Annotated in this window: 55 protein-coding genes and 1 pseudogene (1 of these 56 running past the window's edge); 48 read left to right on the forward strand and 8 right to left on the reverse strand. The window is 36.3% G+C overall.

The window, feature by feature from the left end:
* The first annotated feature begins 1,016 nt into the window (after nucleotides 1-1,016).
* The 14 genes from accB to spo0A all read left to right on the forward strand — a co-directional run bounded on the left by accB (nucleotide 1,017) and on the right by spo0A (nucleotide 14,354).
* Entirely contained in the window at nucleotides 1,017-1,523 is a 507-nt protein-coding gene (accB, locus tag ACFQ3N_RS12360) for an acetyl-CoA carboxylase biotin carboxyl carrier protein (RefSeq protein WP_390362825.1), read from the forward strand.
* A gap of 14 nt (nucleotides 1,524-1,537) precedes the next feature.
* On the forward strand, nucleotides 1,538-2,896 hold the full coding sequence (gene accC / locus ACFQ3N_RS12365; RefSeq protein ID WP_390362827.1) for an acetyl-CoA carboxylase biotin carboxylase subunit: 1,359 nt from the start codon (nucleotides 1,538-1,540) through the stop codon (nucleotides 2,894-2,896).
* 27 nt (nucleotides 2,897-2,923) lie between these two features.
* Complete coding sequence (locus ACFQ3N_RS12370) at nucleotides 2,924-3,322, forward strand: Asp23/Gls24 family envelope stress response protein (RefSeq protein WP_390362829.1); 399 nt, start codon at nucleotides 2,924-2,926, stop codon at nucleotides 3,320-3,322.
* A 125-nt stretch (nucleotides 3,323-3,447) separates the two neighbouring features.
* Nucleotides 3,448-3,828: a transcription antitermination factor NusB gene (gene nusB / locus ACFQ3N_RS12375; RefSeq protein ID WP_390362831.1), complete on the forward strand. Its 381-nt coding sequence runs from the start codon at nucleotides 3,448-3,450 to the stop codon at nucleotides 3,826-3,828.
* Between the two features lie 14 nt (nucleotides 3,829-3,842).
* A complete protein-coding gene (gene folD, locus ACFQ3N_RS12380; RefSeq protein ID WP_390362833.1) occupies nucleotides 3,843-4,697 on the forward strand; it encodes a bifunctional methylenetetrahydrofolate dehydrogenase/methenyltetrahydrofolate cyclohydrolase FolD in 855 nt (284 codons plus the stop codon).
* Complete coding sequence (xseA, locus tag ACFQ3N_RS12385) at nucleotides 4,694-6,046, forward strand: exodeoxyribonuclease VII large subunit (RefSeq protein ID WP_390362835.1); 1,353 nt, start codon at nucleotides 4,694-4,696, stop codon at nucleotides 6,044-6,046. Before folD ends, xseA begins: the two co-directional genes overlap by 4 nt.
* Nucleotides 6,036-6,275, forward strand: a complete 240-nt coding sequence (xseB, locus tag ACFQ3N_RS12390; RefSeq protein WP_390362836.1) for an exodeoxyribonuclease VII small subunit — start codon at nucleotides 6,036-6,038, stop codon at nucleotides 6,273-6,275. Before xseA ends, xseB begins: the two co-directional genes overlap by 11 nt.
* Before the next feature lie 2 nt (nucleotides 6,276-6,277).
* Nucleotides 6,278-7,162, forward strand: coding sequence for a polyprenyl synthetase family protein (locus ACFQ3N_RS12395; protein ID WP_390362837.1), 885 nt, complete (start codon nucleotides 6,278-6,280; stop codon nucleotides 7,160-7,162).
* 675 nt (nucleotides 7,163-7,837) lie between these two features.
* A complete protein-coding gene (locus ACFQ3N_RS12400; RefSeq protein WP_390362839.1) occupies nucleotides 7,838-8,437 on the forward strand; it encodes a hypothetical protein in 600 nt (199 codons plus the stop codon).
* A 26-nt stretch (nucleotides 8,438-8,463) separates the two neighbouring features.
* Nucleotides 8,464-9,273 carry a TlyA family RNA methyltransferase gene (locus ACFQ3N_RS12405; RefSeq protein ID WP_390362841.1) on the forward strand — a complete coding sequence of 270 codons (810 nt, stop codon included), beginning with the start codon at nucleotides 8,464-8,466 and terminating at the stop codon, nucleotides 9,271-9,273.
* A 187-nt stretch (nucleotides 9,274-9,460) separates the two neighbouring features.
* Entirely contained in the window at nucleotides 9,461-9,910 is a 450-nt protein-coding gene (gene ahrC, locus ACFQ3N_RS12410) for a transcriptional regulator AhrC/ArgR (protein ID WP_390362842.1), read from the forward strand.
* Between the two features lie 24 nt (nucleotides 9,911-9,934).
* Nucleotides 9,935-11,662: a DNA repair protein RecN gene (gene recN, locus ACFQ3N_RS12415; RefSeq protein ID WP_390362844.1), complete on the forward strand. Its 1,728-nt coding sequence runs from the start codon at nucleotides 9,935-9,937 to the stop codon at nucleotides 11,660-11,662.
* A 210-nt stretch (nucleotides 11,663-11,872) separates the two neighbouring features.
* Complete coding sequence (gene spoIVB / locus ACFQ3N_RS12420) at nucleotides 11,873-13,150, forward strand: SpoIVB peptidase (protein ID WP_390362900.1); 1,278 nt, start codon at nucleotides 11,873-11,875, stop codon at nucleotides 13,148-13,150.
* A gap of 421 nt (nucleotides 13,151-13,571) precedes the next feature.
* Nucleotides 13,572-14,354 carry a sporulation transcription factor Spo0A gene (spo0A, locus tag ACFQ3N_RS12425; RefSeq protein WP_390362846.1) on the forward strand — a complete coding sequence of 261 codons (783 nt, stop codon included), beginning with the start codon at nucleotides 13,572-13,574 and terminating at the stop codon, nucleotides 14,352-14,354.
* A gap of 546 nt (nucleotides 14,355-14,900) precedes the next feature.
* On the opposite strand, the gene ACFQ3N_RS12430 is transcribed toward spo0A, so the two are convergent.
* Entirely contained in the window at nucleotides 14,901-16,247 is a 1,347-nt protein-coding gene (locus ACFQ3N_RS12430; protein WP_390362848.1) for an aspartate kinase, read from the reverse strand.
* Nucleotides 16,248-16,274: 27 nt separating this feature from the next.
* Complete coding sequence (locus ACFQ3N_RS12435; protein ID WP_390362849.1) at nucleotides 16,275-16,502, reverse strand: DUF2627 family protein; 228 nt, start codon at nucleotides 16,500-16,502, stop codon at nucleotides 16,275-16,277.
* 137 nt (nucleotides 16,503-16,639) lie between these two features.
* On the opposite strand from ACFQ3N_RS12435, the gene ACFQ3N_RS12440 reads away from it, so the two are divergent.
* From ACFQ3N_RS12440 to ACFQ3N_RS12485, 10 genes are all read left to right on the forward strand, one after another.
* On the forward strand, nucleotides 16,640-18,715 hold the full coding sequence (locus ACFQ3N_RS12440) for a sigma 54-interacting transcriptional regulator (RefSeq protein ID WP_390362851.1): 2,076 nt from the start codon (nucleotides 16,640-16,642) through the stop codon (nucleotides 18,713-18,715).
* 111 nt (nucleotides 18,716-18,826) lie between these two features.
* Complete coding sequence (gene yqiS, locus ACFQ3N_RS12445) at nucleotides 18,827-19,729, forward strand: phosphate butyryltransferase (protein ID WP_390362853.1); 903 nt, start codon at nucleotides 18,827-18,829, stop codon at nucleotides 19,727-19,729.
* 11 nt (nucleotides 19,730-19,740) lie between these two features.
* Entirely contained in the window at nucleotides 19,741-20,838 is a 1,098-nt protein-coding gene (bcd, locus tag ACFQ3N_RS12450) for a branched-chain amino acid dehydrogenase (RefSeq protein WP_390362854.1), read from the forward strand.
* Between the two features lie 18 nt (nucleotides 20,839-20,856).
* Nucleotides 20,857-21,981 (forward strand): butyrate kinase, encoded by a 1,125-nt coding sequence (gene buk / locus ACFQ3N_RS12455; RefSeq protein WP_390362855.1) that lies wholly within the window; start codon nucleotides 20,857-20,859, stop codon nucleotides 21,979-21,981.
* The gene (gene lpdA / locus ACFQ3N_RS12460; protein WP_390362856.1) at nucleotides 21,965-23,386 is read left to right on the forward strand and encodes a dihydrolipoyl dehydrogenase; all 1,422 of its coding nucleotides are present in this window, start codon (nucleotides 21,965-21,967) and stop codon (nucleotides 23,384-23,386) included. Before buk ends, lpdA begins: the two co-directional genes overlap by 17 nt.
* 19 nt (nucleotides 23,387-23,405) lie before the next feature.
* Entirely contained in the window at nucleotides 23,406-24,398 is a 993-nt protein-coding gene (locus ACFQ3N_RS12465) for a thiamine pyrophosphate-dependent dehydrogenase E1 component subunit alpha (protein ID WP_390362857.1), read from the forward strand.
* A 15-nt stretch (nucleotides 24,399-24,413) separates the two neighbouring features.
* Nucleotides 24,414-25,397, forward strand: a complete 984-nt coding sequence (locus ACFQ3N_RS12470) for an alpha-ketoacid dehydrogenase subunit beta (protein WP_390362858.1) — start codon at nucleotides 24,414-24,416, stop codon at nucleotides 25,395-25,397.
* Nucleotides 25,398-25,420: 23 nt separating this feature from the next.
* Nucleotides 25,421-26,704 carry a dihydrolipoamide acetyltransferase family protein gene (locus tag ACFQ3N_RS12475; protein ID WP_390362859.1) on the forward strand — a complete coding sequence of 428 codons (1,284 nt, stop codon included), beginning with the start codon at nucleotides 25,421-25,423 and terminating at the stop codon, nucleotides 26,702-26,704.
* A gap of 105 nt (nucleotides 26,705-26,809) precedes the next feature.
* Nucleotides 26,810-27,241 (forward strand): BrxA/BrxB family bacilliredoxin, encoded by a 432-nt coding sequence (locus ACFQ3N_RS12480; RefSeq protein WP_390362860.1) that lies wholly within the window; start codon nucleotides 26,810-26,812, stop codon nucleotides 27,239-27,241.
* A gap of 99 nt (nucleotides 27,242-27,340) precedes the next feature.
* Nucleotides 27,341-28,312: an aromatic acid exporter family protein gene (locus tag ACFQ3N_RS12485; RefSeq protein WP_390362861.1), complete on the forward strand. Its 972-nt coding sequence runs from the start codon at nucleotides 27,341-27,343 to the stop codon at nucleotides 28,310-28,312.
* Between the two features lie 35 nt (nucleotides 28,313-28,347).
* Here the strand turns inward: ACFQ3N_RS12485 and prli42 are convergent, their stop codons facing one another.
* On the reverse strand, nucleotides 28,348-28,491 hold the full coding sequence (prli42, locus tag ACFQ3N_RS12490; protein WP_390362862.1) for a stressosome-associated protein Prli42: 144 nt from the start codon (nucleotides 28,489-28,491) through the stop codon (nucleotides 28,348-28,350).
* Nucleotides 28,492-28,633: 142 nt separating this feature from the next.
* Here prli42 and ACFQ3N_RS12495 point away from each other — a divergent pair, with 142 nt between their 5' ends.
* From ACFQ3N_RS12495 to ACFQ3N_RS12515, 5 genes are all read left to right on the forward strand, one after another.
* Nucleotides 28,634-30,280: an acyl-CoA mutase large subunit family protein gene (locus tag ACFQ3N_RS12495; RefSeq protein WP_390362863.1), complete on the forward strand. Its 1,647-nt coding sequence runs from the start codon at nucleotides 28,634-28,636 to the stop codon at nucleotides 30,278-30,280.
* A 15-nt stretch (nucleotides 30,281-30,295) separates the two neighbouring features.
* Nucleotides 30,296-31,117: a methylmalonyl-CoA epimerase gene (gene mce, locus ACFQ3N_RS12500; RefSeq protein WP_390362864.1), complete on the forward strand. Its 822-nt coding sequence runs from the start codon at nucleotides 30,296-30,298 to the stop codon at nucleotides 31,115-31,117.
* Nucleotides 31,118-31,119: 2 nt separating this feature from the next.
* Nucleotides 31,120-32,667, forward strand: a complete 1,548-nt coding sequence (locus ACFQ3N_RS12505) for an acyl-CoA carboxylase subunit beta (RefSeq protein ID WP_390362865.1) — start codon at nucleotides 31,120-31,122, stop codon at nucleotides 32,665-32,667.
* A 27-nt stretch (nucleotides 32,668-32,694) separates the two neighbouring features.
* Complete coding sequence (locus ACFQ3N_RS12510) at nucleotides 32,695-33,819, forward strand: M20/M25/M40 family metallo-hydrolase (protein WP_390362866.1); 1,125 nt, start codon at nucleotides 32,695-32,697, stop codon at nucleotides 33,817-33,819.
* Between the two features lie 854 nt (nucleotides 33,820-34,673).
* Nucleotides 34,674-35,930, forward strand: coding sequence for a DNA polymerase IV (locus tag ACFQ3N_RS12515; protein ID WP_390362867.1), 1,257 nt, complete (start codon nucleotides 34,674-34,676; stop codon nucleotides 35,928-35,930).
* A 34-nt stretch (nucleotides 35,931-35,964) separates the two neighbouring features.
* On the opposite strand, the pseudogene ACFQ3N_RS12520 reads toward ACFQ3N_RS12515, so the two are convergent.
* From ACFQ3N_RS12520 to ACFQ3N_RS12535, 4 genes and pseudogenes are all read right to left on the reverse strand, one after another.
* Nucleotides 35,965-37,330, reverse strand: a pseudogene (locus ACFQ3N_RS12520) (aldehyde dehydrogenase).
* 20 nt (nucleotides 37,331-37,350) lie between these two features.
* Nucleotides 37,351-38,265, reverse strand: a complete 915-nt coding sequence (gene rnz, locus ACFQ3N_RS12525; protein WP_390362868.1) for a ribonuclease Z — start codon at nucleotides 38,263-38,265, stop codon at nucleotides 37,351-37,353.
* A gap of 1 nt (nucleotide 38,266) precedes the next feature.
* A complete protein-coding gene (gene namA, locus ACFQ3N_RS12530; protein WP_390362869.1) occupies nucleotides 38,267-39,283 on the reverse strand; it encodes an NADPH dehydrogenase NamA in 1,017 nt (338 codons plus the stop codon).
* A gap of 1 nt (nucleotide 39,284) precedes the next feature.
* The gene (locus ACFQ3N_RS12535; protein ID WP_390362870.1) at nucleotides 39,285-40,043 is read right to left on the reverse strand and encodes a glycerophosphodiester phosphodiesterase; all 759 of its coding nucleotides are present in this window, start codon (nucleotides 40,041-40,043) and stop codon (nucleotides 39,285-39,287) included.
* Between the two features lie 69 nt (nucleotides 40,044-40,112).
* Here ACFQ3N_RS12535 and ACFQ3N_RS12540 point away from each other — a divergent pair, with 69 nt between their 5' ends.
* From ACFQ3N_RS12540 to ACFQ3N_RS12550, 3 genes are all read left to right on the forward strand, one after another.
* Nucleotides 40,113-41,738 (forward strand): M20/M25/M40 family metallo-hydrolase, encoded by a 1,626-nt coding sequence (locus tag ACFQ3N_RS12540; RefSeq protein WP_390362871.1) that lies wholly within the window; start codon nucleotides 40,113-40,115, stop codon nucleotides 41,736-41,738.
* Nucleotides 41,739-41,822: 84 nt separating this feature from the next.
* Nucleotides 41,823-42,785, forward strand: coding sequence for an MBL fold metallo-hydrolase (locus ACFQ3N_RS12545; RefSeq protein ID WP_390362872.1), 963 nt, complete (start codon nucleotides 41,823-41,825; stop codon nucleotides 42,783-42,785).
* A complete protein-coding gene (locus ACFQ3N_RS12550) occupies nucleotides 42,775-43,569 on the forward strand; it encodes an SDR family NAD(P)-dependent oxidoreductase (protein ID WP_390362873.1) in 795 nt (264 codons plus the stop codon). Before ACFQ3N_RS12545 ends, ACFQ3N_RS12550 begins: the two co-directional genes overlap by 11 nt.
* A gap of 860 nt (nucleotides 43,570-44,429) precedes the next feature.
* Here the strand turns inward: ACFQ3N_RS12550 and ACFQ3N_RS12555 are convergent.
* Complete coding sequence (locus tag ACFQ3N_RS12555; RefSeq protein ID WP_390362874.1) at nucleotides 44,430-45,350, reverse strand: aldo/keto reductase; 921 nt, start codon at nucleotides 45,348-45,350, stop codon at nucleotides 44,430-44,432.
* 126 nt (nucleotides 45,351-45,476) lie between these two features.
* Between ACFQ3N_RS12555 and ACFQ3N_RS12560 the strand changes: the two genes are divergently transcribed.
* From ACFQ3N_RS12560 to ACFQ3N_RS12635, 16 genes are all read left to right on the forward strand, one after another.
* Nucleotides 45,477-46,022, forward strand: a complete 546-nt coding sequence (locus ACFQ3N_RS12560) for an NUDIX hydrolase (RefSeq protein ID WP_390362875.1) — start codon at nucleotides 45,477-45,479, stop codon at nucleotides 46,020-46,022.
* A gap of 3 nt (nucleotides 46,023-46,025) precedes the next feature.
* Nucleotides 46,026-47,195 carry an endonuclease Q family protein gene (locus ACFQ3N_RS12565; protein ID WP_390362876.1) on the forward strand — a complete coding sequence of 390 codons (1,170 nt, stop codon included), beginning with the start codon at nucleotides 46,026-46,028 and terminating at the stop codon, nucleotides 47,193-47,195.
* A 100-nt stretch (nucleotides 47,196-47,295) separates the two neighbouring features.
* Entirely contained in the window at nucleotides 47,296-47,934 is a 639-nt protein-coding gene (spoIIM, locus tag ACFQ3N_RS12570) for a stage II sporulation protein M (protein WP_390362877.1), read from the forward strand.
* Between the two features lie 134 nt (nucleotides 47,935-48,068).
* Nucleotides 48,069-48,524: a ferric iron uptake transcriptional regulator gene (gene fur, locus ACFQ3N_RS12575; RefSeq protein WP_390362878.1), complete on the forward strand. Its 456-nt coding sequence runs from the start codon at nucleotides 48,069-48,071 to the stop codon at nucleotides 48,522-48,524.
* A 278-nt stretch (nucleotides 48,525-48,802) separates the two neighbouring features.
* Nucleotides 48,803-49,009: a DUF4227 family protein gene (locus ACFQ3N_RS12580; RefSeq protein WP_390362879.1), complete on the forward strand. Its 207-nt coding sequence runs from the start codon at nucleotides 48,803-48,805 to the stop codon at nucleotides 49,007-49,009.
* Between the two features lie 4 nt (nucleotides 49,010-49,013).
* Nucleotides 49,014-49,907: a site-specific tyrosine recombinase XerD gene (xerD, locus tag ACFQ3N_RS12585; RefSeq protein WP_390362880.1), complete on the forward strand. Its 894-nt coding sequence runs from the start codon at nucleotides 49,014-49,016 to the stop codon at nucleotides 49,905-49,907.
* Between the two features lie 97 nt (nucleotides 49,908-50,004).
* On the forward strand, nucleotides 50,005-51,183 hold the full coding sequence (gene deoB, locus ACFQ3N_RS12590; protein ID WP_390362881.1) for a phosphopentomutase: 1,179 nt from the start codon (nucleotides 50,005-50,007) through the stop codon (nucleotides 51,181-51,183).
* Nucleotides 51,184-51,197: 14 nt separating this feature from the next.
* On the forward strand, nucleotides 51,198-52,019 hold the full coding sequence (locus ACFQ3N_RS12595; protein WP_390362882.1) for a purine-nucleoside phosphorylase: 822 nt from the start codon (nucleotides 51,198-51,200) through the stop codon (nucleotides 52,017-52,019).
* Between the two features lie 21 nt (nucleotides 52,020-52,040).
* Nucleotides 52,041-53,345, forward strand: a complete 1,305-nt coding sequence (locus ACFQ3N_RS12600) for a pyrimidine-nucleoside phosphorylase (protein WP_390362883.1) — start codon at nucleotides 52,041-52,043, stop codon at nucleotides 53,343-53,345.
* 214 nt (nucleotides 53,346-53,559) lie between these two features.
* Entirely contained in the window at nucleotides 53,560-54,744 is a 1,185-nt protein-coding gene (locus ACFQ3N_RS12605; RefSeq protein WP_390362884.1) for a D-alanyl-D-alanine carboxypeptidase family protein, read from the forward strand.
* Nucleotides 54,745-54,850: 106 nt separating this feature from the next.
* Entirely contained in the window at nucleotides 54,851-55,204 is a 354-nt protein-coding gene (gene spoIIAA, locus ACFQ3N_RS12610; RefSeq protein ID WP_390362885.1) for an anti-sigma F factor antagonist, read from the forward strand.
* Nucleotides 55,201-55,641 carry an anti-sigma F factor gene (gene spoIIAB / locus ACFQ3N_RS12615; RefSeq protein ID WP_390362886.1) on the forward strand — a complete coding sequence of 147 codons (441 nt, stop codon included), beginning with the start codon at nucleotides 55,201-55,203 and terminating at the stop codon, nucleotides 55,639-55,641. Before spoIIAA ends, spoIIAB begins: the two co-directional genes overlap by 4 nt.
* An 8-nt stretch (nucleotides 55,642-55,649) precedes the next feature.
* The gene (sigF, locus tag ACFQ3N_RS12620) at nucleotides 55,650-56,408 is read left to right on the forward strand and encodes an RNA polymerase sporulation sigma factor SigF (RefSeq protein ID WP_390362887.1); all 759 of its coding nucleotides are present in this window, start codon (nucleotides 55,650-55,652) and stop codon (nucleotides 56,406-56,408) included.
* Nucleotides 56,409-56,507: 99 nt separating this feature from the next.
* Nucleotides 56,508-57,125: a stage V sporulation protein AA gene (locus ACFQ3N_RS12625; RefSeq protein ID WP_390362888.1), complete on the forward strand. Its 618-nt coding sequence runs from the start codon at nucleotides 56,508-56,510 to the stop codon at nucleotides 57,123-57,125.
* A complete protein-coding gene (locus ACFQ3N_RS12630; protein ID WP_390362889.1) occupies nucleotides 57,103-57,531 on the forward strand; it encodes a stage V sporulation protein AB in 429 nt (142 codons plus the stop codon). The genes ACFQ3N_RS12625 and ACFQ3N_RS12630 overlap by 23 nt, the downstream gene beginning before the upstream one ends.
* 73 nt (nucleotides 57,532-57,604) lie before the next feature.
* A protein-coding gene (locus ACFQ3N_RS12635) for a spore germination protein (protein WP_390362890.1) crosses the window boundary here: on the forward strand, nucleotides 57,605-57,671 show its 5' end (the start). The gene runs 1,412 nt beyond the window's last position; only the first 67 of its 1,479 coding nucleotides appear in the window; its start codon is at nucleotides 57,605-57,607; its stop codon lies beyond the right edge, outside the window.

Here is a 57,671-nt window from a genome sequence, read left to right on the forward strand (position 1 = left end):
GCCGAGGCCGGTAAGAGAGGCTTCCAGCCGCAGAGCAAACCACCAGTTCACACTGGTGGTTTTGATTTCGTAAAGTTTGTTGTTCTATAAGAGAATAGATATAAACTGCGACGTAACTTGATGTGACGGTTAACCTACCGCTACGGAAATACACTTCGCTTTCACCCATCCGGGTACAAGTGCGACATCTGCTTCGTTTCACTGCGCAGTGTCTTCTACCCGTGGGCGGCTGATGAGTCTCCTCGAGCTAACGCTCTGCGGGGTCTCAGGCTAGGCCTCTGCTCGAGGCTGCTGAAAAAGTCCATTTAAAGAGAAATAGAAGCCAAACACCTACCACATATAGTTTTATCACTTCTATTTCTTTCTATATTTCGTTAAATATTGTTTCTATTTTTATTAATCCTAACTTTTTCAGTGGCCTCGCCTCTGCTCCCACAGGAATCTACGTGTATTTCCTCCGCTGTTATTTCCGTTACTGTCGTGGGACTGTATCTGTATTAATAAAACACCTTACCAGTTCGGGTGAGCGGAGGGCGGTGACTCCTGCGGGAACAGCACGTGTCCGAAGACCCCGCAGAGTGGTTTTCTCGAGGAGGCTGAGGCCGTGCCCGCGGAAAGCATCCGTCCGTAGCGAACCCGGACGGCGGCATAGCACAACTTATGGAAATCAACCAAGCGTTACTTCGCATTTTATATCAACTGTGAAGATGAAAAATTAACAGTACGTACGAAAAAAACCTTATTTTTTAATAGTAGCTTAACGGGATCAATCGAGATAAGGTACATAAAAGATACATAAATTCATAGTATACAGGAAAACATCGTTAATTAGGTAAACCATTCGCAATGAAACCATAATATTGTTATAATTAGTAGTGAAAACGTTTTACGTATAGGTAAGATAAAATGGAATTTCCTAATTATATGTTGATGTTTTACATAAGTTTATCGTAAAATGTTAAGAGGAGTTATTAGTACCTAATATTAATTATGTGAAAGATGAAAGGGTGCCAGCAATGTTAAAAGTACAAGAAATCAGAGAGTTAATAAAATTAGTTGATCAGTCATCTATTGATGAATTCACTTATGAAGAAAATGGGACAACAGTTTCTATGAAAAAATCAAGTGAAAATAGAGTAGGTCATCTAAGCGAAAATGTTCTAAAAGATTCAGAACAACCAAAAGTAAGTAGAGAAAAGGTAGTTGACCAAGTTCCACCTGTAAAAAAAGAAGAGCCTGAAGCTAAAGTTGAAGAACCTACAGTTACTACAAACACAAATTATGATCATGAGATCGTTTCTCCAATGGTTGGGACCCTGTATATTTCACCATCACCAGAAAGTGATCCATATGTAAAATCAGGAAGTTCTGTCCAAAATGACACTGTTGTATGTATTGTAGAAGCAATGAAATTATTTAATGAAATAGAAGCAGAAGTAACCGGAGAAATTGTAGAAATTTTAGCTGAAGATGGCGAGCTAGTAGAATATGGACAACCATTATTTAGAGTAAAGACTAAATGAGAGGGCGAGCGCGTATGATTAAAAAGCTGTTAATAGCTAACAGAGGAGAAATTGCGGTTCGGATAATACGTGCTTGTAAGGAGTTAAGCATAGAAACTGTAGCGGTTTACTCAGAAGCTGATAAGGAATCGTTACACGTTCAATTAGCAGATGAAGCATATTGTATTGGTCCAACATTAAGTAAGGATAGCTACCTTAATTTTACGAACATTATGAGTGTAGCAACATTAACAGAAGTGGATGCAATACATCCCGGATATGGATTTTTATCCGAAAACGCTGATTTCGCTGAGATATGTAAGGCTTGTAATATTACTTTTGTCGGTCCAACTCCACAAGCGATTCAAAAAATGGGAATTAAAGATGTTGCCAGAGAAACGATGAAGGCAGCTAACGTACCTATTGTTCCTGGTTCAGATGGTATTATTGAGAGTGAAGAAGAAGCTATAAAAGTTGCACAGGAAATTGGATACCCTGTGATCATAAAGGCTACTGCTGGCGGTGGCGGTAAAGGGATTCGTGTAGCAAGAAAAGAAGAAGATTTACTTAAAGGTATACGGGTGACACAAAAAGAAGCGGAAACTGCATTTGGAAATCCAGGTGTTTATCTTGAAAAGTTTATTGAAGATTTCCGTCATGTTGAAATACAAATCCTAGCTGATAGACATGGGAATGTTGTACACCTTGGTGAAAGAGACTGTACGATACAAAGAAGGTTACAAAAGTTAATTGAAGAAACTCCATCACCAGCCATAACCCCTGATATAAGAAAACTAATGGGTGAAGCATCTGTGAAAGCGGCAAAAGCAGTAGATTATGAAGGTGCTGGGACGATTGAATATATTTTTGACAGGAAAAGTAAAGCTTTCTACTTTATGGAAATGAATACCCGTATTCAAGTGGAGCACCCTGTTACAGAAATGGTTACAGGAGTAGACTTGATAAAAGAACAGATTAGAGTTGCAAGTAATGAAGTATTATCATTTAAACAAGAAGATATTGAATTTGATGGATGGGCTATTGAGTGTAGAATTAATGCTGAAAATCCATTCAAAAATTTTATGCCTTCAGCAGGAAAAATAGAAATGTATTTACCACCAGGAGGATTAGGAGTAAGAGTAGACTCTGCTGCATATCCTGGTTATAGTATTCCTCCATATTATGATTCCATGGTTGCAAAATTAATTACATATGGACCAACCCGTGAAGAAGCTATAAATCGAATGAGACGTTCGTTAGATGAGTTTGTAGTAGAAGGTGTTCATACAACGATACCATTCCATCGTTTAATAATGGATCATGATACGTTTAAAAATGGTGATTTTAATACAAATTTCCTTGAGGAAAATCCAATTTTAGAGCCAAAAGAGTAAAAGTTTTCAATAAAAAGGAGTGAAATCATGGGTGAACAGCCTTTATTGAATGTTAGTGATGATATGAGCTTAGGTAAAGTAGAAATAGCTCCGGAAGTCATTGAGGTTATTACAGGAATAGCTGCTTCAGAAGTGGAAGGGATTTCTTCGATGCGAGGCAATTTTGCATCTGGAGTTGTAGAACGTTTCGGAAAAAAGGCACATAGTAAAGGTGTCAAAGTTGAACTGACCGAGACAGGTATTTTAATTGATCTGTACGTTGTATTAAACTTTGGAGTTTCCATTCCACAAGTGGCACAAAAACTTCAATCGAATATTAGACAGACATTGAAAAATATGACTGCCTTAGAAATCAAGGAAGTTAACGTACATGTAGTTGGTATACAAATGGACCAAGATGAAGATATGGATGAAAAAACAGAATAATGATAATTGTAAGGTCAAAAGAGTAAATTTCTTTTGGCCTTTTTTCCAATCGTACTATGATTGTAGCATTGCATATATAATCATGTTATTATTTGAGTGAGATATAATAAAGGGAGTAATGACAGATGAGACGTAGCTCAGCAAGAGAAAAGGCATTTCAAATACTGTTCCAACTGGATATGAATGATGTTGATCCTGATCAAGCTATAAAAGATTACATAGAGACGTTGGAAGTAGATGAATATTTACAAACACTTGTACAAGGTGTAGCTAAGAATAAGATTCAAATTGATGATGTGATTGTACACCATCTTGAAAATTGGTCAATTGAACGAATTGCATCAGTAGAAAGAACAACACTAAGAATTGCCATATATGAGATTAATTATTTAGAAGATGTTCCAACAAGTGTTTCAATTAATGAAGCCGTTGAATTAGCCAACAAATTTGGTGATGAAAAATCAGGGAAATTTATAAATGGTGTATTATCTAAAATCATAGCATAAAGGGGATGTAAGCTATGTCTGCAGAAATAATTGATGGAAAAGAACTAGCACATGAACTTAGGATTTCAATGAAAGGTGAAGTGTTGGAGTTAAAACGTGATGGTTTAACTCCGCATTTGACGGTTGTCTTAGTAGGTGAGGATCCTGCTTCAAGATCATATGTACGAGGTAAACAGAAGGCGACCGATGAAACTGGTATCTCTTCTGACCTCATTGAATTATCGGTAGATACATCTGAAAGTGAACTTCTTCAGTTAATTGATAAGTTGAATGAGGATCCGTCTGTTCATGGAATTCTTGTACAACTTCCTCTACCTGAACAAATAGGAGAACAAAAAGTTATTGAATCTATTAATCCGGCTAAAGACGTAGATGGTTTTCATCCATTTAATATTGGTCGAATGATGAGTGGTGGAGATACATTTCTTCCATGTACACCGTATGGTATTCTGACTATGCTTAAGTCTAAAAATATTCCAATTGAAGGAAAACATGTTGTAATTATAGGCCGAAGTAATATAGTTGGTAAACCAGTTGGTCAATTACTATTAAATGAAAATGCGACTGTTACATATTGTCATTCAAGAACAAAAGACCTGAAGAATCATACAACAAAGGCAGATATCTTAATTGTAGCTGTTGGCAAACCAAATGTCATAAAAGCAGATTACGTTAAGCAAGGTTGTACAGTAATTGATGTTGGTGTGAATCGTTTAGATGATGGTTCTCTTACAGGAGATGTTGATTTCGAATCAGTTAAACACACGGCCTCCTATATTACACCTGTACCTAGAGGCGTCGGTCCAATGACAATTACGATGTTACTTAAGAATACAATAAAAGCAGCTAAAGGGTTGTCTGACAATTGAATAACAAGTATTTAACGGTTACTGCATTAACAAAATATGTAAAACGAAAACTAGAGTCTGATCCCCATTTAACAACTATTTGGTTAAAAGGGGAAATATCAAATTTCAAACACCACAGTCGAGGACATATGTACTTAACGATTAAGGACGATCAATCTCGAATACAAGCAGTCATGTTTGTGGGAAAGAATCGCTTTTTAACATTTACACCTGAAAACGGAATGAACGTATTAATTCAAGGTGAAATTGGTGTCTTTGAACCCTATGGACAGTATCAGTTATATATTCAACAAATGGAACCAGATGGTATAGGCGCTTTATATTTAGCATTTGAACAGTTAAAAGAAAAATTACATAAGCAAGGTTATTTTGAAGAGACACATAAAAAACAAATACCAGTGTTTCCTAAGCAAATTGGCGTTATAACCTCCCCTACAGGAGCTGCTGTACGTGATATCATAACAACCATTAAAAGAAGATATCCGATTGTAACAGCTACTGTTATACCTGTACTTGTTCAGGGTGCAAATGCGGCTAATTCTATTAAAGAAGCTATTGAACTTGCAAATGAGCGAGGGGAATTTGATGTACTTATAATTGGTCGTGGTGGCGGTTCTATTGAAGAATTGTGGAGTTTCAATGAAGAGATGGTAGCTAATGCCATTTTCTCCTCAAATATCCCGATTATATCAGCTGTTGGGCATGAGACTGACTTTACAATTAGTGATTACGTAGCAGACTTAAGGGCCCCGACACCAACAAGTGCTGCTGAACTTGCTGTGCCATCACAACTGGAGTTGAAGTCTAGGTTAACAACCGTTAATCGGTCGTTAACAAGGTTAATGAATACTGCCATAATGAACGCCAACCAGTCCTTGCAACGTATGCAGCAGTCTTACGCATTTCGTTACCCAAAACAATTAATCACTCAAAAAGAGCAGGAACTTGATAAACAAGTGGAACGTTTAGAAAAAGCAATGAGCATGAGTATGTCTAATGAGAGTCAGAAATTATATCATGTAAAGACCCGCTTAATTACACAACATCCAGAAAAACAGCTAGAGCAGTCAAAAAAGGATTTGCTTCAACTAACAAAGCAGATAAACTATCATTTTAATAAAATATTGGAAAGTAAATCGTCTCAGTTGTCGACTACCATTGAAAAAATGACACTTTTAAATCCATTAGAGATTATGAAACGCGGGTATGCGATTCCTTATGCAGAAAAAGGAAGAATTATCAAATCAGCAAAACAGGTGAAACAGGATGATGCTATAACTGTTACCTTATCGGATGGGAAATTAGATTGTAAAGTACTAAATGTTGAGGAGGAATATAATGACAACTGATAATGAAAATGAAGTACCCTTTGAAGATGCGATGTTGGAATTAGAAAAAATTGTAGAGAAATTAGAAAAAGGGGATGTGCCTCTTGAAAAAGCAATTACGTACTACCAAGAAGGCATGAAGCTCTCTAAGGTATGTAGTGATAAATTAGTTAATGTTCAGGATAAGATGACTAAGATCATGAATGAACAGGGTGAAACTGTACCTTTTGACATACAGGAGGAAGAATAATTGTGAGAAGTAAGCTTAATGATTTTATTGATCAAAATAAAATATTGATTGAAAAAGAGATGAGTAAGCATTTAGACAACTTATCTATTCCAGAGAGACTTAAAAAGTCAATGACGTATTCGATAGAAGCTGGTGGAAAAAGAATACGACCGATTCTATTAATAGCAAGTTATAACGCTTACAATAAAAACACACAGCGTACGTTATCTGCGGCTATTGCGTTAGAAATGATACATACTTATTCCTTAATACATGATGACTTACCAGCCATGGATGATGATGATTTAAGACGTGGTAAACCTACAAACCATATTGTTTTTGATGAAGCAACTGCAATTTTAGCAGGGGATGCATTATTGACTTATAGCTTTGAACTTATTTCAAACGACTCCGCCCTAAACGAAAATGAAAAAGTAAAAATGATTCAATTATTGGCACAAGCAAGTGGACCAAAAGGAATGGTAGCAGGTCAATTTTTGGATATGGAAGCAGAAAATAATGAGATAGCAATTGAACAATTAGAAAGAATCCACACACTAAAAACAGGTGAGTTGCTGAGATTTGCTATTATAGGTGGGGCATATCTTGGCGGGGCAACAAGTGAGCAGCAGAAACACTTGAGGGAATTTGCTTTTTACTTAGGCTTAATATTTCAAGTACAAGATGATATATTGGATGTTATGGGTGATCCAGAATTAATTGGAAAACCAACAGGAAGTGATGAGGGTAACATGAAGAGTACTTATCCTAAGTTGTTGGGTACAAAAGGTGCTATAGACAAAAAAGATGAGTATGTTACAAAAGCCAAAGAGGCACTCATTCTTGCAAATGCAAATGAATCTTATTTAATGGAGCTCACCGACTATTTTAGTCAACGTGATCATTAGTCCATCTAGAATTCGTTATCATAATGTGTTATAATGATCATATAAGAGGAATGGTGCAGTATTCTAGTCAGTCCTCCGTTTCTGAAGGCGGGCCTAAAAATCCGCCAAAGGGCACATCGATGAAGTTCCTTGTGTTGGCTTGAGGCGCCCAGCCTTGGGTCAGTGCTGGGAGTTAAGGTTTTTGGGCGATCCACAAAGGCATGTGGGCGTTGACCCGATTACCGCGGAGGCCCATATCTGTCGTCGTAACTAAGCTAGGTACGATTATGGAATGGGGTATGAACCTGCATAATAGGGTAAGGGACACCTTATTTGTAGCGTAGCCTGCCTTGAGTGGTGTTGAGGGGATTAGATTAACAAATATCAAACTAGGTGGCCACTAGCTTGATTATTTTCATCTCTATGAAATCAACACTGCAAAAGAGGCTAGGGAACGATCAAGGGCTGCTGAGGAAATCTCCTAGACTGTCCAATGGACGTATAAATGGGATTATAGTGTGGACTAAGTGGTAATCCAGTCTAGCTATTGGTGACAAAGCTAAGATGGATTTAAAGGGGAACCACCTTAATGGCAACATGAGGTATCCATCTGGGAAAACCTACTGGACCTAAGCCGCAGTTTTTACCTTTATACGACCATTCCTTGCTTACATAATCTATATTTGAGGTATAACAATGAATTCAAAAATAAAAAAATCGATTAAATTTAGTATAACTATTGCCGTTATCACATTTGTGTTAGCGGCTATTTTTTCAGTGATTTCTTCATCTGTTTTAAATGGTGTAGAATGGTTTATAGGATTAATTATTGTGTTTATAATAGTATTTATTGGTGTTGTATTTGATATGATGGGAATTGCTTCCACAGCAGCAAGTGAAGCACCATTCCACGCTATGGCTGCCGAAAAGGTAAATGGTTCTAAGGAAGCTGTATTGATCATTCGAAATGCAGATAAATTTGCGAGCTTTTGTAATGATGTTGTAGGTGATATTTCTGGAATTGTTAGTGGTACCGCATCAGCAATTGTTGTCTTGCAAATTGCTAACATTTATGGGAATGGCGATGGATCACTTACGCATATTATTATGTCTGTATTAGTGACAAGCCTTGTAGCTGCAGTTACAGTTGGCGGAAAAGCTATTGGCAAATTTTTTGCAATCAATTCATCAACAAAACTAATCCTTTTTGCTGGTAAAATTGTTGCTATTATGGAAAATAAACTTAAAATTCGTGTACTTCCTAAAGAACGTAAAAATTCAAAGAATCCACTATAAGACAAAACGTAAAGGGAAAATTTAAAATGAGTAAAATACGTCTAGATGTACTATTGGTAGAACGGGATTTAATTGAAACAAGAGAAAAAGCAAAGCGCGTGGTTATGGCTGGTCTTGTTTTTTCAAATCAGGTTCGCTTAGATAAGCCAGGTATGAAGGTAGCTGAAGATATACCTTTAACCGTGAAAGGTAAGTTGCTTCCATATGTTGGTCGTGGTGGTTTAAAGCTTGAGAAAGCCCTTAAACATTTTGAGATTCCAATTCAAAATAGAATTATGGTTGATGTTGGCTCATCTACTGGTGGCTTTACTGATTGTGCCCTACAAAATGGTGCAAGATTATGTTATGCAATCGATGTAGGCTATAATCAACTGGATTGGAAATTAAGAAACGATGATCGTGTAATTGTTATGGAAAGAACTAATTTTCGTTATGTAACACCAGACATGCTTTTAAGTGGGAAGCCTGATTTTGCTACGATTGATGTATCTTTTATTTCACTAAGACTAATATTACCAGTGCTAAAGCAGCTACTAACTACAAAAAGTGATATTGTCGCATTAATTAAACCACAATTTGAGGCTGGGAAACACCAAGTAGGGAAAAAAGGAATTGTACGAGAAAAATCCGTTCACATAAGTGTTTTAAAGAACATTTTAAGTTTTGCGATAGATGAGGGGTACCAGTTACGAGATGTAACCTACTCGCCTGTGACAGGCGGAGATGGAAATATTGAATTTTTAGCACACTTTGGCTGGAAGAAAGATAAAGCAGGAAAAAACATGACAGATGTCGAAATTAAACAATTAGTAGATGATGCACATAGTAATTTTTAAATCCTTTATCCAAAATGGGACTCCACAAACGTAGTCCGATGTTTTTTGGTAGATAAGAATGTATAAAACTTTCTTTTCTACATAAGTGCAACTTAGGATTTCACCATTAAGGCTTGGCGATAAGCCAAGTTTTCTATATGTGTAACCAAGAGATAGTAGCAATGTTGATTAAACTGGGAGGTATCATATGAGTAAAATACAACGTCATATTAAAATCCGTGAATTAATAACTGAAAATGAAATAGAAACACAAGATGACCTTGTTGATGAGCTTAAGTCATTAGGCTATAACGTAACTCAAGCTACTGTTTCAAGAGACATTAAAGAGCTTCACCTTGTTAAGGTTCCTTCAGTAGGTGGGCGGTATAAATATAGTTTACCTGCTGATCAGAAATTTAATCCATTAGATAAGTTAAAACGTTTGATAATGGATGCGTTTGTAAAAATTGATGATGCTAGTCACTTTATAGTTTTGAAAACTCTACCAGGTAATGCTCATGCTGTAGGAGTATTAATTGATAACTTAGACTGGAAAGAAATTATGGGGACTATTTGTGGGGATGATACTTGTTTAATTATTTGTCGCACTCCAGAAGATACAAGTAATATTAAAGATCGTTTTATAGGTATGCTTTAAGTCTAATCAATGAGGTGACATACGGTGTTAATGGAACTGTCAATTCAAGATTTTGCAATAATTGATAAAATTTCAATTACGTTTAGTGATGGACTAACTGTGTTAACTGGTGAGACTGGTGCTGGTAAATCAATTATAATTGATGCAGTTCAACTATTAGCCGGTGGTAGAGGCTCAGTTGAATATGTTAGGCATGGTACAAAAAAAGCCGAAATAGAGGGATTGTTCTCGATTGATGATGCTGATCATACTATTTATCGTATTGGGAAAGATTATGGCATTGATATTTCCGATGAAATGGTCGTGTTAAATAGAGCTATTACTTCTAACGGGAAAAGTATATGCAGGGTAAATGGAAAATTGGTAACTTTAGCGATCCTAAAGGAGTTTGGCAAAACACTTATAGATATACATAGCCAACATGAAACACAATCACTGATGGATGCTGACAATCATATTGAATTACTTGACTTATATGATTCAACCTTAATTACGAAAACGAAAGAAGATTATTTATACTTATATAATCAGTTGGCTAATCTTAAAAAGCGGTATAAAGAGTTGAGTGAAAACGAGCAGGAAATGGCACACCGTTTAGACCTACTTGAATTTCAGCTACAAGAGCTCGCACAAGCAGAATTAGTACCAGGTGAAGATGAAAAGCTTGAGGAAGAACGAAGTCAACTGGCAAATTTCGAACGAATCTATAATGGATTACATGATGCTTATGATGCGTTATATGGAGATCAAAGAGGAATTGAGTGGTTAAATAGGGCACAACTCGCATTACAAGATAATAGCAATTATGATTCATTTATTTCAGACAAAGCTGAAGAATTATCAAATCACTATTTTCTTATTGAAGAATTAACTTTTGATATCCGCAATTATATTGATACTTTACAATTTGATCCACAACGTTTAAATGAAATTGAAGCTAGACTAAATGAAATCAACCGTTTAAAAAAGAAATATGGATCAAGTGTTAATGATATTATCGAGTATATGGGCAAGATAGAAGAAGAAGTAGAGGAAATTACGAATAAAGATTCACATTTAAAAAAATTAGAAGAGCAAATACGAGAACTTGAAGAAGATGCTTATTTAGAAGCAAAACAATTACATGATATTCGTACGAAAGCTGCAAAGGCTCTTACATCTGACATCCAGAAAGAATTAAATGGATTGTATTTGGAAAAAGCCTCCTTTTCTGTTGCATTTGATACGAAAGTTACAGGTACACATGAAATTGGTGTTAATAATGAGAATATCCGATTGCATAAAAATGGGTTTGATTATGTACATTTTCTTATTTCAACCAATCCTGGTGAGCCTTTAAAAGAAATAAGCAAAACAGCTTCTGGTGGAGAACTGTCAAGAATCATGCTAGCACTGAAAAAAATTTTTGCAAAACATCAAGGTGTAACAAGCGTTATTTTCGATGAAGTTGACACAGGTGTTAGTGGACGGGTGGCACAATCCATTGCAGAAAAAATCCATCAAATATCAAGTGAATCACAAGTGTTATGTATTACACACTTACCACAGGTTGCAGCAATGGCTGATACACATAAATTTATATTAAAATCAGAAAAAGACAAACGAGCAACAACAAAGGTGTCCGAGTTAAGTAATTCAGAAAAAATTGAAGAATTAAGCAGAATGATCACAGGTGCTGAGTTAACTGAAACAGCTATAGTGCATGCTAAAGAATTACTCAACTTAGCATCTAAATTTAAAACAAGAGAATAAAGTAGTGAGAAAAGCCAGAGTATATATTATCTGGCTTTTTATATTATAAATATAAATTAATGTACTATACACTATTTCAGTTATTTAAAAAAGGAAATGATACACATCTTTTCTTATCATTAACCAGTTTAAAACTGCTCAACTTCGGTCAAATTAGATATACAGATATAAAAAATGGTATGGGTAAGGATCAGGAGAGTGAATGTGTTGATAAATTGTAAAAATATACGAATTTGGACAGGAGTTTTTCTTCTTGTCGCTGTTCTAGCAGCTCCTTTTCTTACACCATTACAAAAATACCTTTCCATCCCCAATGAAATTGTGACCTTTAATAATCAATCTCCAATAGAGGTTCCTGAATTGGGAAGAAGTGTAAATATAGACCCTTCAGAAAAAATTACTCAAGCGATGAATTCCTCTTCATTTTATGCAAAGGAACCTGGTAATAGCCAGTTAATTTATGAAGTAGCCGGACTCCCAGTTAAGAAAGTTAACGTATCGGTGCTTGAGGATATGAAGGTAATACCTGGTGGACAGTCTATAGGAGTACAACTTCATACTCGTGGAGTACTTGTGGTAGGTCATCATCTTGTAAATGGTGAAAATGGTAATTTATCTCCAGGAGAAGAAGCAGATATTAAAGTTGGCGATGTAATTTTAAAAATAAATGGAGATAGCATTAAAAAAATGGAAGATGTAAAGCCCTACGTTGAAGATGCAGGTAAAAGTAAAAGTCCATTAAAACTTACTGTAAAACGTGGAAATGAAACACATGAGGCAAAATTACAACCTGTGATGGATAATAAAGAGAAAAAGTATCGAATTGGCTTGTATATCAGGGACTCAGCAGCAGGTATCGGCACGATGACTTTTTATGATCCTAAATCCAAAAAGTATGGAGCATTGGGACATGTAATATCAGATATGGATACGCAGAAGCCGATTGAAATTCATAACGGAACTATTGTACGTTCATCGATAAAATCCATTGAAAAAGGAAATAACGGATCACCTGGTGAAAAACAAGCAAAATTCTCCATAAAGGATAATAAAATTGGAAGCATCACTAAAAATAGTCCATTTGGGATCTTTGGTAAGTTAAACCAGACCATTTCAAATGGTAAGAAAGATGATCCGATGCCAGTAGCTTTATCACATGAAGTAAAAGAGGGACCAGCTAAAATACTAACCGTTATAGATGGAGACGAAGTAAGAGAATTTGATATCGAAATTGTTAGCAGTGTACCCCAAAAATTCCCCGCCACCAAGGGAATGATTATTCAAATAACTGATCCTGAATTATTGAAGAAAACAGGAGGGATTGTTCAAGGAATGAGTGGCAGTCCAATTATTCAAGGTGATAAAATTATTGGAGCAGTCACCCATGTATTCGTAAATGACCCCACCTCAGGATATGGTGTTCATATAGAGTGGATGCTTCAGGATGCAGGGATAGACATTTATGGTGAAAATAATGAAGCTAGTTAATAAAAGACTTGTTATGGGATCAGTCCCATTTCAAGTCTTTTTCATAAGTAAAGAAAGCATTTTTGGAATGATATTTATCTCCATAATTAGCCACGTGTGAGTAATATTTCGGCAGCGAAACATCGTACGAATAAAAAACGCTTTTTATTTTCAAGGCTTTTATTTTTTATTATAGAAAATTCTGCTTATTATTAACGAAGGTATGGTATAATTTGTATAAATATTATTCGACATGGTATTTGTTGACTTTGTCACAATCAATCACACTTTATCGAAATAGATCGAAAAATAAAGTAAATAGAAGATATATTGAGTATTTTAAATAAAAATTAAAGTTTTTCCAATAAAAAGAGGATATTTCGAAGATATGTCGAATATATAACGTGGATAAGAGCTCGAATTACATAAAGGAGGAAATTTAGTGGAGAAGATTTCAGTATGTTTAGTTGATGACAATAGGGAACTTGTGCAAATGATGGAAGATTATTTCGAGGGACAACAGGATATTGAAGTAATTGGTGTAGCTTATAACGGGAGAGATTGTTTAGAGATGTTGGATGAACTCAATCCAGATGTGTTGATTCTTGATATTATTATGCCACACGTAGATGGATTGGCAGTGTTGAATACAGTTAGAGGTATGGAAAGAGAAAGCTACCCGAATGTTATTATGCTTACTGCGTTTGGGCAAGAAGAAGTAATGAAGAAAGCTGTTGATTTAGGGGCTTCTTATTTTATTTTAAAACCGTTTGACCTAGATAATTTAGCTGATCAAATTAGGCAGGTAAGAGGAATTAATACTTCTTTTCCTTCAAATACTAAAAATGGTACAAAAAAAGAAAAAAAGAAAAAAGATCTAGAAGCAAGTATTACAAATATTATTCATGAGATCGGGGTACCAGCACATATAAAAGGGTATATGTATTTACGGGAAGCCATTACAATGGTTTATAATGATATAGAATTATTAGGGTCAATTACAAAAGTACTGTACCCTGATGTAGCTAAGAAATTTAATACAACCGCCTCTCGCGTGGAACGTGCAATCCGACACGCAATAGAAGTAGCTTGGAGTAGGGGTAACATTGATTCTATATCTGCTTTATTTGGTTACACTGTCAGCATTTCCAAAGCAAAACCAACTAATTCAGAATTTATAGCCATGGTGGCTGATCGTTTACGGCTAGAACATAAAGCGAGTTAATGAAACCAATAAAAAATATTACTGTATCAGGAGAATACAGTAATATTTTTTATTAGTAAAGAAAGTATAACACGTCCAACTCCAGCGCCACTACTGCTAGTGGGCTTCCTTATCCTCCTTACGATAAGTCAACATCGATTCGCTTACGCTCTTCGTGTTTCCTTTAAGGAAGCTCGACTAACTTCACCGCTTTGCGCGCCAACGTCGACTTACCCGCGATGCATGGGTGCTTACGCTTTTGTTCTTGTCTAGGAAATTATAAAATTAGGAGCCTGTGGATAATTTATTGACTGTGTAAGCCACGTCCAGCTCCAGCGCCCAACAACTAGTGGGCTTCCTGATCCTCCTTACGATAAGTCAACATCGATTCGCTACCGCTCTTCGTGTTTCCTTTATCTCATGCGGATTTGGAAGATCGACTAACTTCACCGCTTTGCGCGGCAACGTCGACCCACCCGCGATGCGCGGGCGCAGCCCATACGTCGCTAAACGGGCGCTTACGCTTTTGTTCTGATTAATTATAAATATTTCAAACTTAATGAGTTCTTATTCAAAGAATGCTGTGTATAGAGATTGTATTGCTCTGTTGATTCCTTCAGCCCGTATACCAAACATAATAGAAACTTCAGAGGAACCTTGGTTTATCATTTCAATATTTACATCTGCCTCAGTAATAGCTGTGGTTGCTTTTTGTGCAATTCCAATTGTACTCATAATACCTTCGCCGACAATCATAATCATGGCAAGGTTCCTGTGAAAGGTAACCATATCTGCATTTAATTCTTCTTTTACACGTTTTAGGATAGAATTTTCTTTTTCTGCAGTTAATTGGCTTTCACGAATAATAACTGACATGTCATCTATTCCTGATGGAGCATGTTCAAATGATATATCTTCATCTTCTAAAATTTGCAGTAGTTTTCTACCAAACCCTACTTCACGGTTCATCAAATATTTACTGACATATAAACTACAAAAACCTGCAGCACTAGCAATACCAACTACACATTTTTTATCATGCTTTTTTGACGCAACGATCATTGTTCCGAGTGATGTTGGATTGTTTGTATTTTTAATACAAACGGGTATATTCTCCTTGAATGCAGGTATTAAAGCTTCATCATGAAAGACTGAAAATCCAGCGTATGAAAGTTCACGCATTTCTCTATATGTTAGTGATGTGATCTCAATAGGATCTTGTACAATCTGAGGATTTACAGAGTATACGGAATCAACGTCTGTAAAATTCTCATATAAGTCTGCTTTTACACCGGCAGCCACAATAGAACCAGTGATGTCTGAACCACCTCGTGAGAATGTTACTAACTGTTCATCTTCTGTATATCCAAAGAAACCTGGAATAACTAAAATTTCGTTTCTTTCTCTTAATGCATAAAGTTTTTCAAAACTTTGCGGAAGGATTTGTGCTCTGCCTGGTTCATTACTTACAATAATACCTGCGTCTTTCGGGTTTAAATACGATGCATTCAAATTTAATGATTTTAAGTATTGGCTAAGGATTTTAGCTGAGCTATCTTCACCAACAGATTTTAAGGCGTCCATTTTTCTTTCGTCTGTAATTTGTTTTGATAAAATCGATTGAATCGTTTGATTGATATCATCTAACACAGAATTAGATATATTTAATTCATTTATTATTCCGCTAAAACGAGTAAGTATTTTGTCTAAAACGTTATCAAAAGGTTGATTACTTATATAGGATTCCCCTAATTGTATTAACAAGTCTGTTATTTTTTCATCACCTTTAAATCGTTTTCCAGGAGCAGATACAACAATAAATTTACGTTTGGAATCATCGTTAATAATAGCTCCTACTTTAACTAATTGTTCTGCACTTGCTACTGAACTTCCTCCGAATTTTGATACTTTCATACTTGCGATTTCCCCCTTGAATACTATTTATACACCTTTTCTTTTACGGACATTCTTTTTTTTATTTAATTGTTTTTTCTTATCTCTGTGAACAATAAATCCACCAATAAAAGCAATACCAATGATGAAAAATAAAAGGCCAAACAAAAATTGAAATCCCATGTCATCGAATAATGAATCTCGCATGAGTTTTATACCATAAGCCGAAAAAACTCCAGGTATAATAAGTATTAATATTGCTATGAATCGAACCATGACTATACCTCTTTCAAGAAAATAACATAATGTTTATTATAGCAAAAATAGAATTAAAAAGGAACAATAGGAAATTTGCCAAAACGTGCAGAATAAAGTATGCTGATAACGTGCAAAAAATTGCAAGGTGGGATTATATGAAACGGGTGCTAATTGTTGGGGCTGGAAAAGGTGGAACTGCATTATTAAAAATTTTATATGCAACTGCTCGTATGAAAATTGTTGCTATAATTGATTCAGACAGTAATGCAGATGGATTACATATTGCGCAAAGTTATGAGGTTCCCACAGATACTAATTGGGAAAACTGGATGGATAAAGATATAGATATCATAATTGAAGCAACAGGAAGTGAACGAGTCCTGGAGAGACTGATCGAAGTTAAAAATCGAAAGACAGTAGTTATACCTGGTTCTGTTGCCTACATAATTTCTGAGTTATTTGAAGAAAAGGAATCGGTTGTCGAACGGTTGAAACTTCAAATGAACAATCAAAACCTAATTTTAAACAATATTCGTGACGGCATGATTGTTATTAATGACCAAGAACAAGTACAATTTGTAAATCCGAGTGCAGAGCGAATAGTAGGTATCCAGAAAGAAAACTTTATAGGGCTTCCTATAACTGATGTAATAGCTGACTCAAGGTTACCTCATGTACTCAGGATCAGAAGAAAAGAAGTTAACCAAAAACTCGTTTTAGAAAATGGAAAGAAAGTCATCACTACCAGAATTCCAATTATAAATGCAGATGATCAATTAATTGGTGCGTTTGCAGTATTTAAAGATATTACCGAAGTAATGAATCTCGCCGAAGAAAATACGGACTTAAAAGAAATTAAAACGATGTTAGAGGCAATTATCCAATCTTCTGATGAAGCTATAAGTGTTGTTGATGAAAAAGGGATAGGAATTATGATTAATCCTGCTTATACACGAATTACTGGTTTACGGAAAGAGGACATTGTTGGTAAGCCTGCTACTGTTGATATTTCTGAGGGTGAAAGCATGCATATGAAAGTGCTGCAAACCCGAAGACCTGTTCGCGGAGTCCGGATGAAGGTTGGTCCCTCTAAAAAAGATGTAATGGTTAATGTTGCACCTGTTATTGTTGACGGAAAGATAAAGGGGAGTGTGGGTGTTTTACACGATGTTTCTGAAATACACTCACTGACTAGTGAATTGAAGCGAGCTAGACAAATTATCCGGAGTCTAGAAGCTAAATATACGTTTGATGACATAATTGGAACTTCTCCAGAAATGAAGTTAGCATTAGAACAAGCGAAAGTCGGTGCAAAGACGCCGGCTACAGTCCTTCTCCGCGGTGAATCGGGTACTGGTAAAGAACTATTTGCGCATGCCATTCATAATGAAAGTGATCGCAAACACAATAAATTTATTAGAGTTAATTGTGCTGCTATTGCAGAATCTATATTAGAAAGTGAATTATTTGGATATGAAGAGGGTGCTTTTTCTGGTGCAAAACGAGGTGGTAAAAAAGGCCTTTTTGAAGAAGCAAATATGGGTAGTATATTTCTAGATGAAATTGGCGAACTATCCCTTCACATGCAAGCAAAATTATTACGTGTTCTACAAGAACATGAAATTGTTCGTGTAGGCGGAACTAACCCTGTCTTGTTAGATGTTCGAATTATTACTGCTACTAATATAAACTTAGAAAAGGCAATAATGAATAATACGTTTCGGGAGGATTTGTATTATCGTTTAAATCGCTTGCCGATATATATACCTCCTTTATACGAGAGAATTAATGATCTAGACGAACTAATTCAGCATATTATTGAGAAAATCAATCAGGATTATGGTCGAAATGTCCGAAAAGTATCTACAAAAGCAATAAGTGTTTTGAAAAGTTACCATTGGCCCGGAAATGTCAGGGAACTCGAAAATGTGATCGGACGAGCTATGATCTATATGGATATGAATGAAGAAATTATTCAAAAGGAACACATACCAAGTTTATTTGATAAACCTGCTGAAAATACTTCAACTAGTAATGGTCGTAAATATGCAACTGAGTCATTGCAAGCAGCTGTCGAACAGTATGAAAAAGATTATATAATCGAAGCTTATAAACGTAATGATTCCAACAAAACGAAAACTGCAAAAGAATTAAATATTTCTGTTCGTAACCTGTACTATAAGATAGAAAAATATAAAATTGAAAAGATTAACATGCAAGATCTTTCATAAATGAAAAATCTTGCACAACCGGAACGCGGTTCATAAAAGCGCTTACAATATCAAATAGTTGGCACGGAATTTGCACTATAATTAATGGGTGTTGGTAGGAGGTTTTTTAAAATGAATACATTAGCATCATTGAGAACCATCGTAAAACAAGAAAAACCACAAGTTGTATCTGTTGCTAATGCAGCAGATAGAGAAGTGCTCTTAGCTGTCAAAGAAGCTGTTAAACAAGATTTATGTTCGTTTTTATTATTTGGTAATGAAACTGAAATAAGATCAATTTCATCATCAATTGATTTGGATTTGAATTTGCCTCATCTAGTAATACGAAATGTAACTACCAATGTTGCTTTAGAAGCAACAAAAGCAGTTCATACAAACGAGGCGCAAATTTTAATGAAAGGGAATGTATCTACAAAGAATTTGTTGAAAGCGGTATTAGATAAGGAAAGTGGTTTACGGACTGGAAAGGTATTATCTCATGTAGCTCTTTTTGAAGTCCCAAATCAAGATAGACTTATTTTTTTAACCGATGCTGCTATGAACATAGCGCCTGATCTTAAAGAGAAAGTTGAAATACTTAATAACGCTGTTCAGGTAGCACATGGAATAGGGTTAGATACCCCGAAAGTAGCGATTATTTCACCGGTTGAAGTGGTTAATCATTCGATGCCATCTACATTAGATGGAGCCGTTATGACACAAATGCAAAATCGTGGGCAAATAAAGGGTTGTTTAGTTGATGGTCCATTAGCATTTGATAATGCAGTTTCTCATAAGGCCGCCGAACAGAAAGATATCAAATCAAAAGTGGCAGGCCAAGCAGATATATTAATGGTTCCAACCATCGAAGTAGGAAATGCTTTATATAAATCATTCATGTATTTTGCCAAAGCAAAGGTTGCAGCGGTTATAAGTGGAGCGAAAGCACCAATTATATTGACATCAAGAGCAGACTCAGCTGAAAGTAAGCTTCACTCATTATCACTAGCTCTAGTATCATCTAAAACATTTTAGGAGGAATTAATATGGAAATATTTACTTATATGGAAAAATACGATTATGAACAATTGGTTTTTTGTCAGGATAAAAATTCTGGGTTAAAAGCAATTATTGCGATTCACGATACAACTTTGGGGCCAGCACTTGGCGGAACTAGAATGTGGACGTACGATTCTGAAGCAGAAGCAATTGAAGATGCATTACGGTTAGCTAAAGGGATGACATATAAAAATGCAGCAGCTGGTTTGAACCTAGGTGGAGGCAAAACTGTCATTATTGGAGACCCTAAAAAGGATAAAAACCCAGAAATGTTCCGTGCTTTTGGTCGCTATATTCAAGGGCTTAATGGCCGTTATATTACTGCTGAGGACGTTGGTACAACCGAGCATGAAATGGATTTAATTCATATGGAAACAGATTTTGTAACAGGTATCTCACCAGAGTTTGGCTCATCTGGTAACCCTTCCCCAGTTACAGCTTATGGTGTTTATAAAGGGATGAAAGCAGCAGCAAAAGAGGCATATGGTAATGATTCATTAGAAGGTAAGACAGTGGCTGTTCAGGGTGTTGGTAATGTTGCGTATACCTTATGTGAATACTTGCATAATGAAGGTGCTCATTTAATTGTTACCGACATTAACAAAAAAGCAGTAGAGAAAGCTGTTGGAGCATTTGGTGCAAAAGCTGTTGAGCCAGACGATATTTATGATGTTGATTGCGATATATATGCTCCTTGTGCGTTAGGAGCTACGGTTAATGATGATACAATTCCAAAGTTAAAAGCAAAAGTTATCGCAGGTTCAGCAAATAATCAGTTAAAGTCTAAGAAGCATGGTGATATTATTCATGAGATGGGTATTGTTTATGCTCCGGATTATGTCATCAATTCTGGTGGGGTTATCAATGTCGCTGATGAATTAAATGGTTACAACCAAGAAAGAGCTATGAAGCAAGTTGAAACAATTTATGACAGTTTAATAAAAGTTTTTGATATAGCAAGAAGAGATAATATTCCAACTTATGTGGCTGCTGATCGTATGGCTGAAGAGAGAATTGAATCAGTAAGAAAGTCCCGTAGTCAATTTTTGCTAAACGGTCATCATACTTTAAGCAGAAGAAATTAACAATGGAGGTCAACTGTTTTGCAACAACACCAACCGTACAGAATTTTAGTGATTAATCCAGGTTCAACGTCTACAAAAATAGGAGTTTTTGAAAATGAATTGTGCATTTTTGAAAAATCCATTCGTCACGATACTCAAGCCATTGCACAATACAATCGGGTGATTGATCAATATGATTTTCGTAAAAAAGTAATTCTTGAACAATTGAATTATGAAGGAATTAACATATCAAAATTACATGCAGTATGTGGCAGAGGTGGATTACTGAGACCTATTGAAGGTGGAACGTATGAAGTAAACCAACCGATGTTGCAGGATTTAAAAATGGGGTATAACGGTGAACATGCTTCAAATCTGGGAGGTATTATTGCCCATGAAATTGCAAACGGGCTAAATATACCAGCATTTATAGTAGATCCTGTCGTTGTCAATGAGTTAGACGAGATTGCGAAGTTCTCAGGTGTACCAGAAATACCAAGAAAAAGCATTTTTCATGCGCTAAATCAAAAAGCTGTTGCAAGAAAAGCCGCAAACGACATGAATACGACATATGAAAATGTGAACTTAATTGTTACGCATATGGGTGGTGGAATTACCATTGGAGCCCATAAAAATGGAAAAGTGATTGATGTGAACAATGGGCTACACGGTGATGGTCCGTTTTCACCAGAACGAGCAGGGACGGTTCCGGCGGGCGACTTAGTTTCATTATGTTTTTCAGGTCAGTATTACCGCGATGAAATCATGAAAAAGTTAATAGGGCAAGGTGGCCTTGTAGCCTATTTACAAACAAATGATGCTGTAGAAGTAGAGAAACGTATTGAAAACGGTGACGAAGCAGCACAGCAGGTTTATGAGGCAATGGCATATCAAATTGCAAAGGAAATTGGCTCCATGAGTACTGTTTTATCTGGAAATATAGATGCGATTGTTTTAACAGGTGGTCTCGCGTATGGCAAAAAATTTATTGAAATGATAACCAAACGTGTAAATTGGATTGCAGATACCCTTGTTTATCCAGGGGAGAATGAGTTACAGGCACTGAATGAAGGAACATTAAGAGTGCTCCGAAACGAAGAGTTTCCAAAGACTTATCCAAATGATAAAGAAAAGGAGCGAACTATATATGGCGAAAGAATATGATCTTGTCATCCTCGGTGGAGGAACAGGAGGTTATGTAGCTGCTATCCGAGCTTCACAGTTAGGTATGCAAGTTGCTATGGTAGAAAAAGGTGAATTAGGTGGAACATGTTTGCATCGAGGCTGTATACCATCTAAGGCATTATTACGAAGTGCAGAAGTTTTAAAACAAACAAAAGAAGCGAATGAATACGGAATTGAGACAGAAAATCCAACACTTAATTTTACAAAAGTACAAGAAAGAAAAAACAGTATTGTAAAAACGCTACATCAAGGTGTTCAAGGTCTGATGAAAAAAGGAAAGATAGATGTTTTTGAAGGATTCGGGCGAATCTTAGGTCCAAGTATTTTCTCACCGATGCCTGGAACCATTTCCATTGAATATGCAAATGGTGATGAGAACACGATGATAGTTCCTAAAAATGTATTGATAGCGACTGGATCAAAACCAAAGTCACTTCCAGGATTAGAAATTGACGGAACATATGTTATGAGTTCTGATGAAGCACTACAGATGGAAGAACTTCCTTCATCGATCATTATAGTTGGTGGTGGAGTTATTGGAATTGAATGGGCATCCATGCTAGCTGATTTTGGAGTAGACGTAACAGTAGTTGAATACTTAGATCAAATTTTGCCAACTGAAGATGAAGCTATTGCAAAGGAAGTAGAAAAACTTTTGAAAAAGAAAGGTATTACATTTGTTAAATCGGCTAAAGTGCTAGGAGACACCTTAACAAAAGAAAATGGGGTAACAATAGAGGCTGAAGTAAACGGTGAAAAAGAGACGTTTAAAGCTGACAAGATGCTAGTATCGGTTGGTCGAGAAGGAAATACAACTAATATTGGAATTGAAAACACTGATATAGTAGTAGAAAAAGGTTTTATTCATACAAATCAATATTTCCAAACAAAAGAAACACATATATATGCAATTGGAGATGTGATTGGGGGAATGCAATTAGCTCATGTTGCTTCTCATGAAGGTATTGTAGCAGTAGAGCATATGGCAGACCAAAATCCATTACCAATTGAGTATGACAACATCGCATCGTGTATTTATTCAAATCCAGAAGTGGCAAGTGTAGGATTTACAGAGAAAGAAGCTAAGAAAAAGGGATTTGAAGTTAAAGTAGGCAAGTTTCCATTTCAGGCAATTGGAAAAGCGCTTGTACATGGTGAAACAGATGGTTTTGTAAAAATAATTGTAGATAAAAATACCGAAGACCTATTAGGTATTCATATGGTTGGTCCTCATGTAACTGATATGATCTCAGAAGCGGGACTAGCGAAAGTGCTAGATGCAACGCCATGGGAAGTAGCACACACTATTCATCCACACCCTTCTCTATCAGAGGTAATGGGTGAAGCAGCATTAGCTGTTGAGGGTAAACAGATACACGGTTAAATTAAAGGAGGGACTTTTAATGGCAAAAAATCGCCATGAAGCATTAGGCTTAACGGATGAACAAGTATTAGATATGTTTAGAACCATGCTTTTTGCAAGAAAAATTGATGAACGAATGTGGTTATTAAATCGTGCTGGTAAGATTCCTTTTGTCATTTCTTGTCAAGGACAAGAAGCAGCACAAGTAGGAGCATCTTTCGCAATGAATCGGGAAAGTGATTATGTAGCACCATATTATCGTGATATGGGAGTAGTACTCGCATTTGGCATGACCGCGAAGGAATTAATGCTATCAGGATTTGCTAAAGCCGAGGATCCTAACTCTGGTGGTCGACAAATGCCTGGACATTTTGGTCAAAAGACAAATAGAATTTTGTCAGGATCATCTCCTGTTACAACACAGCTCCCACACGCAGTTGGTGTTGCTTTAGCTGCTAAAATGGAGAAGAAGGATATAGTGTCACTCGTGACACTTGGTGAGGGTTCTTCCAACCAAGGAGATTTTCATGAAGGCTTAAACTTTGCCGGAGTGCATAAATTACCAGTTATTACAATGGTTGAAAATAATAAATATGCGATTTCAGTTCCGATTGAAAGGCAGTTAGCTTGTGAGAATGTGTCAGACCGAGCAATAGGCTACGGAATGCCAGGATTTACAGTTGATGGTAATGATCCTTTAGCAGTATATGAAGCAGTAAAAGAAGCTAGAGAACGTGCTGTTAATGGGGAAGGTCCTACATTAATTGAAGCCGTGTCATATCGTTTAACTGCCCATTCAAGTGATGATGATGACCGTTTATATCGTGAAAGTGATGAAGTAGAAGAGGCAAAGAAGAAAGACTCTATTATTACATTTGCAACGTATTTAAAAGAAGCAGGGATTCTTACTGATGACGTAGAGAAAAAAATGAATGATGAAATTAGCGACATTGTTAACGAAGCAACAGATTATGCTGAAGAAGCACCATACGCAGAGCCGGAATCTGCTTTAAAATATGTATACGAAGAGTAGGGAGGGAAATATGCAATGCCAGTAATGTCATATATTCAAGCTGTAACAACAGCATTAAGAGAAGAAATGCAACGTGATGAAAAAGTTTTTGTTTTAGGGGAAGATGTTGGAAAAAAAGGCGGTGTTTTCCGAGCTACAGACGGATTATACGATGAGTTTGGAGACTACCGAGTATTAGATACCCCTTTGGCTGAATCTGCTATTGCAGGAGTAGGTATTGGGGCAGCTATGTATGGAATGCGACCAGTAGCAGAAATGCAATTTGCTGATTTTATTATGCCAGCAGTAAACCAGATTATCTCTGAAGCTGCAAAAATGAGATATCGATCAAATAATGATTGGAGCGCTCCAATTACAATCCGCGCCCCGTATGGTGGTGGTGTGCATGGTGCATTATACCATTCACAATCTGTTGAATCGGTATTCGCTAATCAACCAGGTTTAAAGATTGTTATGCCATCAACACCTTATGATGTGAAAGGATTGCTTAAAGCATCTATACGTGATAACGATCCTGTCCTTTTCTTTGAACATAAACGTGCTTATCGTTTGTTAAAAGGTGAGGTTCCAGAAGATGATTACGTACTTCCAATTGGCAAAGCCGATGTAAAAAGGGAAGGAACTGACGTTACGATTATAACGTATGGTTTATGTGTACACTTTGCTTTGCAGGCAGCAGAGAAATTAGCTGAAGAAGGTGTAGATGCTCATATCCTTGATTTGCGCACCATTTATCCACTTGATAAAGAGGGTATTATTGAAGCAGCTAAAAAGACAGGAAAAGTGTTATTAATTACAGAGGATAATAAGGAAGGAAGCATTATTGGAGAAGTGGCTGCAATCATTGCAGAAAACTGCTTATTTGATTTAGATGCTCCCGTACAGCGTTTAGCAGGACCAGATGTACCTTCTATGCCTTACGCACCAACTATGGAAAAATACTTTATGATTAATCCAGATAAAGTGGAAGAAGCAATACGTGAATTAGCTGAATTTTAAACTGAATAAAGGAGGGAACTCTTATGGCTACAGAAAAAATTAACATGCCCCAATTAGGTGAAAGTGTAACAGAAGGTACGATTAGTTCATGGCTTGTAAAAGCAGGGGATCATGTTAACAAATACGATCCAATTGCTGAGGTAATGACTGATAAAGTAAACGCAGAGGTTCCATCTTCGTTCACTGGAGTTATCAAAGAACTTCGTGCACAAGAAGGAGATACAATCGCAGTAGGTGAATTGATGTGTTATATCGATACAGAAGGTGGTACTAACGCTGAGGAGCCTGCGACATCAACTGAAAAAGTTGAAGCTAAGTCAGAAAACGGTGAAGCTGATGAAGTAGAACCAGAAGATCAATCAATGAAAAAACGTTACTCACCTGCTGTGTTAAGAATGGCTCAAGAAAATGCCATCGACCTGGCCAATGTTAGCGGTAGTGGACGTGGTGGTAGAATCACCAGAAAAGATATTGAAAAAATCATTGCATCTGGGGACATTCCAAAGGCAAGTGAAGCAAGTATTTCCAAACAAGAAAGTCCTGCACAGACAAAACAACAAGGCCAAGCACAACCGAAACAATCAGCACCTCAGCCTAGTACACAAACCGGGGATATTGAAATACCGGTAACAGGTGTTCGTAAAGCAATTGCACAAAATATGGTACGCTCAACAACAGAAATCCCACATGCTTGGATGACTGTTGAGATTGACGTGACGGATCTCGTTCAATATAGAAATCAAGTGAAAAATGATTTCAAACAAAAAGAAGGCTTTGGTTTAACATTCTTTAGTTTCTTTGTGAAAGCTGTTGCACAGGCGTTAAAAGAATTCCCACAACTTAACAGTTCATGGGCAGAAGATAAAATTATTCAACGCAAGGACATCAATTTATCTATTGCTGTGGCGAAGGACCAAGAGCTATTTGTACCGGTAATTAAGCATGCAGATGAAAAAAGTATAAAGGGAATTGCAAAGGATATTCATGAGTTAGCAATGAAAGCGCGGTCTGGTAAATTAACCTCAGAAGACATGCAAGGAGGCACGTTTACCGTAAACAATACAGGTTCATTTGGTTCCATTCATTCGATGGGTGTCATTAATCACCCTCAAGCTGCTATATTGCAGGTAGAATCGATTGTCAAACGTCCTGTAATAGTAAATGATATGTTTGCAGCTAGAGATATGGTAAATCTATCTCTTTCACTTGATCATCGTATACTAGATGGTCTAGTCTGTGGTAATTTCTTAGCTAGAGTAAAAGAGATATTAGAAAATATGAACAAAGAAACTACAAACGTTTATTAAAATACTGGTGTCTAAAGTATTTTGAATTGAAATCTAGGCGTAAAATTGATAAGCTGAATATAGGTTATACTTATAATTACTCAAAATAAGGGGATGGATGTTCAAATGGATTTTAATTTATTCATGAACGATGTAGTTGACGCTGCCCGTAAAGATATTAAAGAAGCAGGATATGAGGAGCTTACTACTCCAGATGAAGTAGATCAGGCACTTAGCCGTGAAGGTACCACACTCGTTATGGTCAATTCAGTTTGTGGTTGTGCTGGTGGTGTAGCTCGACCTGCAGCAGCTAATGCGGTACATTATGATAAACGACCAGATCACTTAGTAACTGTCTTTGCTGGTCAGGATCGTGAAGCAACTGAAAAAGCTAGAGGTTATTTTGAAGGATATGCACCTTCATCACCTTCATTTGCTTTCTTAAAGGACGGTAAAATTGTTACAATGGTAGAACGTTCTGATATTGAAGGCTTTGGTGCAGTTGACGTAATTGGTAAGCTTCAACAAGTTTTCGATCAAAATTGTAAAGAAATTTAGTACAATTAAAAATGATACTGAGGCTGTCTCAACTTATACGGGTCAGCCTCATTTTATTAAAATATAGTATATAGAATAGATGATAAGGGAGATTTTATCGTGAAGATTGGCTATCGAACAATAAAGACTGCAATTGGTACACCAATTGCTATTTCGATTGCTCAATTATTAGGTCTAACAAATTTCGTTTCTGCAGGGATTCTTACCATACTATGTATTCAGCCATCAAGGAAGCGTTCAGTTCTCAGTGCATGGCATCGATTTGCAGCCTGTATCATTGCAATTATCTTTTCTATCATATTATTTGAGATTTTGGGCTATAACCCTGTTGCTATCGGGATCATGCTGGCTATTTTTATTCCGGTGACAGTGATGTTAAAAATTACTCCAGGAATTGCAACTAGTTCGGTTATCATATTACATATATATAGTGCCCGACAAATCAGTACCGGGTTACTAATAGATGAGTTCATCTTAATAGTAGTTGGTGTTGGCACAGGATTATTATTAAATTTGTACATGCCTAGTTTAGATAACAAATTGAAAGTTAAACAAGAAAAATTGGAGAATAATTTTCAGGCCATCTTAAATGAAATTGCTTTGTACATACGAGATAACAACGAAGAGTGGGATGGTAAAGAAATTACCCAGACAGAAGAAATTTTAGAAGATGCAACTGAATTAGTCTCATTAGATAGGGAAAATCACCTTTTAAGGAATGAACACCCTTATAACGACTATTTTAGTATGCGATCGAGACAATTTGAGTTATTAAAAAAGATGTTACCATTAGTCAGCAGATTACCAAAGACTGATGCCATATCATTACAAATAGCTGCTTTTTTTGAAAAGCTATCAGATGCAGTTCATCCAGGGAATACAGCTATTGTTTATCTGGAAGAACTAGAACTTTTGCGAACAAAATTTGATCAAGAAGAATTGCCTTCGACAAGAGAGGCTTTTGAAACAAGAGCAAATCTATTTCGCCTGCTGCATGAGATTGAAGACTACCTGTTACTTAAAGAGAAATTCAAAAAAAGTGACCTAAAGAAGAAAAATAGAAGAGACTGAACAGATGAAAGATTGTCCAGTCTCCATTTCTTTTTCTAAAAACTTGCAAACATAGCCAGTCCAGTTGTTATGGCTGATAGTACCATGGCAATAACCATAATATATATAACTACTTTAACTCTTCGTTCACGCTTTGATTTTCTTGGCTTAGCTGATTTATATGCCTGTTTTGCAACCAATGTTAAATCCTCCTTCAATCCTATGTGCTATTTATATTTTATCGTTAAAATTAGTAATGGACAAGTGGTAAAAATAATTAAACTGGAATTAGTTAATATTTAGTATAACTATTCTAATTTACTAGAAAATGGGGGCAAATGTATGAGTACAAATGAAAAATCAGAACAAGATTGGAAGTCATCGGTTGATTCAACAATAAAGCGCTTTCCGGAAAGAAAAGATTCATTTACAACATCTTCTAATATTGAGGTTGATCGACTCTATTATTCAGAAGGTGAAAATGATTCATCAGACCAGTTGGGTTTTCCTGGTCAGTATCCGTATACAAGAGGAATTCAACCAACTATGTATCGTAGTCGGTTTTGGACGATGCGCCAATATGCAGGTTTTGGTTCAGCTGAAGAAACAAACAAACGTTTTCGTTATCTATTAGACCAAGGTCAAACAGGTCTTTCTGTTGCTTTTGATCTACCTACACAAATTGGTTATGATTCTGACGATATTATGGCTGAAGGTGAAGTGGGTAAGGTAGGAGTTGCGATTGATTCCTTACACGATATGGAGCAGTTATTAGACCAAATCCCACTTGATAAAGTTAGCACCTCGATGACAATTAATGCATCTGCATCAGTTTTACTTTGCATGTATATTGCAGTTGGGGAAAAACAAGGTGTGCCAATGGAAAAGTTAACCGGTACTATTCAAAATGATATCTTAAAAGAATACATTGCACGTGGAACATACATCTACCCACCAAAACCGTCGATGCGATTAATTACCAATATCTTTGAATATTGTCAAAAAAACGTACCGAAATTTAACACAATTAGTATTTCAGGTTACCATATAAGAGAAGCAGGTTCGACTGCCGTTCAAGAAGCCGCATTTACCATTGCAAATGGTATTGCATATGTTGATGCAGCACTAGAGTCAGGACTTGATGTTGATACATTTGCGCCTCGATTAGCATTCTTTTTCAATGCACACAATAACTTTTTTGAAGAGGTTGCGAAATTTCGTGCTGCAAGAAGAATTTGGGCTAAAATAATGAAGGAACAATATAAAGCCAAAGATCCAAAGAGTTGGAAAATGCGATTCCATACTCAAACGGGCGGCTCCACACTTACAGCGCAACAGCCTGACAATAATATTGTTCGGGTAACATTGCAAGCACTGGCTGCTGTAATGGGGGGGACGCAAAGTTTACATACAAACTCACGAGATGAAGCATTGTCATTGCCTACAGAAGACTCAGCACGAATTGCACTGCGAACACAACAAATAATTGCTAATGAGAGCGGAGTAGCAGATACAATTGATCCGTTAGGTGGATCTTATTATGTAGAAGAGTTAACAAATGTGATTGAAGAGCAAGTGCAAGAATATTTAGAGCGTATTAATGAAATTGGCGGAGCTGTACAGGCAGTGGAAGAGGGCTATATGCAGCGTGAAATTCAGCAAAATGCATACGAAACACAGAAACGAATCGAAAAAGAAGAAGAAGTAATTGTAGGTCTAAATAAGTTCAAGATTGATGAGGAAGTCAATCCTGACCTATTGAAGGTTGATGAAGCATTGGAAAGTGCTCAAATAAAATCAATAGAAGTGATTCGAAAAAATAGAGATCAAGAATCTGTCGATAATACGTTAGCAGCGATTAGAAAACATGTAAAAACTAAAGACACTAATTTAATTCCATTTATTTTAGATGCTGTTAAAGCATACGCAACAATAGGGGAAATCTGTAACGTTTTACGTGATGAATTTGGAGAGTATATAGGAATGTAGAAGGGAGAAAGTCATATGGGGAAAATTCGAGTATTAATTGCAAAACCAGGTTTGGATGGTCATGATCGGGGGGCATTAGTTATAGCGCAAGCATTACGTGATCATGGGATGGAAGTTATCTATACAGGATTAAGACAAACTCCTGTACAAATAGCCCAGGCAGCAGTGCAGGAGGATGTGGATGTCATTGGTTTATCATCTTTATCAGGTGCACATCGAACGCTATTTCCAAAAGTTATTGATGCCTTAAAAGAGCGTAATGCTCTTGATATTCCTGTTGTGGCTGGTGGGGTTATCCCAAGTGAAGATATCTCTTTTTTAGAAGAAAAGGGTATAAATAAAATTTTCACTAGTGGTTCATCAACCGATGTTCTAGCAAACTATATAAAGCAGTTAATAGAACCAGAAGAAACAGTGGTAGAAAGTCCTAAAAAGATTGCTCATATAGGTATTGCTGTAAACAGTATTGATGCTGCTATACCTTTTTATATGAATTCTTTAGGTTTAGAGCTAGAAGGTGTGGAGACGGTAGAATCTGAGGGAGTTAAAGTTGCCTTTTTAAGAATTGGTGAATCACGTTTTGAATTACTCGAAGCACTAAGTGATTCTTCTCCAATCCGTCAATTTATTAATAAAAAAGGGGAGGGCGTTCATCATATTGCTATGGAAGTAGATAATATCACCGAACGCCTCGACCAACTTCGGAAAGAAGGAATTAAACTAATAAATGACGAACCGAAACAAGGCGCTCATAATAGTCAAATTGCTTTTGTTCATCCAAAAGCTGCAAATGGGGTATTATTCGAGTTGTGCCAGCACACAGAAGGAAGTGAGTAATAATGGACATTTTCGATAAAATTAACGAACTTTATGATAAACGCAGAATGGTTGAACTTGGTGGTGGGGATGAACGCATACAGAAGCAGCATGCAAAGGGGAAGATGACAGCTAGAGAACGTATCGATTATTTATTGGATGAAGGAACATTTGTAGAATTAAATCCTTTCATGGAACATCGTGGAACTGACTTCGGAATGGATAACAACATCGCTAAAGGCGAAGGCGTCGTTACTGGATATGGCAAAGTTAACGGTAAAGCAATCTATTTATTTGCTCAGGATTTTACTGTATATGGTGGAGCACTAGGAGAAATGCATGGTAAAAAGATTGCTGCTGTTATGGACTTAGCAGCGAAAAACGGCGTTCCATTTATCGGATTAAATGATTCTGGAGGAGCGCGAATACAAGAAGGTGTTTCATCTCTGGATGGATATGGACAAGTATTTTACCGTAATTCTATTTATTCAGGTGTCATCCCTCAAATTTCAGTTATTATGGGGCCAAGTGCAGGTGGTGCTGTTTATTCACCTGCCATAACTGACTTTGTTATAATGGTTGAAAAAACATCTCAAATGTTCATAACAGGCCCAAAAGTAATTGAAACAGTAACTGGTGAACAAATTTCAGCTGAAGACTTGGGTGGGGCACATATTCATAACTCAAAGAGTGGCAATGCTCATATTAAAACAGAGAATGAAGAAGAAGCTTTAGATGCTGTGCGTAGTTTGATAGCCTATTTACCTGCAAACAACAAAGAAAAAGCATCCATTGAAACAACGGAAAAGGAAGATAACCTAAGGCCTGACTTAACCGATATTGTCCCTTTTGATGCAATACGCCCGTATGATGTCAAAAAAGTGATTGAACAGGTTGTGGATACAGATAGTTTCTTTGAAATACATAAAAACTTTGCAAAAAATATTGTGGTTGGTTTTGCTCGTATAAAAGGAGAAACAGTTGGACTTGTATGCAACCAGCCCAAATATTTAGCAGGAGGGTTAGACATTGATTCTAGTGATAAAGCAGCCCGGTTTATCCGATTTTGTGATTCATTTAATATTCCGTTGATCACATTTGAAGATGTAACAGGCTTTTTCCCAGGTATAAAGCAAGAGCATGGGGGAATCATTCGTCATGGTGCAAAGATCTTGTACGCATACTCAGAAGCAACCGTTCCGAAAATCACCATTATTACACGAAAAGCATATGGCGGTGCATATGTAGCGTTGAATAGTAAGTCGATTGGTGCTGATCTTGTATACGCTTGGCCAAATGCCGAAATAGCTGTAATGGGTCCAGAAGGTGCTGCGAACATCATCTTTGCAAAGGAAATTGCAGAAAGTGAAAACCCAGAACGAACACGTCAAGACAAGATCGACACGTACCGAGAAAAGTTTGCCAATCCATATGTCGCAGCTGGATTAGGAATGGTTGATGATGTAATTGACCCAAGAGAAACACGTATTAAGCTTATCCAAGCCTTGGAGATGCTTTCTAATAAGCAAGAAGATCGACCAAAGAAAAAACACGGCAATATACCATTATAGTTAGACGTACACATAGGAGGATTTATAATGACAGCAGTAAATCAAGAAAGATTAATTAATGAATTTTTTGAACTAGTGAAAGTTGATTCAGAAACAAAATTTGAAGCTGAAATTGCTGAAGTGCTAAAAAAGAAATTTACAGACCTTGGAGTTGAAGTGATAGAGGATTCCAGTAAAGAAGAGACGGGTCATAGTGCAGGAAACCTTATCTGTACATTAAAAGGAAATAAAGAAGGTGTTGATCCCATTTATTTCACCTCTCACATGGATACAGTTGTTCCAGGTAAAGGGATTAAACCATCAATTAAAGATGGCTATATTGTTTCAGATGGAACAACCATTCTAGGTGCAGATGATAAAGCTGGTCTTGCCGCAATTTTTGAATCTATTCGTTCTTTACAAGAAAACAATATACAACACGGGGATATACAGTTTGTTATAACGGTTGGGGAAGAATCTGGTTTGGTAGGTGCTAAAGCATTAGATAAGTCCTTACTAAATGCAAACTATGGATATGCAATTGATAGCAATGGAACAGTTGGTGATATTATAGTAGCAGCACCAACCCAAGCGAAGCTGTTTACCGTGATTAAAGGAAAAACAGCACACGCTGGTGTCGCACCAGAAAAGGGTGTTTCTGCAATAACAATCGCAGCAAAAGCGATAGCTAAAATGCCACTTGGTCGCATTGACGAGGAGACAACTGCAAATATAGGGCGTTTTGAAGGTGGCAAACAAACCAATATAGTCGTTGATCACGTTGAAATATTAGCAGAAGCTCGTTCATTGATTCCAGAGAAAATGGAAGATCAAGTTACTAAAATGAAAGAAGCATTTGAGAAAACAGCAGAGGAACTTGGAGGAAAAGCGGAAGTCGATGTGAAAATCATGTATCCTGGTTTTAAGCGTGCTGAAGGGGACCAAGTTGTAGAGGTCGCTCGAAATGCGGCAAAAGCGATTGGCAGAGAAAGTAAACTATTAAAAAGCGGTGGTGGCAGTGATGCTAATGTAATCGCTGGACTAGGAATTCCAACTGTAAACTTAGCAGTTGGATACGAAGAAATTCATACAACAAATGAACGAATCGCTGTTGATGAACTGGTAAAGATCGCTGAACTGGTTACTGAGATTATGAAAGAAGTAGCAAAGTAAATGGAACAAAATCCCTGTTAGGTAGATGATCCTAACAGGGTACTTTTTTTAGGTTGTTTTCGTAAAGCAAGTTGCTTTTGAGAGAATAGGTATAAACTGCGACTTAACTTTAGGCTTATTTCTAAGAACGCGTGCTATTGCCGTCGTCTGGAATCGCTACGGTCGGATGCTTTCCGCGGGCACGGCTTCAGCCTCCGAAGCGGAAAACCACCGCTTCGGTGTCTTCAGATACGTGCTGTTCCCGCAGGACAAGGAGAGCTTCGACAGCGTTACATCGCACGCAGAAAATTGGTTTATATTTTCAAGGAGTCACCGCCCTCCGCTCACCCTGACTGGTAAGGGGTTCTATTAATACTAATACAGTCCCACGACAGTAACAGAAATAACAGCAGAGGGAATACACGTAGACTCCTTGAAAATGTAAAGACCACATTTTCCTCGTGCGATGCCAAGCTATGTAGCTTTCCTTGTCCTGTGGGAGCAGAGGCCTAGGAGGCTGTCCGACGAAGTGAAATTGCCGAATATTTATTCAAAATATGGTGGATTATACATTAATAATTCAGTGTGAATGCATATATATTCACAGAAATTATTCCATCGGACAGCCTCCTAGGAGGCTCATCGGCCGCCCACGGGTAGAAGACACTGCGCAGTGAAACGAAGCAGATGTCGCACTTGTACCCGGATGGGTGAAAGCGAAGTGTAATTCCGTAGCGGTAGGTTAACCGTCACATCAAGTTATGTCGCAGTTTACATCAACTATGAAGATGAAAAGGCATCAATGCGTACGAAAACAGCCCTTTTTTATGCTATAATATTAATATAGTCTATTAGTGTAAAGGGATGTAATGTTTATGACACAGCCTAGTCCAAAAAAGGGTCGGGTTATTTATCATATTGATATGAACTGCTTCTATGCTTCTGTAGAAATGGCATACAATCAAGACTTAAAAGGAAAGCCGTTAGCCATTGCCGGAAATCCTGAGGAACGTAAAGGGATCATCGTTACAAGCAGCTATGAAGCTAGAGCAAAGGGTGTCAAAACAACCATGCCATTGTGGCAAGCTAGAAAACTATGTCCAGAGCTAATAGTAATGCGTCCAAATTTTGAAAGATATCGTACTGCTTCTAAGGAAATATTTAAAATCTTATCTGAAGTCACCCCCTACGTACAACCAGTTTCAATTGACGAGGGATATATGGATGTAACAGACAGTCAACAACATGGGAATCCAATAGAAACAGCATATTATTTACAAGAAAAAATAGTAAAAGAACTCGACTTACCATGCAGCATCGGTATTGCACCAAATAAGTTTTTAGCAAAGATGGCTTCTGATATGAAAAAACCATTAGGAATAACCGTCTTACGCAAAAGAGAGTTGTCTCATAAGTTATGGCCACTTCCTGTTGGAGAAATGTATGGTGTTGGAGAAAAAACAGCAGCAAAATTAAATACAATTGAAGTTAACACAATAGGTAATCTTGCTAATAAAGATGTCTATCAGTTAAAACAATTGCTAGGAGTTAATGGAGAACGTTTGAAAAATAGGGCAAATGGTATTGACACAACACCAGTAGACCCAGATGCAATATATGAATTTAAGAGTATTGGAAGTTCACAAACGTTACCACAGGATACAACTGATGAATTGGAAATTTCAAAACTTATGAATCAGCTTGCTGAGAGTGTTGATCGGCGGTTGAAACGTAAACAAGCAGTTGGACGTAGTGTGCAAATTACCATTCGATATCATAACCGAAGAACAATTACCCGTAGTAAAAAGGTAAATATGTATATAGAGAAAAAGTCAGACATACTTCATGTTGCAAATGAATTATTCCAAAAGCATTGGGACTTAGAACCTATTCGGTTATTAGGGATTACTGTACAGGATGTTGATGAAAAACAAAACATAGCTCATCAACTTAACTTATTTACCTATGAACAAGAAGCAAGTAAAGAGAAGTTGTATTCCGCTATTGATTCTTTATCGGAAAAGTATGGGAAGAACCCATTTATTCAATGGAATGAAAAGAATCTAGAAGAAAAGGAACAGCCAAGAACCAGCTTCCAAAAGGACTTTTTAGATGACTATAAACGGCCATAAAACAGCCTACACTATAAATGGTGTAGGCTGTTGCTTACTTCATTATTTTTTTTACTAGAGAGTGAGCTATTTTGCTACCGGGATAGCGTAATGGAATATCAAATTTCGTGGTTTTTTTTATTATACTTTTTCTATGTGAGAAGGTATCAAAACTAGATTTACCATGATATGATCCCATTCCACTACTTCCAACGCCATCAAATGGAAGATGAGGATTTGCAAAATGATAAAGCGTATCGTTTATACAACCTCCTCCAAATGATACGTTTTCCAGTTGTTGCTGATATTTCTCTTTCTCACCAAAATAATAGAGTGCGAGAGGTTTATCTCTACCCTTAAGTTCAGATATTACTTCATCTAGTTCCGTAAAGGTTAACACTGGTAAAATTGGACCAAAAATTTCTTCTTGCATAATTGGGTCACTCCAGGTGATATTTTCTAGTATCGTCGGTTCAAATGCTAGATTTTCTAAATCAGAATTACCACCATGGACAACTTTACCATTCGATACGAAACTGTTTAATCGATCAAAATGTCGGGTATTAATTATACGAACGTAGTCTTGATTCTGAAGTGGTTTTTTACTGTATAAATCCTTGATATATTTCTTCAACGCTTTAACTAACTTTGCTTTTACTTTCTCATGTACATATAGATAATCAGGCGCAATACAGGTCTGTCCTGCATTTGTAAGTTTCCCCCACACGATACGTTTTGCAGCTAAATCGATATTAGCATCTCTATTTATAATAGCAGGGCTTTTCCACCTAACTCCAATGTAACTGGTGTTAAGTTTTTACTAGCTTCTCGCATAATTATTTTATCGACTTCTGTGCTTCCTGTGAAAAAGATATAATCAACGTGTTGATCAAGTAATTGTTGATTTACTTCTTTTGCACCTTGAAAACTGCAAAATAGGAAAGCTCAAACGTGTCATGAATCATATCTGCAAGCAAAGAAGAAGTTGATTGTGTATATTCAGATGGCTTTAAAACTACCGTATTACCTGCAGCTATTGCACCAATTACAGGGGCAATAGCTAATTGTAATGGATAATTCCATGGAGATATAACCAATGTGACCCCATATGGTTCTTTATAAATATAATTTTTAGTCCCTTTATGGGTAATGGGAGAATCTACTTTTTCTGGGTCCATCCAGTCCTTTAGTTGCTTGACTGTGAAATCAATCTCAGTATAAAGTACGCCTAATTCTGTTGTTAGTGTTTCGTATGATGATTTATTCAAGTCATCTTTAAGTGCCTGATAGATGTGTTGTTCAAACTTCTTAAGCATCGTTTTCAGTACCTTTAGTTGATTGATGCGGAAAGAATATTTTAATGTAGTACCATTGTGAAAGTATTGCCGTTGTTTGATCATTAATGCTTCTATTTGTTCCATTATAATCACTCCCTTAATGATTATAGGGTTACCTTATAAAAATCAGAAGCAAGTTCTGTATTTGGAAAAATATGACGTGCCTCATTTAATAATTGCTGGTTATCTTCTTTTTGATAACGGGAGGAAATATGTGTTAATACTAATTTTTTAACATTACTTTCTTTCGCAAAATATGCGGCCTGGGTTGTCGTTGAATGAGAATATTGTTTTGCCATATCTTCTTTATCCTGATTAAATGTTGCCTCATGTACCAGAACATCCGAATGTTTAACAAATGATTCATATTCGTGAGAGGCGCGCGTATCTCCAAGTATGGAAATAACTCGTCCTTTTTTATTAGGACCTACGAAATCCTCTCGTTGAATCTGCTGACCATCAACTGTTGTTACGGTCGGGTTATCTTTTATTTTTTGGTAAATTGGGCCAGGGTCAATACCAGCATCTTTTAACTTATCAACTAATAATTCACCAGCTTTATCTTTTTCTACAATCCGAAATCCATAGCTTTGTATACCATGGTCAAGTGTTCTGCAATTAACAGAAATGGTTTCGTCCTCATATAATTGACCTGCTGTTATTTCAATAATAGACAAGGGATATAACAAGTGTGTTCCACTTACTTTAAGACTAGTATTAATATATTCTTTTATACCAGGTGGACCATATACAGTTAATAAATCATCACCACCTTGAAATGAACGACTGCTTAATAGTCCTGGTAGACCAAAGATATGATCACCATGCATATGTGTAATAAAAATTTTATTTATTTTTCTTGGTTTGATAGAAGTGTGCAGGATTTGATGTTGTGTTGATTCACCACAATCAAATAACCATATACTATTTTTTTCTTGTAATAACGTGAGAGCAATAGCTGATACATTTCGTTCTTTAGAAGGTATTCCTGACCCAGTGCCAAGAAAGATTAATTCCATATTAGTTCCATCCTCGTTTATATTGTGTCGGAGCCTCTATGTTATGACCTAGCTCATCTGCGACCGTTTTCGCCCAATATGGATTACGTAATAATGCTCGTCCGATAAATACAAGATCAGCGCGGTCATTTTGTATGATTTCCTCTGCTTGTAAACCGTTCGTTATTAAACCGACTGCACCTGTATTTATTGCTGCTTCCTGTTTTATCGTATCACACCGCTTTATTTGATAACCTGGGTATGGCGAAATAGCAACTGGTACAACACCACCTGAACTACAATCAATTAAGTCTACTCCTTGTTTTTTCATTTGTGTTGCCACATAAATAAGATCTTCTAATTTGTTGCCTTGTTTATGATACTCATCGGTTGATATACGTACAAATACGGGACCATCCCACACTTTTTTAACTGAACCGATTACTTCAGATAAGAAGCGATAGCGGTTTTCTAAAGTTTGGCCATACTGATCTGTACGTTTATTTGTTAATGGGGAGAGGAATTGATTAATCAAGTAACCATGAGCTGCATGAATTTCTATAATATCAAATCCTGCCTCTTTTGCTCGTCTAGCTCCATTTTTAAAAGCTTCTAGAGTCGTTTCAATATCTTTTATGGTCATTTCTGCAGGTACCTTAAACGATTCATTGAAAGCAGTTGCGGATGGTGCATAAATAGTCGAGTCTAATTGAGCTTTTCTGCCGGCATGTGCCAGTTGAAGAGCTGACTTTGCACCATATGTGTGTATCTGTTCATTTAGTTTTTTTAACCCAGAAATCTGGTCATCATTCCAAATGCCAAGGTCTTGTGGAGAAATACGTCCTTCAGGCTGAACAGCTGAGGCTTCTGTCATAACTAACCCAACTCCTCCAACCGCACGTGATGTATAGTGGGTCATATGAAAGGGAGTAACTTTTCCATCTTCATTCATACAAGAGTACATACACATAGGTGACATAACAATACGATTCTTTAGTGAAACGCCTTTATAGTTGATTGTTGAAAATAGTTTTGTCATGTTAAAAATCTCCTTTTAATGAATTTTTGTACATAAATAGTTCACGGTACTGTAGTGCTTTGTGTGGTACGTCAGTAAAAATACTATCACATCCACTTGTAAAACTTTGCATAATATGTGTTAATCTATTAACTGTATAGACTCTTATTATCATATCTTCTCGATGACACTGTTCAACGAGTTGCGGACTAAGTAAACGATATTTTATATGAATGGCAGATGCGCCCAGTTCTTTTGCGTAGGAGACTAGATTATGCTTTTTTTTAGATACTAATAAAGCAACACCCATAGTATTTCGAAAAAACTCCATTCGCCTAACACTGGTTGGATTAAACGTTGAGAGTGTGGTTTGTTTAGCTATCTGATAATAATTTACCATGTCGTATACAATTGATTCTAAGTTCTCATAATCTATTTTATTATTTTTAAGCTCAATATTTAAATATAACGACTTATCCTGTGCCCATTGTAGAAATTCTTCAAGCGTAAGAATGGTTGTTCCGGCAAATTTACTATTGAACCATGATCCAGCATCCAGTTGTTTTAATTGGTCATATGTATAATCTTTTATATAACCAGTGCCATTAGTCGTTCGGTTAACGAGCTCATCATGAATTAACACTGGAATATTGTCCTTCGTTAAATGGACATCGGTTTCAATCCCTTCAGCATCCAATCGATAGGCAAGTTTAAAGGCAGGCATCGTATTTTCAGGAGCAAGCTTACTAGCTCCACGATGAGCTATAATTTTTGTATTCAATAGTTTCACCTCTTTATTTGATTGTGTTTTATTTTCAAAAAAAAGTCAATTTACATAGGAGGAATTCATATGAAAAGCTGGCAAACAAAAGAAGAATTAACCGATTTATTGTGTACACTTGTTCATCAACAAAGTGTAACTGGGAGTAATGCAGAAATAGCAATAGCAGAATATCTTTATCACTTATTAGCACAAAAGGAATATTTTCAAACAAATCCATCTTATTTAAACCTTCATCCCTTAGATGATGGGAGGCGTCTGTTAACTGGATTAGTAAAAGGGGAAAATAATACCAAAGAAACAGTCATTCTATTAAGTCATTTTGATGTAGTTGGTGTCGAGGACTATGGCTCATTACAGAATCTTGCTTTTTATCCTAAAGAACTTACGAAAGAAATGGAAGAAATTAAGGAAGAATTGCCAAAGTCTGTACAAGCGGATTTAGAAGCAGATACTTGGCTGTTTGGACGAGGTACGATGGATATGAAAGCGGGGATAGCATTGCATTTATCCATGATCGAAAGAGCGATCGAAGGGGAATTCGATGGCAATATCTTGTTCGTAACTGTTCCAGATGAGGAAGCTAATTCACAAGGGATGCTTGCAGCTCTACCAGTATTAAATAAACTTAAAGAGGATGAGAATTTAATCTTTAATGCTTGTTTAAACGGTGAACCCATGTTTAGTAAATATCCTCAAGACCCAGCCTATTATGTATACGCTGGATCAATCGGTAAGGTATTACCAGGCTTTTATTGCTATGGAAAAGAATCACACGTAGGAGAACCATTTGCAGGAATAAATCCAAATTTAATGGTTAGTTTTTTATCACAACAACTTGAATTAAATGACTCATTTATTGAAAAAATAGGTGATGAGGTAACTCCTCCACCAGTGAGCCTGATGCAGCGGGATTTAAAAGAAGAATACTCGGTACAAACACCACATGCAGCCATTTCCATGTATAACGTCTTATATTTGAAACAAACGTTTAAGGCGTTAAATGAAAAATTGTTGACAGGGGCTCAACATGCAGCAAGGGAGATTGAAAATTACATTCAAGAAAAAGCTTCTAAATTCGCAATTGTTGCATCCGATTTTTCGATGCCCACATCTTCAGTGAACGTTATGATGTACGATGACTTATATCAAGAGGCTGTAAACCGGTATGGGGAACAAGAAATAAATCGTCGGCAGAATTTATTAGTCAGTCAACGAGATAAGGGGGATCGGGACTTTTCAACCTTGCTTGTACAGGAATTAGCAGCTATGTGTAAAGATTTGACACCAATGATTGTATTATTTTACAGTCCACCCTTTTATCCGGCTGTTTCCTCATATGACGATCCCTATATCAAGAATGTGATGGATCATGTGAAAAAATATACGAAAGACAATTATCAAGTTGATTTAACAGTCTCTGAATTTTTTACAGGGTTATCAGATTTAAGTTATTTAGGGCCAGTTGCATCGAAAAGTAAATTACAGCAACTTACAACTAATATGCCCCTGCAAAATAATGGGTTTGATTTTCCAGAAAATATTATGGAACAACTTACCATGCCTGTTTTAAATATTGGACCGTTAGGAAAGGATCCTCATCAATGGACAGAACGGTTGGAGTTAACATACAGCTTTGAGTATTTACCATCAATATTGAATGAAACAATCCATCAGTTGTTAATGAAAAAATAATAACTACAATGTGACTTTTTCCCTCAAAAAGGGTAGAATAGAGAGGTAACTGAATGATCATTCATTTTTGGGGGACTTTTAATAATGATAGGAATAAATAAAAAAGTAAGTCAAATAACTGTACCAACACCTTTTGCTGTTGGAGATACACACGTATATCTTTTAGAAGGAGATATGCTTACATTAGTGGATGCCGGTGTTAAAACGAAAGAGGCGTGGGAAGCTTGTAAAACTCAGTTAAAAGAATTAGGGTACTTTCCAAGTGATATTGAACAAATTATCTTAACACATCATCATCCCGATCATATTGGTTTAGTTGATCAGTTTCCACGTGTAGAATCTATTGTTGCGCATAAACATGTCGATTTGTGGTTAACACGAAATGAACCGTTTTTTCAGCACTATGAACAGTTTTTCAAGGATTTCTTTATAGCATCCGGTGTCCCAGAACGATTCAACAAAATTCTGGGGGATTTACGTACTCCCTTACATTTTGCAAGTGAGGGAAGGTTAACTTCAGTAATAAGTGAAGGAGATGTATTACCAGGTCATGAAGATTGGCAAGTGATCGAAACAAAGGGGCATGCACAAAGTCATTTATCTTTTTTTCGAAAAAGCGATGGGGCTTTTATTGGTGGAGATCATTTATTACACCATATTTCTCCAAATCCATTACTTGAACCACCACACGATGGTGAGAAGGAGCGAGCCAAACCACTTTTACAGTACAGAGATAATTTACAAAAATGTGCAAATTTAGGAATTAAAACGGTATATCCTGGACATGGTGATGTTTTTACAAATGTAGAGGAGATTATACCGGTACGACTAAAAAAACAAGAAGAACGCGCCAATAAAGTTCGGTTACTCCTGCAAGAAAAAGCACAAACACCTTTTGAAATATGCCAGCAAATCTTTCCTAAGCATTATGAAAAACAGCTTGAGTTAACTATGTCTGAAACCATTGGACAGTTGGATTTTCTTGAAGATCAAGTCGCTGCAGGGAAAACAATTAAAGACGGAATTTTATACTATCATGCAATCTAATTTAGTAAACAAAAAGATAATTGTTACTGGTGCTTCAAGTGGTATTGGTGAAAGAATTGTATGGCACATAGCTAAAAATGGCGGAATACCTGTTATGCTAGCTCGTTCCGTTGATAAGTTAAAAAGCTTACAACAAGTAATAGATGAAACGTTTCGTACAACCAGTTTTGTGTACCAAGTGGATTTACAGAATGAAAATGAACTAACTACTGTTATGAAACAAATAGTGACTGAACATGAACAAGTGCATGGATTAATTAATAATGCCGGTGTTGGTGTATTTGATTATATTAAAGATATGCAATGGCAGGATGTGGAGCGTATGTTTCAACTGAATGTTTTTGCATTAATGCGTGGAACGCAGCAGCTGTTACCTCATTTCTTGAAACATCAAGAGGGGCACATTGTAAATATTGCGTCACAAGCGGGAAAAATTGCTACTCCAAAATCTGCCGTATATGCATCCTCAAAGCATGCAGTACTAGGATTTACTAATGCTCTAAGATTAGAAATAAATAGTGATAATGTTTATGTTACAGCGGTTAATTTAGGCCCAGTTCGAACAAACTTTTTTGCAACTGCAGACCCAGAAGGAGATTACCAGAAAAATATTGACCGCTATATGCTCGATGCGGATCATGTAGGTAAAAAAATAGTTTTCCATTTATTCACCCGTAAACGAGAAATCAACTTACCATGGTGGATGGAGCTAGGAAGCAAGTTTTATCAGCTGTTTCCTAAAGGATTTGAATGGATATTAAACAAGCAATTTAAAAGAAAATAACGAAATGTTTAGTTGATGCCTATACCATCTAAGAAAAAGTGGCATATAAAACTTACTTTTCTATGCCACCATTCTCTTAGCAAATTCGATTATAGCTATAGAAGGATAGAACCGTTTGATTAAACTAATAAATATAGGCTGTTTTCGTAAAGATTGTTGTTTTTGTCACAATAGGTATAAACTGCGACGTAACTTTAGGCTTATTTCTAAGAACGCGTGCTATTGCCGCCGTCAGGGATCGCTACGGGCGGATGCTTTCCGCGGGCACGGCTTCAGCCTCCGAAGCGGAAAACCACCGCTTCGGTGTCTTCAGACACGTGCTGTTCCCGCAGAAGTCACCGCCCTCCGCTCACCCTGACTGGTAAGGGGTTCTATTAATACTAATACAGTCCCACGACAGTAACAGAAATAACAGCGGAGGAAATACACGTAGACTCCTTGAAAATACAAACCGATTTTCTGCGTGCGATGTCTAGCTATGTAGCTTTCCTTATCCTGTGGGAGCAGAGGCCTAGGAGGCTGTCCGACGAAGTGAAATTGCCGAATATTTATTCAAAATATGGTGGATTATACATTAATAATTCAGTGTGAATGCATATATATTCACAGAAATTATTCCATCGGACAGCCTCCTAGTTGAGACCCCGCAGAGCGTTAGCTCGAGGAGGCTCATCAGCCGCCCGCGGGTAGAAGACACTGCGCAGTGAAACGAAGCAGATGTCGCACTTGTACCCGGATGGGTGAAAGCGAAGTGTATTTCCGTAGCGGTAGGTTAACCGTCACATCAAGTTACGTCGCATTTTATATCAACTATGAAGATGTAAAAGCAACAATGCGTGCGAAACAGCCTAAATTTAAGATTAACGATGGTTTGTATATTTAATTTCCTTTGTAATCTGTCGTAAAGTAGTATACATTTCCTCCGTTAATGCTTTCGAAAAATCAAAGTCTGTGTTTTCGTTTACTTGGTTGATTGAACTCGCACCGAATATAGCACTAGCAACTGCAGGGTGTTTTAATACATATTTAAGAGCTAAAGCATTTATGGATGAAAACTGTTCCATTTCTTCAGTAATCTTTTGGTGAATCGCTTTAAGTTCTTCGTATGAATAATCTAAAAAGCCATCATGTCCTTTTGTTTCCATTTGCTCATTTGCTTTAGTACTTAGCATTCCCTTAGCCAATGGACCACGTGCAAGTACACTAATACTGTTTTCATAAAGTTGATCTAGTATTTCTTCTTCTGGTCGCCTATCCAACATATTATATTGCATCATAACAGCGTCTATATTAGCGTGCTTCATAAACTCTCTGATAACATTAGGTCGAATAGATGAAATGCCATAGCCACGAATGAGACCTTCTTGTTTTAATTCTTCAAACGCTTCAATAGATTCATCAATTGGGTCATTAATAGTTCCGCCATGAAGCATGTAAAAGTCGATATAGTCCGTATTTAAACGATGTAAACTATCCTTCAAGCCGTTTTTTATATGTGATTTTGAAGGGTCCCAGAACCAATCCTTTTTTTCCTTATTAAAATGGTTACCAACCTTGGAAGTTATTACGATTTCGTCTCGTTTGTCTTTGATAGCTTGACCAACAATCTCTTCGTTTTGACCAAAATCATATAAGTCTGCAGTATCAAGGTGATTTACACCTTTATCCAGAGCTTGGTCAATGATAGATATAGCTTTTTGGTTGTCCGTGCCAAGCGACATACACCCAAGCGATAGCTCAGAGATATAAATATTAGATTTTCCTAATTGATTTTTTTTCACTTCTAACGCCTCCAATTTCTTGAGAAATCCTTTTCTCTATTGTAGAAATAGCTTTTATATAATACAACTGATTCACAACGTTATGCTAAAATAAAAGAAATATATAATTTATAAAGGTGATCTTATATGAAAAAATTTGAGGAAAAAACAATAAAAACTAAAAATATTTATGATGGAAAAGTCATCAAACTTCAAGTGGATGACGTTACACTTCCAAACGGTAAAACTTCTAAACGGGAGTTAATTAAACACCCTGGTGCCGTCGCTATTATAGCGATTACTAAAGATAATAAAATTGTATTTGTAGAGCAATATCGAAAACCGTTAGAGAAATCTATCGTAGAAATACCTGCTGGAAAATTGGAAAAGGGGGAAAGTCCTGAAGTAACAGCTGTACGTGAATTAGAAGAGGAAACGGGTTATACCACAAGAAACTTAGAGTTTGTTACATCCTTTTACACTTCTCCAGGATTTGCTGATGAGCATATGTATATTTATAAGACAAGTCAGTTGGAGCAATTAGAAAATCCGCTAGAAGGGGATGACGATGAATTTGTGGAAATTTTAGAATTAACGTTAGATCAAGCGAAACAATATGTAGAAGAACAGCGAATACATGATGCGAAAACGAATTATGCTGTCTTGTATTTAGAAATGCTAGGGAGGAAGTAGATAATGCTACAATCCTATTTTGCCGATATGCACATCCATATTGGACGAGATATGTACAACAAACCTGTGAAAATAACTGGTGCGAAAAGTTTAACACTGACAAATATTTTAAAGGAAGCAAGCAGGAATAAAGGAATTCATATGGTAGGTGTTATAGATAGTCATGCCCCTGCAGTACAACAAGAAATAAAAGACTTAATAAAAGCAGGAAAGGCGGAAGAACTACTTGAAGGTGGTATTCGTTTTGAAAAAGTAACCTTACTATTAGGATCTGAAATAGAAATATATGATGAACTATGTCAAGGCCCGATACATGTTCTTTGCTATTTTCCTACCCTTAGAAAAATGGAACTATTTTCAGAATGGCTAACCACAAAAATGAAAAATATTACGCTTAGTTCACAACGATATTATGGAACGGCAAAAGAACTACAATTTAAAGTGAAAGAATTAGAAGGTATTTTCATTCCAGCACATGTGTTTACTCCTTTTAAAAGTATGTATGGAAAAGGGGTACATAAATCACTAAAGGAAGTGTTTGATCCAGATTTAATTGATGCAATTGAACTCGGACTAAGTTCGGATACTGCTATGGCGGATCAAATTATAGAATTACATGATTATACGTATGTTTCAAACTCGGATGCACATTCTCTAGCAAAAATTGCACGTGAGTATCAGGATATTTATATGAAAGAGCCATCATTTAAGGAGTTTCAATGGGCACTTCATGGTATAGAGGGGAGGAAGATAGTACAGAATTATGGTATGAATCCACAACTCGGAAAATACCATACAACGGTTTGTAATGATTGTTTGGAAACTCTATCAAAAGAAGTAGAAAAGTGTTCAGCGTGTGGATCTAAAAAAATAATAAAAGGTGTATTTGACCGAATTCAAGAATTAGCAGATGCAAGAGCGAAAGGCAGAGAACGTCCACCATATTTATATCAGGTGCCTTTGGAATATCTACCATCACTTGGTCCAAAAACATTTAAAAAACTGTTAAATCGTTTTGGAACAGAAATGAATGTAATCCATCATGCTACATTGAAAGAATTAAGAGAAATAGTTCCAGACAAACTAGCTAATTCTATTATACAAATGAGAGAAGGAAAACAATCAATCAAGGCAGGTGGTGGAGGGCGGTACGGTAGTATAACGTCATCTTAAATTAATAATATTAAAAGATTTCAACTATTAATTGGTATTTTTAATCGGAATTCTTCATAGTTTTAACTATAGGCAAACGTCTCTTGAATGGAGGATTCCGATGTATAGAAAAAGAAGAACTCTAGTATTAAATCATCTAAAGGAAAATGCAGCAATATACTTATTTATGGTTATTTTGTTTTTAACTGGTGTTATTTTTGGCGCAATTATTGTAAACAGTATGAACTTTGTCCAAAAGCAGGATCTATTTTTTTATTTAGAACGCTTTTTTGGACAAATCTCAAATCAGCAGCAAATTGCAAGTACTGATATATTAAAAAGTAGCTTTTTATATCACGTTAAATATTTGTTATTACTATTTGTATTAGGGTTATCAGTCATTGGATTGCCAATCGTATGGATATTATTATTTTTAAAAGGTTTGGTAGTAGGCTTTTCAGTTGGTTTTATTGTAAATCAGTTAGGATTAAAAGGTCTTCTTTTAGCTTCATTATCAATCGCACCGCAAAATTTTCTGATCATACCAATCTATATTACCGCTGGTAGTCTATCCATGATCTTTTCGTTAACGTTGTTAAATAAATTATTTAGTCGCAGAGTATCACGACCGGTATTTCAACCATTTGGAAGATATGTCACCATGTTTTCATTGTTATTAGCTACAGCGTTTATCGCCGCTCTATTAGAAGCATTTGTTGCAAATGAAGCTATGGAAGCTGTCATTAAATCACTTTACTAAATCTGCAAAAGTTCAATCAAACACTTTTTATTAATTAACAATAATTATTGTTTATAAATAATAATAATTATACTTTGACACGCTTTTCAACTGTGCATATAATAAAGATGGGGTTAAGAGGGAGGATACTAGCTATGGAACATCGAATTGATCGTATTAAAAAGCAGCTCCATGCACAGAGCTATAAGCTGACTCCACAAAGAGAAGCAACGGTCAGGGTATTGTTGGAGCGTGAAGAGGATCATCTGAGTGCGGAGGAAGTGTACTTACTTGTAAAAGAAAAAGCACCTGAAATAGGTCTTGCAACGGTATACCGAACATTAGAATTATTATCTGAGCTCAAAATTGTTGATAAAATTAATTTTGGTGATGGTGTCTCCCGCTACGATCTTCGTAAAGAAGGCGCAGAGCATTTTCATCATCATCTTGTATGTATTGAATGTGGGTCTGTTGAAGAAATTGAAGATGATTTATTAGAAGATGTTGAAAAAATTGTTGAAAACGATTGGAACTTTCAAGTAAAGGATCACCGTTTGACATTTCATGGTATCTGTAAGCAATGTCAAAAAGTAGTTGCTAAAACAACATAGAAGTAACCGCTCCGCCTTTTTTCGTTAATGAAGAAAGGCTTTTATTTTTGTGAAATGAATATGAAATGTATCCTTATTATTTACAATTCATTGGAAATAGGTTACTTTGTGAAGTAGGGTATCTTCGTATTAATTCATTTCATTTTAACCTATCAGAACAGTGATAATGCGAAGTGAATTTGATTTTAATCAACAGTTTCATAGTTACATGTATATTGTATTCCTTTTTTGGCATATCTTTTAATAGTACTAGATATTAAAAAGAGGAGACAAACAAAATGAAAAGGATGATATGGGATACCGTAAAGATTTTCGTTATTTTTGTAGCATGTACATTTTTGTTTTATTTCGGATTACGCGTTATGCATACTGAGTACGAACAATATCATCGTTATGATCCACCAGAAGGACAGTCTATTAAGGTTTTTAACACAGATCAACGTTTCATAGATCGATTGAATTTATTTTTTCGATTAGGGGAGTAAGTGTATGCTGCAACATGCTTATGATGATTTTTTTCATTATTTACAAGTTGAGAGAGGTTTATCGGATAACACATTAAAATCCTATAAAAGAGATTTAAATCAGTACTTACTATATATAAATAAGGTAATGCTTAAATCAAATTGGGACAATGTCACTAGAAATGATATCATTGGGTTTTTACAGCAGCTTAAGGATGACGGGAAATCTCAGTCCACGATGACACGTGCTGTCTCTACCATTCGTGCATTTCACCAGTTTCTAATAAGGGAGAAGTTCGTGAATCTTGATGCTAGTTTACATATTGAAACGCCGAGGAAAGAAAGAAAACTTCCAGATATTTTGTCCTTGGCAGAAGTTGAAGCACTACTTGTCAACCAAGGTAGTACGCCTCTTCACATTCGAAACAAAGCAATGCTTGAATTATTATATGCTACAGGGCTCCGTGTTACAGAGTTGATCACATTAAAAGTAAGTGATCTTCATTTAACTATGGGGTTTGTTCGTTGTCTAGGGAAGGGATCCAAAGAAAGAATTGTGCCGTTAGGTAATGTTGCAAAAAAATCTGTGGAAGATTACTTAGAACAAGCAAGATCGCAATTAATAAAGCGTAAGGATGATCAAAACGTTTTATTTGTTAATCAGCATGGTAGACCGTTGTCTAGACAGGGTTTTTGGAAAATACTTAAGCAAGTTGCATCAAATGCTAATATAAAGAAAACAATAACACCACACACATTGAGGCATTCTTTTGCTACACATTTGTTAGAAAATGGCGCCGATTTACGCTCGGTTCAGGAAATGCTTGGCCATTCTGACATATCCACAACACAAATTTATACACATGTAACAAAAGCTAGACTAAAAGATATTTATAAGTCTTACCACCCTAGGGCATAATTTTGTCCGTTATGTCGTCTGACATCCTACAACAATAGAATCAAAATCAACATATTAAAAGAGGAAATTGGGAATATAATTATAGGAGGTTTTAATTATGAAAAATTTCAAACGTGTATTTTTGGTCGTTATGGATTCAGTAGGGATCGGAGAATCTCCAGACGCTGAAAAATTTAATGATAAAGGTGCAGACACGCTTGGCCATATTGCAGATCACATGGACGGACTTGATATGCCTAATATGGGGAAGTTAGGGTTAAGTAATATACGTGAAATTAAAGGAATCAAAAAAGCTTCATCTCCGATGGCTCATTACACAAAGATGCAAGAAGCCTCTAATGGTAAGGATACCATGACAGGACATTGGGAGATTATGGGATTGAATATTCAACAACCTTTCCGTACATTCCCAGAAGGATTTCCACCAGATTTAGTGAAAGACCTAGAAGAAAAAACAGGTCGAAAAGTAATTGGTAATAAACCGGCATCAGGTACAGAGATCTTAGATGAATTAGGTCAAGAGCATATGGACTCGGGGTCATTAATTGTATACACATCTGCAGATTCTGTATTACAAATAGCAGCCCACGAAGAAATTATTCCAATTGAAGAACAATATCGAATATGTGAAATCGCGCGTGAATTAACATTAGATGAAAAATATATGGTTGGACGGATAATTGCCAGACCATTCGTAGGGAAGCCAGGTGCTTTTCAACGCACAGCAAATCGTCATGATTATGCATTAAAACCATTTGGTAGAACAGTTATGAATGAACTTAAAGGTGCGGGTTATGATGTAATAGCACTAGGCAAAATCTCAGACATTTATGATGGGGAAGGCGTTACAGAGTCTATCCGGACAGTTGATAATGAAGACGGGATGTCCAAACTAGTAGAAACTGTAGAGAAGGATTTTAATGGTATAAGCTTTTTAAACCTGGTTGATTTTGATGCTAAATATGGTCATCGACGTGATCCTTTAGGATATGGCAAAGCCTTAGAAGCTTTTGATGTAAGACTTCCGGAAGTTTTGAATCGACTAACAGATGAAGATTTACTACTCATTACCGCTGATCATGGAAATGATCCTGTTCATCATGGAACAGACCATACTAGAGAGTACGTTCCGTTACTTGCATACCATACAATAGTAAACGAAGGCAGAGAACTTACGCTAAGAGATACTTTTGCTGATATTGGTGCAACCATTGCTGAAAACTTCAATATAAAGTTACCGGAACACGGAACTAGCTTTTTAAAAGAAATAGAATAAAGGGGATGGAAAAGATGCAAAAAAACGAAATTTTAGAAGCAAGCTCTACTATTCAAGCGAAACTGAGTTCCACACCTACAATAGGATTAATTCTAGGCTCAGGACTAGGTGTGCTGGCAGAAAGCATTGAAAATCCTGTTACGATATCTTACAAAGACATTCCCCATTTTCCAGAGTCAACTGTTTCAGGTCATAAAGGCCAGCTTGTAGTAGGAACATTAGAGGGAAAACAGGTTATCGCGATGCAAGGACGCTTTCATTATTATGAAGGTTACACGATGCAACAAGTAACGTTTCCGGTTCGTGTAATGAAGCAGCTAGGAATCGACTCCATTATTGTGACGAATGCTGCTGGAGGGATCAATAAAAGTTATAATCCTGGTGATTTAATGTTAATTACTGATCATATTAATAACATGGGAGATAATCCTTTATTAGGTCCTAATGATGAGGATTTAGGTGTGCGTTTTCCAGATATGTCACAAGTATATGATAAAGCGTATATTCAACATGCCGCAGACTGTGCCGAGGAACTTGGCTTAGCAGTACAAAAAGGAGTGTATGTTGGAAATACTGGTCCAGTATATGAAACACCTGCAGAGATCAACATGCTTCGTACATTAGGTGGCGATGCTGTCGGGATGTCAACCGTTCCTGAGGTAACAGTTGCTAGACACGCGGGTCTTCGAGTATTAGGTATATCCTGTATATCTAATATGGCAGCAGGAATCCTTGACCAACCATTGACACATGATGAAGTTATGGAGACGACAGAAAAAGTAAAAGAGGACTTTTTGAAATTTATTAAGAAAATAATTCACACATTACCAAAATAATTATGTAAAGGTGATTTTTATATGAGAATGTACGATATTATCGAAAAGAAAAGAGATGGCCAGGATCTATCTGAAGAGGAGATTCGTTTTTTTATTAATGGTTATACAACTGGGGAGATACCAGATTATCAAGTAAGTGCTTTATTAATGGCAATATACTTCCAGGATATGTCAGAAAAAGAACGGGCTGTTTTAACAACAGCAATGGTCGAATCTGGTGACGAAATTGATCTTTCTGCGATATCCGGCATAAAAGTCGATAAACATTCAACAGGTGGAGTGGGTGATACTACTACGCTTATTTTGGCACCACTTGTAGCATCAGTGGGTGTACCAGTTGCTAAAATGAGCGGACGTGGACTTGGACATACAGGTGGTACTATTGATAAATTAGAAGCAGTCCCTGGTTTTCATGTTGAAATTACAAATGATCAATTTATTGAACTAGTAAACAGGAATAAAGTTGCAGTTATCGGTCAATCTGGCAACCTAACACCAGCTGATAAGAAATTATACAGTCTCCGTGATGTTACTGCTACTGTAAACTCCATCCCTTTGATTGCAAGCTCGATTATGAGTAAAAAAATTGCTTCTGGAGCAGATGCGATTGTATTAGATGTTAAAACGGGTGCAGGTGCTTTCATGAAAAATCTTGATGAAGCAAAAGAACTTGCACATGCCATGGTTTCTATTGGTAATCGTGTAGGGAGGAATACAATGGCGGTTATTTCTGATATGAGTCAACCGCTTGGTAATGCAATCGGTAATGCATTAGAAGTAGAAGAAGCTATTCATACACTTCAGGGAAATGGACCAAAGGATTTAACAGATTTATGCTTAACACTAGGAAGTCAAATGGTTTTACTAGCTAATAAAGCAAAAAGTATTGAAGAAGCCAAACAGTTATTAACTGAAAACTTAACGAATGGTAAAGCATTTGAACAGTTTAAAACTTTTCTTGAATCACAAGGCGGGGACCCAAGCGTAGCTGATAACCCAGAGCTTCTTCCAAAAACTTCTTATAAAATTGAATTGCCAGCTAAGTCATCTGGTACAGTTGCAGAAATAGTTGCCGATGATATTGGTACTGCAGCAATGATGCTTGGAGCAGGCAGAGCCACGAAAGAATCGGAAATCGATTTAGCAGTTGGTATTGTTCTTCATAAAAAAATTGGTGACCAAGTGCAAGAAGGTGAAGCTCTTTTAACCATTCATTCAAATCAAAAAACAGTGGACCAAGTAAAAGAAAAATTGTATACAAGTATTACAGTTACTGATAAAAGTGAAAAGGCTCCCCCATTAATCTATGACACAATAACTGAATAAAGATAGAAGCCGGAAGTGGCTTAAGCAGTTAATAAATTATCCATAGGCTCCTAATTTATAATTTTATAATTTTATAATAAAGGCACACATAAAATAGGTGTGCTTTTTCTTTTGTCTCCACTTAAAATATCTTACCAATGTTATCCAAATAACAGTATAAAATAAAACAATTGTGGCAACGATAAAATTATATTGATTGGTGGAGGTATAAACTATGAAAAAGAATATTGTAATGACTAGCATTATTTTTTCTTTACTTTTAGTTACAGCTGTTCCCGTATTTGGTGAGGAGGAAAATACAGATGATTCAAATCAAGAATTAAATCTTGCACCAGATGCTAAATCAGCTATTTTAATGGAACGAGATACAGGAAAGTTGTTGTACGATAAAAATGCACATGAAAAGCTTCCTCCTGCGAGTATGACAAAAGTTATGACACTATTATTAATTATGGAAGCATTAGAAGAAGGTAAATTAAAAATGGATGAAATTATTCGTGTAAGTGAGCGGGCTGCTTCTATGGGAGGATCACAAATCTTTTTAGAAGCTGGTGAAGAAATGACTGTGGAGGATCTTTTAAAAGGGGTGGCCATTGCCTCTGGGAACGATGCAAGTGTCGCTTTAGCCGAAAGAATTGCAGGTAGTGAAGAAGCATTTGTCAAAATGATGAATAATAGGGTAAAGGAATTAAACTTAGAAAACACTGTATTTAAAAATACAACAGGTTTACCGGCAGATGATCATTATAGTACGTCTTACGATATGGCTGTCATGGCTAAAGAATTATTAAAATACGAAACTATAACAAATTATACATCGAAATATGAAGATTATTTAAGAAAAGGAAAAGAAAATGAATTTTGGTTAGTGAATACAAATAAATTGGTAAGGTTTTATCCAGGTGTTGATGGTCTGAAGACAGGGTTTACGAATGAAGCAAAATATTGTCTTACTGCTACCGCGAAGAAAAATGATATGCGTGTGATAGCTGTTGTGATGGGAGCAGAAACTACAAAGAAACGAAATGCAACTGTATCTGGCATGCTAGACTATGCATTCAATCATTTTGATACAAAGAAATTATATGAAAAAGGTCAAACAATAACGGATTTGCAAGTACTAAAAGCAGAACAAAAAAATATTGATATTGTGGCTTCTGAGTCTATAAGTACGGTCCATAAAAAAGGGGAACCACCAGAGAACATTACTACCTCAGTAGAATTGGCAGAAAATATGACATTTCCAATGACTAAAGGGGAACAGGTAGGAATGCTTACAGTGAAAGCAGATGACAAAATTGTTTCGAATACACCTTTAATTGTAAGTCACGATGTGCAACCTGCATCATTTCTGACACTGTTTAAACGGAGCGTGCAGGAAATGGTGAAAAACCGTTAATTTGCTCTAATTTAGACGAATTACTTCTTCTTTTGTCAAGAAGCAGGAATTGGCCCCCTTAATAGAGAAATTTAAAACTTACCATGTAATGTGAGGAGGAAAAGTAATGGGTCTGACTACTATATTTGATGTAAAAGAAGACGTCTTAATCGTTCGGTTGTCGGGGGAATTAGATCATCATGAAGCTGAAGGGTTACGAAAAATTTGGAAGGATACGATGTATAAAAATTCTGTAAAACATGTTATTTTAAATCTTGAATCAGTAACATTTATGGACAGTTCTGGACTTGGTGTAGTTTTAGGAAGATATAAAGAAGTATTACAATTAGGAGGGGAAATGGTGGTATGTTCCGTTTCACCTCCAATAGAGCGCTTGTTTGAAATGTCAGGGTTGTTTAAAATTGTGCGGTTAGAGAAGGACGAACACTATGCATTATTTTCGTTGGGGGTGGCTTCATGAGGAATGAAATGGTCGTTGAATTTTCAAGTGTAAGTGCAAATGAATCTTTTGCTAGAGTTACCGTAGGAGCCTTTGTTTCACAATTAGATCCGACAATGGATGAGCTAACAGAAATCAAGACAGTTGTGTCAGAGGCTGTTACCAATGCAATTATACATGGCTACAACAATGAACCAGATCATTATGTGGAAATAAGTTGTGTCATCGAACACGGAGATATTGAAATAATAATAAAAGATGATGGTATTGGAATCGATAATGTGGAAGAGGCTAGACAGCCACTCTATACATCTAAACCAGAATTAGAAAGATCCGGTATGGGCTTTACCATAATTGAAAACTTTATGGATTCAGTTGAGGTTATCTCTAATTCAGACGAGGGAACGACCGTTCGTATGAAAAAGTTATTAGTTAAAAATAAAACGGTTAGTAAGTAGAGATGTCTATGGACGTTAACGTTAAGAACCAAAACCGGAAAGAGCCCTTAACTGATGAGCAGGTAAAAGATTATATATTAAAGAGTCAAAATGGTGATAAAGACGCAAGAGATCTATTAGTAGAAAAAAATATGCGTCTAGTTTGGTCTGTTGTTCAACGTTTTATTAATCGAGGATATGATCCTGATGATTTATTTCAGATTGGTAGTATTGGGTTAATTAAATCGATAGATAAATTTGATCTCTCGTATGATGTCCGTTTTTCTACGTATGCCGTACCGATGATCATTGGTGAGATACAGCGGTTCATCCGTGATGACGGAAGTTTGAAAGTAAGTCGGTCATTAAAGGAAATCGGCAACAAAATACGAAAGAAAAAGGACGAATTAACAAAAGAACTTGGTAGATCTCCAACAGTAAATGAAATTGCGGAATCACTTGATATATTACCAGAAGAAGTCGTTCACGCGGAGGAAGCAGCAAAGTCTCCTCACTCTATTCATGAGACAGTATTTGAAAATGACGGTGATCCTATTACATTATTAGATCAAATAGCTGATCAGGATACGAGGTGGTTTGAAAAGATCACTTTACAAGAAGCGATTAGGGATTTAAATGAACGTGAACGTTTAATCGTTTATTTACGATATTATAAAGATAAAACGCAATCAGAGGTAGCAGAAAGGCTTGGCATATCACAAGTGCAAGTATCCAGATTAGAGAAAAAGATATTACAAGAAATGAAGACAAAAATGGATCAAACCTAATCATCACTTTATGTGATGATTTTTTTTCTTTTGATTTTCAATAAAAAAGCAGTAATTGAGCAATACTACATAACAAACAGTGAAAAGGATGATATCCACATGTCTAACCTAGTGTATATTCGAATGAAAAAAAATGTGGAATTAACATATATCCAACCTATAAAACTTAAGGATATTGCATTTATTTCAACCACATCTTTCCATAAAGAGAAGGTAGAAGACACTGCGATTTATCGTATCTCAAAAAAAGATCGAGATATAGTTATTATTGACAGCTTTATTGTAATTGATCATCTAAATAATATTTATCCTAATTTAGAAGTTCAATTAGTGGGCCCAACCAACACCATTATAAGGATAAAAAAGACAAAGAAAAAGCCTTCTATACTTCTTGTATCCTTTGTTTGGCTTCTCTTGTTTATTGGAATGGCAATGACAATCATGAATTTCCATTATGACGTTAGCATGCAAGAAGTTCAGCAAAAATTACATTACATACTTACTGGAGAACAAAATAGGTATCCATTGTGGATTCAGGTACCATATTCCTTTGGACTCGGAATTGGTATGCTATTATTCTTCAACCATTGGTTTAAAAAGAGATTTAACGAAGAACCAAGCCCGCTAGAAGTAGAGATATTTAACTATCAGCAAAATCTAGATCAATATGTTACCCACTATGAAAACGAATTAAATGATAATAAACCTAATTATTAATGCAATTGAGGTTATTATTGGGTTGGCGGGTGGTCTAGCTGTAGGTGCTGGTTTTGTAGCCTTTTTGACAGTATTGGGAATTATCCCTAGGTTGATTCAATTAAGTAAAACAGAGCGTTTAATAAAAATTTATGCAGCGTGTGTAATTTGTGGGGCGTTATTTGGAACGTTTATCTCATTTGCAAACGTAACGTGGAATCAACCGGTAGTTCTATTGGTTCTTTGGGGTGTACTACATGGTATTTTTAATGGCATGTTAGCTGCTGCGTTAACGGAAGTATTGAATGTCTTTCCAATTCTATCTAAAAGGATTGGAATTGATGAACAACTACTATGGTTGCTCATGGCAATTGTATTCGGGAAGATAGCGGGTTCTCTATTTCAATGGACAATTTTTGTTTATTAAAAAATGGAAATCCATCATTCTTTGATAGTGGCTTTTTAGAAACAGGATCAAAATAGTAGAGGTGAATCGAGATATGAAACAAGAAAAAGGAAAACAAAAAATCTTTGCAAACATTAAAGAAAACGAAGTCTACATGAAAG

Origin of the sequence: Virgibacillus byunsanensis (genome assembly GCF_042675965.1) — a bacterium.
In the GTDB taxonomy this organism is placed as follows: domain Bacteria; phylum Bacillota; class Bacilli; order Bacillales; family Amphibacillaceae; genus Virgibacillus_R; species Virgibacillus_R byunsanensis.

Coding starts and splice junctions, on each gene's coding strand:
- ACFQ3N_RS12370 (WP_390362829.1), top strand. CDS start 2,924: ATGGGTGAACAGCCTTTATTGAATGTTAGTGATGATATGAGCTTAGGT.
- ACFQ3N_RS12565 (WP_390362876.1), top strand. CDS start 46,026: ATGCTACAATCCTATTTTGCCGATATGCACATCCATATTGGACGAGAT.
- ACFQ3N_RS12435 (WP_390362849.1), bottom strand. CDS start 16,502: ATGGTTCGATTCATAGCAATATTAATACTTATTATACCTGGAGTTTTT.
- ACFQ3N_RS12470 (WP_390362858.1), top strand. CDS start 24,414: ATGCCAGTAATGTCATATATTCAAGCTGTAACAACAGCATTAAGAGAA.
- ACFQ3N_RS12625 (WP_390362888.1), top strand. CDS start 56,508: ATGTCTAACCTAGTGTATATTCGAATGAAAAAAAATGTGGAATTAACA.
- ACFQ3N_RS12440 (WP_390362851.1), top strand. CDS start 16,640: ATGAAACGGGTGCTAATTGTTGGGGCTGGAAAAGGTGGAACTGCATTA.
- ACFQ3N_RS12550 (WP_390362873.1), top strand. CDS start 42,775: ATGCAATCTAATTTAGTAAACAAAAAGATAATTGTTACTGGTGCTTCA.
- ACFQ3N_RS12605 (WP_390362884.1), top strand. CDS start 53,560: ATGAAAAAGAATATTGTAATGACTAGCATTATTTTTTCTTTACTTTTA.
- folD (WP_390362833.1), top strand. CDS start 3,843: ATGTCTGCAGAAATAATTGATGGAAAAGAACTAGCACATGAACTTAGG.
- ACFQ3N_RS12510 (WP_390362866.1), top strand. CDS start 32,695: ATGACAGCAGTAAATCAAGAAAGATTAATTAATGAATTTTTTGAACTA.
- fur (WP_390362878.1), top strand. CDS start 48,069: ATGGAACATCGAATTGATCGTATTAAAAAGCAGCTCCATGCACAGAGC.
- accC (WP_390362827.1), top strand. CDS start 1,538: ATGATTAAAAAGCTGTTAATAGCTAACAGAGGAGAAATTGCGGTTCGG.
- yqiS (WP_390362853.1), top strand. CDS start 18,827: ATGAATACATTAGCATCATTGAGAACCATCGTAAAACAAGAAAAACCA.
- ACFQ3N_RS12515 (WP_390362867.1), top strand. CDS start 34,674: ATGACACAGCCTAGTCCAAAAAAGGGTCGGGTTATTTATCATATTGAT.
- ACFQ3N_RS12430 (WP_390362848.1), bottom strand. CDS start 16,247: ATGAAAGTATCAAAATTCGGAGGAAGTTCAGTAGCAAGTGCAGAACAA.
- ACFQ3N_RS12465 (WP_390362857.1), top strand. CDS start 23,406: ATGGCAAAAAATCGCCATGAAGCATTAGGCTTAACGGATGAACAAGTA.
- ACFQ3N_RS12600 (WP_390362883.1), top strand. CDS start 52,041: ATGAGAATGTACGATATTATCGAAAAGAAAAGAGATGGCCAGGATCTA.
- ACFQ3N_RS12540 (WP_390362871.1), top strand. CDS start 40,113: ATGAAAAGCTGGCAAACAAAAGAAGAATTAACCGATTTATTGTGTACA.
- xseB (WP_390362836.1), top strand. CDS start 6,036: ATGACAACTGATAATGAAAATGAAGTACCCTTTGAAGATGCGATGTTG.
- accB (WP_390362825.1), top strand. CDS start 1,017: ATGTTAAAAGTACAAGAAATCAGAGAGTTAATAAAATTAGTTGATCAG.
- spoIIM (WP_390362877.1), top strand. CDS start 47,296: ATGTATAGAAAAAGAAGAACTCTAGTATTAAATCATCTAAAGGAAAAT.
- ACFQ3N_RS12405 (WP_390362841.1), top strand. CDS start 8,464: ATGAGTAAAATACGTCTAGATGTACTATTGGTAGAACGGGATTTAATT.
- ACFQ3N_RS12475 (WP_390362859.1), top strand. CDS start 25,421: ATGGCTACAGAAAAAATTAACATGCCCCAATTAGGTGAAAGTGTAACA.
- ACFQ3N_RS12595 (WP_390362882.1), top strand. CDS start 51,198: ATGCAAAAAAACGAAATTTTAGAAGCAAGCTCTACTATTCAAGCGAAA.
- spoIIAB (WP_390362886.1), top strand. CDS start 55,201: ATGAGGAATGAAATGGTCGTTGAATTTTCAAGTGTAAGTGCAAATGAA.
- ahrC (WP_390362842.1), top strand. CDS start 9,461: ATGAGTAAAATACAACGTCATATTAAAATCCGTGAATTAATAACTGAA.
- ACFQ3N_RS12545 (WP_390362872.1), top strand. CDS start 41,823: ATGATAGGAATAAATAAAAAAGTAAGTCAAATAACTGTACCAACACCT.
- ACFQ3N_RS12630 (WP_390362889.1), top strand. CDS start 57,103: ATGATAATAAACCTAATTATTAATGCAATTGAGGTTATTATTGGGTTG.
- ACFQ3N_RS12505 (WP_390362865.1), top strand. CDS start 31,120: ATGGACATTTTCGATAAAATTAACGAACTTTATGATAAACGCAGAATG.
- rnz (WP_390362868.1), bottom strand. CDS start 38,265: ATGGAATTAATCTTTCTTGGCACTGGGTCAGGAATACCTTCTAAAGAA.
- namA (WP_390362869.1), bottom strand. CDS start 39,283: ATGACAAAACTATTTTCAACAATCAACTATAAAGGCGTTTCACTAAAG.
- spoIIAA (WP_390362885.1), top strand. CDS start 54,851: ATGGGTCTGACTACTATATTTGATGTAAAAGAAGACGTCTTAATCGTT.
- ACFQ3N_RS12560 (WP_390362875.1), top strand. CDS start 45,477: ATGAAAAAATTTGAGGAAAAAACAATAAAAACTAAAAATATTTATGAT.
- lpdA (WP_390362856.1), top strand. CDS start 21,965: ATGGCGAAAGAATATGATCTTGTCATCCTCGGTGGAGGAACAGGAGGT.
- ACFQ3N_RS12400 (WP_390362839.1), top strand. CDS start 7,838: ATGAATTCAAAAATAAAAAAATCGATTAAATTTAGTATAACTATTGCC.
- ACFQ3N_RS12495 (WP_390362863.1), top strand. CDS start 28,634: ATGAGTACAAATGAAAAATCAGAACAAGATTGGAAGTCATCGGTTGAT.
- sigF (WP_390362887.1), top strand. CDS start 55,650: ATGGACGTTAACGTTAAGAACCAAAACCGGAAAGAGCCCTTAACTGAT.
- mce (WP_390362864.1), top strand. CDS start 30,296: ATGGGGAAAATTCGAGTATTAATTGCAAAACCAGGTTTGGATGGTCAT.
- ACFQ3N_RS12480 (WP_390362860.1), top strand. CDS start 26,810: ATGGATTTTAATTTATTCATGAACGATGTAGTTGACGCTGCCCGTAAA.
- ACFQ3N_RS12580 (WP_390362879.1), top strand. CDS start 48,803: ATGAAAAGGATGATATGGGATACCGTAAAGATTTTCGTTATTTTTGTA.
- xerD (WP_390362880.1), top strand. CDS start 49,014: ATGCTGCAACATGCTTATGATGATTTTTTTCATTATTTACAAGTTGAG.
- bcd (WP_390362854.1), top strand. CDS start 19,741: ATGGAAATATTTACTTATATGGAAAAATACGATTATGAACAATTGGTT.
- deoB (WP_390362881.1), top strand. CDS start 50,005: ATGAAAAATTTCAAACGTGTATTTTTGGTCGTTATGGATTCAGTAGGG.
- nusB (WP_390362831.1), top strand. CDS start 3,448: ATGAGACGTAGCTCAGCAAGAGAAAAGGCATTTCAAATACTGTTCCAA.